Origin of the sequence: Janthinobacterium lyxosi (assembly GCF_051380665.1) — a bacterium.
Taxonomy (GTDB): Bacteria; Pseudomonadota; Gammaproteobacteria; order Burkholderiales; family Burkholderiaceae_D; genus Janthinobacterium.
In genome coordinates this window covers 1-42,973 of record NZ_JBNYXM010000039.1, presented here as the reverse complement: position 1 = coordinate 42,973, position 42,973 = coordinate 1, and the positions used below count along the sequence as shown (strand labels likewise).

The following is a 42,973-nucleotide window of genomic DNA, read 5'->3' as shown; positions in this document are numbered from 1 at the left end:
GGTTAGTCTTCTGAATGACGAACGGCCCGATCGAAAATTCGACCGGGCCGTCAAGGCAAAACCAAAGCGCTATGCCACTCGAGTTCTACGAAAAACTGCTTAAGTGAACGGCATTAGCGCCCGATGCGCCGTTTTTTGTTTATTCCACCGTTTACCCCACCGTGCCGATGATGCTCACTTCGCGGTTTTCCGGGATTTCGTTATACGACAGCACATGCAGGCCCGGCGCGAACAGGCGCGCATAGCGGGCCAGCAGCGGACGGATCTGCGGCAGCACCAGCAGCAGCGGCGGCGTGGCCTGCTGCTTCATCTGCTCGCGCGCCACCGGCATGTTCACCTGCAGCTGCGACAGCAGATGCGGGTCGATCGGGTAATTATCCAAAGTCACCTTGCCCGACTGGCGCGCCTGGTTCAAGGAACCGAGCAGCATGTTTTCCAGCTCGCCACCCAGATTAAACGCCTGCATTTCCATCTTCTGGCCAAACAGGCCGCTGACGATCTGGCGCCGCAGCGCGCAGCGCACTTCGGCCGCCAGCAGGATCGGGTCCTTGGTCGTTTCCGAACTATCGAGCAAGGTGGTGGCGATGGGCACAATATCCTTCAGTGACACGTTTTCTGCCAGCAAGACGCGGAACACGCGCAGCAGCTGCGTGTGCGTGAGGGCCTTGTCGAGCGCGCCGGCAAGCTTTGGCGACAGGGCCGTCAGGCGCTCCATCATGTTGGAGACGTCTTCGTGGCGGAATAGTTCCGGCAAGTATTCGCGCACCATCTTCGACAGGTGCGTGGCGATCACGCTGGGCGCCTCGATGACTTGGTAACCCAGGCCCAGCGCATGTGCCTTTTCACTCGGTTCGATCCAGGTGACGGGCATGCCGTAAGCCGGTTCGATGCCGGGAATGCCGTCGAGCTGGCCATACACGTTCGGCGACGGGATCGCCATCAGGCGGTCGGCCTGCACTTCCGCCTGCGCCACCACGGTGCCCGACAGCACGATGGCATACTGCGACGGCTTCAGGGCCAGGTCGTCGCGCACGCCGATGTTCGGCAGCAGCAAGCCCATAGCTTCGGACAGGCTCTGGCGCACACCCTTGACGCGCTTGCTCAAGGGCTCGCCTTGCGTCTTGTCCACCATGCCCACCAGTTTATAGCCGAGCATCACCATCAATGGCTGCACGGCGGGCAGTTGCTGCCACTCCAGCTCGGCAGGCTTGTCATCGCGCAGTGCCGCCTCGATGGCGGCCATGCCAGCCGCATCGGGCCCCTTCACGCGCTTGGTCAGGCGCCAGGCCACGAAGGCCAGCACGCCGGCAAAGGTCATGAACATGAACCACGGCATGCCCGGAATCAAGGCCAGCGCCACCATCATGCCGGACGCGCTGTAGATCACCGTTGGCGAAGTCAGTACCTGGCCCGCCACTTGCTGTTCGAAGTCGCCCGAATCGCTGATGCGGGTCACCAGGATGGCGGCCGCAGCCGACAGCAGCAGCGCCGGGATCTGCGCCACCAGGCCATCACCGATAGTCAGCAGTGCGTATTGACGGAAAGCATCGCCGAACGACAGGTCGTGCATCAGCGAGCCGATGGCCACGCCACCCACCATATTAATGATCAGGATCAAGATACTGGCGACGGCATCGCCGCGCACGAACTTCGACGCACCGTCCATGGCACCGTAGAAATCCGCTTCAGCAGCCACGTCCTTGCGGCGAATCTGGGCTTTTTCCTGGTTGATCAGGCCGGCGTTCAGGTCGGCGTCGATGGCCATCTGCTTGCCCGGCAAGGCATCGAGGGTAAAGCGCGCAGAGACTTCCGAGATGCGCTCAGCGCCCTTGGTGACGACGGCGAAGTTGATGATCATCAAGATCACGAAAACCACGATACCGACGACGAAGTTACCACCGATCACCACGTTACCGAAAGCCTCGATCACTTTACCGGCCGCGTCCGCGCCCGTATGGCCGTGCAGCAACACCACGCGCGTGGACGCCACGTTCAACGTCAGCCTGAGCATGGTGGTGGCCAGGATCACCGTCGGGAAGACGGAGAAATCGAGCGGCCGCTTGGCCGACACGCTGACCAGGATGACGATCAGGGCCAGCACGATATTGAAAGTGAACAAGATATCGAGCAGCACGGGAGGCAGCGGCAGGATGATCATCGCCAGGATCACCAGCAGGAACAGCGGCGTGGCGAACTTGTGGCGGCGCATTTCAGCAACCACGCGGTTCAGGAAATTCATGAAGGTACTACCTCGCTCAAATGAGATGGCACGACCACCTCGGTGGGAAATGGGGGCTGGGCGGCACGCTGCCCAGTACGGAATGCTTTCAGCTGCAGTATGTAGTTGAGCACCTGCGACACGGCCTGGTACAGCTGCACGGGAATCTGCTGCTGCACCTGGCTGGTGTTGTAGATGGCGCGCGCCAGCGGCGGCAACTCCAGCGTTTCAATATGATGTTCCTTCGCCACTTGCCGGATATACAGCGCCATTTCGTCGACGCCCTTGGCAACGACAAACGGCGCCTCGGCGCGGTCCTGGTCATACTTCAGCGCGACGGCGTAATGCTCGGGATTGACGATCACCACGTCGGCGTCGGGCACGGTCTTGCGCACGCTGCGCCGGCCGATCTGCTGCTGCAGCTGGCGGATGCGCTGGCGTACTTCGGGCCGCCCTTCGCTGCTCTTGTGCTCTTCCTTGACATCCTGCTTGCTCATGCGCTGGCCGCGGGCAAAGAAAAACGCCTGCGCCGGCACGTCGATGATGGCGAACAGGACGAAGACAGAAATGAGGGCCATCAAGCCATCGAGCATCAGCGCGGAGCCATCGAGCATGGCTTGCTGCAGGGGCCGGTGTTGCAAGTCCACGTACTGCACCAGGCTGGAACGGCAGACATGGACGATCACCATGCCCAGCACGGCGGCCTTGGCGATGGACAGGCCGAATTCAAAGCCATGCTTGGGCGACATCAGGCGGCCCAGATTCTTGGCCGGGCTCAGGCGCTCCATCTTCGGCATCCAGTTCTTGCTGCTGATGACCCAGCCGCCGGGAATCAAGGAGCCGAGCACAACAAACAGGGGCACGCAGAACAGCGGCACGATCATCTTGATCAGCAAGCCCACCGAGGTGGTAAACGCCATCGACATGGCATTGTCGAGCGCGCCCTTGCTGTCGAGCGGCATGAAAGCCATGGCAAACAGGGCACGGAAGGTATCCAGATAAGAAGGCAGCAGAAACACGAACAGCTTCATGCTGATCAGGATGCCCAGCGCCGTCGACAGGTCGCGCGAGCGCACCACCTGCCCCTCCTGGCGCGACTTCTTCAGTTTCTGCGCTGAGGCCTTTTCGGTCTTGTCGCCGGTGCTGCTATCCGCCATGGGCCACCCGCATCTGTTCGGCGATCATGTCGAGCACGCGATTCGTCATGGCGATGTAGTGCTCGGGAATAAAGCGCACGATCTGCGCCAGCATCAGCAGGCCGAACACGGTGATCATGGAAAAGCCCAGCGAAAACAGGTTCAGCGACGGCGCCACGCGGTTCAGGAAGCCGAAGCCCAGCTGCACCACCATGGTGGAAAAGACGATGGGCAAGGCCAGCAGCATGGCGGCGGCGAAGATCCACGCCACGTTGTAGGCCACCGTCTGCAGCAGCAGCGGGGCATAGCCCTGCCCCACGGGCCAGGCCTTGAAACTGGCGCCGATCACGCCCGTCAGCACGAGGTGGCCGTCGATGGCAAAAAACACGATCATGCACATGATGGTGAGCAAGCCCGTGATCACGTCCGACGAGGTGCCGTTGAGCGGATCGTTCATGACGGCCATGGAAAAGCCCACCTGACTCGACACCAGGTAACCGAGCACCGACATCACCGACATGGCGAAGTGGAAGGCCAGGCCGAGGACGAAGCCGATGATGGCCTGCTCCAGGGTGGCGACGATGGCGTGCAGGGAAAACGGATCGATCTTCAACAAGTCCTGCGAGATGCCCGACGCCTGCATCACGGGCAGCATCAGGATCGCCAGCACCAGCGACAGCAGGATGCGCACAGTGACGGGCACGACGCCGTCGCCGATCACGGGCGAGGCGCTGAGCATGGCCAGGATGCGGCAAAACGGCCACCACACGGCCAGCAGAAACGGCAGCACCTGATTGAAAATCTGATCCATGGGCGCGCGGCGCTATCCGACCAGGGTGGCCGCGCGCTGAAAAATGGACACGCAATAATCCATCAGGTAACCGGCCATCCAGCGTCCGGCCAGGATCAGCGCCAGCAGGGTGACCAGCAGGCGCGGCAGGAAACTCATGGTTTGTTCATTGATCGAGGTGGCCGCCTGCACCAGCGCGACCAACAGGCCCATGAGCAAACCTGGCACGACCAGGATCACCACCAGCAGCATCACGACATGCAACGCTTCGATGATCAGGTCAACGGCGACTTCAGGGGTAAACATGGGTCAATAGCCCTGTATGCTGGTAACTAGGGTGTTGACGGTCAGGGTCCAGCCGTCGACCAGCACGAACAGCAGCAGCTTGAACGGCAGCGAAATCACCAGCGGCGAGAGCATCATCATACCCATGGCCATCAGCACGGACGCCACCACCAGGTCGATGATGAGGAAAGGTATGAACAGCATGCAGCCGATCTGAAACGCCGTCTTGAGTTCGGACAACACAAACGCCGCCAGCTTGACGGTGAAACTATGGTCTTGCGGGCGCATGGTCGCCGGCTCGCCGGCCAGGTGGGCGATCTGTGCCAGCGCAGCCTTGCTCGTCTGCGCCAGCATGAAGCGCGAAATCGGCACTTCGGCGATCTTCAGGGCTTCCTGCATGCCGATCTGGTCGCGGTCGTAAGGCACGAACGCGTCTTTCCACACCTGGTCGCCGATAGGGCGCATGACCAGCAAGGTGAGAATCAGGGCGATGCCCGTGACGATGCGGTTGGGCAAGCCCTGCTGCAGGCCCAGCGCCTGGCGCAGCAGGGACAGCACGATGACGAAGCGGGTAAAGCTGGTCATCATCATGACCATCACGGGCAACAGCCCGAGCAGGGTCATGACGACGAGGATCTGCATCTTCACCGACAGGTCGGTCTTCGCGCCCGGCACCACGCCGGACAACAAATCCTGCGCCCCGGCGGCGCTGCAGCACAGCATCAGAACGGGGACAGCCAGCGCGGCAGCCAGCGCGCCGCGGCGCCGGCCCAAACCGGGTACCACCAGCTTCATGCTGTCATCAGGTCGAGATTGAGGCCGTCGAGGTCGATGACTTTCAGGCCATAGTTCTCGCCGGCCACCACCACTTCGGCACGGCCGATCGGCGTGCCGTTGACCTTGATCACCAGCGGTTCGCCGGCCAGCATGTCGAGTTCGATCACGCTTTCCGGGCCGATGGCCATCAGTTCTTCCAGCGAAATGCGGGCCGAGCCCACTTCCAGCGTCAGGGTGACGGGAATCTTGCGCATCATCTGCGGAATATCGCGCCGCGCGCGGGTGCTGGCCACGTCGGACACGTCGCTCTGGTCGATGATCATGTCATCGCCCAGGTCTTCCAGCAGGGTTTCGCTCTGGTTGGTATCGGTCATATTCATATTATTCGACATCTTCAAATGAGGTTAAACAGAGCTTACCCTTGTGTTCGGAAACAGCAGCTGTAAATAAACGGGAGTCGTCCAGCATGACGTCGGTGCGGCTCAGGCTGACGGGAATCACGTCGCCCACACGCAGGTCGAACAAGGCGCCCAGTTGCACCTGTTTGCTGACGAGCCGGCCTTCCAGGGTCACTTGCAGGCGCGAAGCGAGCGGGCGCACGCTGCCACGCAAGGCTTTCTTCGCTTGCGCGCGCTCGGGCAGCAGACCGCGCAGCACGTCGGCCATCAGGCGCTTGTCCAGCGAGAACCAGAATTGACCGCTCTGCCCTGCCTCGACGTCGCTGAGCGCCACGGTGACGATCCAGCTGCCGCGCGCCGGATGCACGCCCGACTGCACGGCGACCTCGGCACTTGAGTCGATGTCGCTGCTCTTGCCCAAGGTTTGCAGGTTCTTGTGGACGCGGGCGAACAAACTGTTCACCAACTGTTGCCCAAGCACCACAGCGAGGCGCTCCTCCGTGGCAGTCACGCGCACCTGCGCCGGATCGGGCAGCGCCCCCTTGGCGCCCGCACTACCGTAGCGATAGTTCAGCACGCTCAAGAGTATCTGCCGTTCAAGGGCAAAGCCCGTCTGGCCGGCCGGCGTGGAAAAACTCAGCCAGCGATTCACGCTGTCCTCGTTTTCGACACGCGACAAAGTCACGCCATCGATCTGGAAATTACCCCAGTAGCGACGGCTCATCGGTTGGCGCAGGGCCACGGCCAGGTCGTCGCGCAGCTGGGCGCCGAATACATGCAGCAAATGGACAGGACGTCCAAGCAGACAGGAATCGAGGACTTGATGGCGCACAGTTTGATCTGTCTTGGTAATGATTGTCATGTAGTGGTCATGTCGGTATTGCGGTGGCAGAACAAATTATACGGATCGCCCGAAATTAAATACAGCATCATCGTGGCTTTGCCCACAGGTCCGCAAGCAAACGATTGCGCATCGTATCGCATGCTAGATGACTACGGTGCTGAACAATACATGAAAAAGCTAAATATTGCCATGTATCAATATTCCTTGAGCCAATCCTCTCTTTACTTTATAGTTGCCCCGAGGTAAGCTTATAGCGACAAAATAGTGATTTGCAGTGCGCCATTCCGCTTACCTGATTCCGGTTTTTATGGCAGTTTTCAGTCCTTCTTATTGCCACCAGCAGAAACTTTTATCAGATAAACATTAGTTGTCATGGCCATGTAAATCATGTCGGCGTGGGTTTGCTGAGTTTGTTTGAGTCTGCTTGAGCGGATGGTGTGGCAACTGATAAAACTGATGGGCCCTGCGGATCGGGCCGGGCAGGATGGCATTCACATGCACTACTGCCGGATTGGCAACACCAGTAATTCTGATTGATACGTCACCGCATATTGAAAGTAGAGGGCAAGATGAGCAACGAACTCGCAGGTCTGATCAAGGCCGATCTGGCAGCACTGAGCAATGACGCACACGCCCTTGGCGCCAGCATCGCGCCCGCCGCCCAGTTCGGCGCGCAGGAACCATCCGGCTTCTCCTTTGCGCAAAGCATGAAAGACGCCATCGGCAAGGTCAATGGCGACGACCGCATGGCCGCGCAGAAAATGAGCGACGTCGACAGTGGCAAGAGTGACGACATGGTCGGCGCCATGCTGGCCAGCCAGGAAGCAAGCCTGTCCTTTTCCATGTTGATGCAAGTGCGCAACAAGGTCATGGGCGCCGTCGATGAGCTCATCAAACTGCCTCTGTAATCTTCACGTCCTGAACCACGCCCAGCCTCCCAGCGAAAGTTACCCCAAGTGATTACCCCCATGAAGTCCGCATTTGCGCGCTGGCGCCTTGGTGCCCAGCCCGCCATCCCGCCCGCCCTGCTGAAAAACCTGGTTCCCATCGTCGTGCTGGCCATCGGTATCACCGCCATGGTGACCATGTATGCCTGGCGCGACCAGGCCAACTACAAGCCGGTGTTTGGCGCGCGCGAAAAAGTGGCCGTGACGGACATGATGGCCACCCTGGACGCCGAACACATCCCCTACCGCCTGCATCCGGACAGCGGCCAGGTGCTGGTGCCCGACGCCATGCTGGGCAAGGTGCGCATGCTGCTGGCCTCGAAAGGCGTGACGGCGCAGCTGCCGGCCGGCCTGGAGCTGATGGACAAGAATGACCCGCTGGGCGTATCGCAATTCGTGCAGGACGTGCGCTTCCGCCGCGGCCTGGAAGGCGAGTTGGCGCAAAGCATCATGACGATGGACGCGATCGCTTCGGCGCGCGTCCATCTGTCGATTGCCAAGTCGACCTCGTTTGTCGCCAGCGACGGCGACAAATCCTCCGCCTCCGTAGTGGTAGCGCTGAAACCGGGCCGCACCCTGGCGCCGGAACAGATCGCCGCCGTCATCAACATGGTGGCCGGCAGCGTCGCCAGCCTGGCGCCTACGCGCGTGAGCCTGGTCGACCAGGGCGGCAACCTGCTGTCCTCGCACATCGACCTGACGGACGGTTTCGACGCCTCGGCCGCCGGCAATGAAGGCGCGAAACGTTTCCAGGATGAAATCCGCCGCAACGTCACGGGCTTGCTGGGACCCGTCATCGGCGAAGACAATTTCAAGCTCAGCGTAACGGCCGCCGTGAACAACGACCGCGTGGACGAAACGCTGGAAAAATACGGCGAAGCCCCGAAAGTGACCAGCGAAGCGATGCGCGAAGAGCAGGAACGCAACCGCACCGTGGCCGGCATTCCCGGCAGCCTGTCGAACCGCCCGCCAGCAGCGGCCGTGCCGGCACCGGCCGACGCCACAGGCGCCGCGCCAGCCGATGGCGCGCCGAAGCCGTCCGACGATGGCACGGCCCGCAAGAACGCCACCACGCGCCAGTACGCGTATGACCGCAGCATCACGCAGATCAAGCGCAGCCGTGGCCGCCTGGAAAAACTCAGCGTGGCCGTCGTCCTCAACAGCGCCGCCGCACCGAATCCGAAAACCGGCTGGACCCCTGCCGAACTGGGCAATATTGAAAAAATGCTGAGCAGCGGCCTGGGTATCAACGCCCAGCGCGGCGACAGCCTGAGCCTGACGGCGCTGACCTTCCCTGCCAAGCCGCCCGTGGCGCAGTGGTGGGAAGAGCGCGACACCGTCGTCGATTTCAGCAGCTGGCTGCTGTACGCCCTGGGCGCCGTGCTCGGCTACTTCCTGATCCTGCGTCCGCTGCTGCGCCTGCTGACCACGCGCCTGGCGCCACCGGCACTGAAGCAGCTCGATCCTGCCCTGGCACTGGGCGGCAGCAGCGCCGCCGGTGCGAATGGCGCCGCCGCCGGCGCGCCAGCCCTGGGCGTGAATGGCAGCCCGCTGGCGCTCGAAGGCGAGGCCAGCGCTGGCAACATGCCGGTCGTGCCCCTGCTGGAAAACTATGACTTGCCGCCACCAGGCTCGGCGGTCGACGTGATGGTCGATCACCTGAAAGTGCTGGCTGAAAAAGAACCCGAGCGTGTCGCCGAAGTCGTCAAACAATGGATGCAGAAAAATGGCCGAACTCAACAACAATAATCCCTCCGACGGCGCTGAGTACGAAAGCGTCAGCCTGAATCCCGTGGAACAGGCCGCCATCGTGCTGCTGAGCATAGGCGAAGAGCAGGCAGCCAACGTGCTGCGCTGCCTGTCGCGCGAAGAATTGCTGGAAGTCACGCAAGTGATGTCGCGCATGAGCGGCATCAAGGTCGAATCCGTGAAAACGGCCATGCAGACCTTCTTCGACGACTACCGCCAGCAAAGCGGCGTGCACGGCGCCTCGCGCAGCTACCTGAAACGCTCGCTGGACATGGCGCTGGGCAGCGATATCGCCAACAGCGTGCTGAACAACATTTACGGCGACGCCATCCGTCCCAAAATGGCGCGCCTGCAGTGGGCTTCGCCGAAATGGCTGGCCGAATACATCGTCAACGAGCACGTGCAGATGCAAGCTGTGTTCCTGGCCTTTTTGCCGCCAGCGCTGGCAGGCCAGATTCTCGACGCCCTGCCCGTCGAAGGCCGCGACCTGGTTTTGCTGAACCTGGCGCGCTTGGACGAGATCGACCGCGACCTGCTGGTCGAGCTCGACGAACTGGTGGGCCGCTGCCTGGGTACGCTCGACACGCAAAGCACCAGCGTGGAAGGCATCCGCCAGGCCGCCGAGATTCTCAACCGCATGCCGGGCAACCGCGCCGCGCTGGTCGAACTGCTGCGCGCGCACGACCCGGACGTGGTCTCGGAAATCGAACTGAGCATGTACGACTTCCTGATCCTGTCCACGCAGAGCGATGTCACGCTCACGCGCATCCTGGAAGACGTACCGATGGAACAGTGGGCCATCGCCCTGAAGGGTGCGGAACCGTCGATCCGCGACGCCGTGCTGAAAACCATGCCGCGCCGCCAGGCGCAGAGCTTCGAAGACATGATGCGCCGCTCCGGCCCCGTGCCTTTGAGCCGTATCGAACAGACGCGCCAGGAAATCATGGCCACCGTCAAGGGCCTCGCCGATGCGGGCGAGATCGAAGTGCAACTGTTTGCTGAAGCGGTGATCGAATGAAACACTTTCGCTCGTATCGTTTCCCGCCCCTGTCGCAATTCATCGCCGCCGGCCAGCGCGCCTCCAACGAGGACACGGATGGCCAGTGGCAGGCGTCCGTCTCGGAAGGTTTCGAGCAGGGCCAGCGCGACGGCTACGAAGTGGGCCTGGTGCAAGGCCAGCAGGACGGCTACGACACCGGACGCAACGATGGGATGACGCAGGGCCGCGAGGAAGGCCGCAATGAAACCCTGGTGGCACTGGACCGCCTGGCGCGCCCCGTCGACGCGATTTTGCGCGACCTGAAGAAAGTGCGCGCCGATTACCGCGAAGCCCAGCGCAAGGAAGTGGTCGACCTGGTGGCCAAGGTGGCGCGCCAGGTAATCCGCGCCGAACTGGCGCTGCAGCCGGTGCAATTGCTGGCCCTGGTCGACGAGACCCTGGCCTCGATGCCGCCCACGCGCGAAGAAATCGATGTCTTCCTCAATCCGGAAGAACTGAAACGCATCAGCGAACTCGATCCGAAGCGCGCCAAGCGCTGGAACCTGATCGCCGACGCGCGCCTCGACGCAGGCGAATGCCGCATCAAGGCGGGCGACAATGAAGTCGACGCGGGCTGCCATCAGCGCCTGTCGGCCTGCATGGAACAGGTCAGCAGCCACCTGGCGCTGGCCGCTGAACACGCTGACCAGGGCGCGCCTGCATGATCGCCGACACGCTGCGCAGTTTCGAGATCGGCGACATCCCGGTCGCGACACCCACCGGCCGCCTGGTCGGCGCTTCCGGCCTGTTGCTGGAAAGCGCCGGCTGCCGCCTGCACACGGGCCAGCGTTGTCAAATTGAAACTGTGAGCGGCGAGTGGCTCGATGCGCAAGTCGTCGGCTTCCGCGAAAAACTGTCCTACCTGATGCCGTTCAAGAAGGCCACGGGCCTGACCACGGGCGCGCGCGTGCTGCCCCTGCCCGACAAGGCCAGCCTGCAGATCGGCCCCTCGTGGCTGGGCCGCATGGTGAATGGCCTGGGCGAGCCGATCGATGACCTGGGCCGCCTCGGTGGCGAACACATCCTGGAAGTCACGCCGCCGAAGATCAATCCCCTGAAAAAACAACCGGTGGTCGAGCCGCTCGACGTGGGCGTGCGGGCGATCAACAGCATGCTGACCCTGGGCAAGGGCCAGCGCGTGGGCCTCATGGCCGGTTCAGGCGTGGGAAAAAGCGTGCTGCTGGGCCTGATCACGCGCCAGACGGTGGCCGATGTCGTCGTCGTCGGCCTGATCGGCGAACGGGGCCGTGAAGTGCGCGAATTCGTTGAAAAGTCGCTCGGCGCCGAAGGCTTGAAAAAGGCCGTGCTGGTCATCGCGCCAGCCGACGAGTCGCCCTTGATGCGCATCATGGCCACCGAACTGTGCCATTCGATTGCCGCGCATTACCGCGACCAGGGCAAACACGTGCTGCTGCTGGTCGATTCGCTGACGCGCTATGCCATGGCTCTGCGCGAAGTGGCGCTGGCCCTGGGCGAACCGCCGGCCACGCGCGGCTATCCGCCGTCCGTCTTTTCGAACCTGCCGCAACTGGTGGAAAGCGCCGGCAATGGCGCCCACCCGGAAGGCAGCATGAGCGCCATCTACACGGTGCTGGCTGAAGGCGATGACCAGCAGGACCCGGTGGTCGACACGGCGCGCGCAATTCTCGACGGCCACATCGTGCTCACGCGCGAACTGGCCGAGCGGGGCCACTACCCCGCCATCGATATCGCCGCCTCGATCAGCCGCTGCATGGCGCAGGTGATCATGCCGACCCACATGCAGGCGGCGCGCGCACTGAAAGCGTCGATGGCACGCCATGCGCGCGTGCGCGACCTGATCCCGCTGGGCGCCTACGTACCCGGCGCCGACCCGATCACCGACCGCGCCGTCCAGCTGCACGCGCCCATCGAAGCCTTCCTGTGCCAGGGCACCAAGGAAGAGGCGCCGATGGGGCCGTGCATCGAACAACTTGAACAGATCATGGCCTAGGAGCATACGTGAGCGACGCGCATACCATCCGCAACCTGACCACCCTGGTCGGCCTGCGCAGTACCGAAGTGGAACGCCTGCAGAGTGACATGGCGGCGCAGACGGCCGTGCGCGAGCGCTACCAGAAAAACCTGGAACGCCTGACGGGCCTGTACACGGACAGCGGCCCCAGCGGCGCCCTGCCCCTGGCCCTGTCCGTCAACTGCGGCAACTTCAAGCAGGCGGTCATGCAGATGGCCGACCAGCACCGTACCGACCTGCACCTGCACGAGGCCAACATGGCCGTCTCGCAGCGCGCCCTGAATACGGCCTGGGCCAAACGCGAGGTGCTGGACCAGGTGCTGACGCAAAAACAAAAGCATGTTGCAAATGAGCAACAGCGAGTCGATGCCAAGCGGCAAGACGAGCTGGCGACGCAGTTCTGGTTCCGCGGACAGGTAAAATGATGTTTTACAGAAATAATTTCAGAAAAGTGAATATTTGGTCGCCTTGTCATTGGGTATATCCTGCATGCTAATTTTAGGAGTTTGACATGGCCTTTTCCACTTCCGCTTCGAATACCTACGACCCGACGGCGTCGGCCCAGGCATTGACCGACAAATACACGGCCGATCTGCAGGCGCGCATCACCGCCCAGACCAAGGCCGCCACGGCCACTTCGGGTGGATTGGTCAACCTGAAAATGGCCTTGACCTCCTTCAGCTCCAGCTTGATGGGCCTGACCAGTGGCAAGACCATGCTCGTGCAAGGTGCCACCTTCAGCAATACGGCGCTGGGCAGCGCCACGGCGTCGGAATCGGCTGCCGCCGGCACGTATTCGCTATTCGTGGAAAAGGTTGCCACAAACAACCAGGTTTCGCTGGGCGGCCTGAGCAACATGGCCATGCCGGCTGCAGGCAACGGCACGCTGAAAATCAAGCTGGCTAATAATACTGATTTCACGGTGGACTTGAGCCAGGCCAATACGGATGCCGACAGCGCTACCCTGTCAGCCAAGGATATCGCCGCCGCCATCAATGCGGAACCGAAAAATAACTCGCGCGTGACGGCGTCCGTCATCACCATCGGCGGTATCGCCCAGCTGGTGCTGACGTCGAATGTCAGCGGCGAGGAAGGCGCGCTGTCGCTCGATACGGGCGCGATGGCGGCTGGCGCCTTGAAAGATGCGCTCGACACCACGCCCAAGCAGCTGGTGACGGCCCAGGATGCCGTCATCTGGGTCGGTGGCAAGCCTGCAGATGGGGGCGACAATGGCAACCGGGTCAAGCAGTCGTCGAACACCTTCAGCAATATCGATGGTGTGAAGATGACCTTTACCAAGGCGCAGGCGAGCGGCGATGCGCCGATGACCCTGACCGTGGCGCTCGATTCGTCCGCCACGACGACCAATGCGCAAAGCTTTGTTACCGCCTACAACAAGCTCAAGGCCGTGCTCGACGGCTTGACCGACCCGGGCGATCCGGCATCGGCCAAGGCTGCCGGCGTATTTTCTACCGACAGCGGCGTGCGCGTGCTGCGTGACCAGCTGGTGCGCACCTTGCGCGAAACGGCGACGGGCGCTCTGGCCAATTTCGGCATCACCGCTCAGCGCAACGGCACGCTGGCCCTCGATGCCACCAAGCTGACCGCGGCGCTGAAGACGAATCCGGGCGGCCTGGACAAGGCAATCGGCAACAATTCCGCCAGCGCGCCTAGCGGCATTGCCGGCAAGCTCGACAAGTTCATCGCAACCTGGACATCGACCAATGGCCAGCTGTCGCAGCGCGAGACATCGGTGGCCAAGCTGCAAAAGTCGCTCGACGAACGCCAGACCAAGTTCGAGGCCGACTATAAGGCGATGTACAACCGCTACAAGGCGCAGTTCACCCAACTGCAATCCTTGCAGGCACGCATGGCGCAAACGACCGATATGTTCGATGCCCTGTTCGGCAACGACAAGACTAAATAGAGGCCGGCGCCGTCTGCATGACGGCGGCGCCGGCCTTCCAGCCGCACCCAGCTTTTACAGTGAGAAAAAATAATGAATCACGATGCATACAGTAATTACCACGCCGTCAACCTGGATGCGCAGACGTCGCGCGCCACTCCGGTCGAACTGGTCTTGCTGCTCACGGACGGCTTGCTGGAAGAACTGGCGCGCGCGCGCGGACATATCGTCGGCAAGCGCTATGAACAAAAGGCCATCAGCCTCAACAAATGTACGGAAATCATCAACGGTCTGTCGAGCTCGCTCGATTTCGAGAATGGCGGCGAAGTCGTCGCCAATCTGGGCCGTCTGTACGAGTACTGCACAGGCCGCCTGTATTCGGCCGGCATCACCCTCGATCCGACCCTGATCGATGAGGTGGCCACGCTGTTGACGACGATCAAACAAGGCTGGCTCGGCGTCCAGGCCAAGAATGGATAGCACCCCCTTGTCGCTCCAGCTGACCCGCGAAGTGCTGGCGGCCACCGCCAGCCAGAACTGGGACGCGCTGGAATTACTCGACAGAAAACTGGCGCAGCACCTTGCCAGCCTGGGCATATTGAGCGAACGTGAAAAAGCCGCCCTGCTCGCTTTGCGCAAGGCGCATGCGCAGGCATACCAGGCGTGTTCCGACGAAAAACATCGCCTGGGCATGCAGCTGGGCGAGATACATTCGAAACAAGAAGGCTGGGTCGCGTATGCGATTGAAAGTGCCATGTATCAAGATGAGAATCCAGCATGAAAATGAGCTTCAACACAACAACGAGCACCGCGAACACGCCGTCAAGGAGCGCCGATGCGGGAGTTAACGCGTCCGTGAGCAAGGGTGCGCCCGATAGTGGCACGCCGCTCAACATCCTGTTCTCACTGCCCGCGCCAGCGCAGAGAACGGTCGCCAACGATGCCGCCTTGGTGCAAGACCTTGCCGCGGACCTTACGGATGATGCTGTCCCCGCCACCGGCACCGAAGTGCCTGCCGACATCACCCAGGCTACGACAAAGCAGGACGTGGGCCTACCCGCCATGACGCCGCCGCTGATAGCGCCCATGCTCCCCGTCCCGACTCAAGCCGACGCTGCAGCAGCGGCCAAGGGGAACGATGGCATAGCGGCTACGCAGCAAGGCGATGCACAGCAGACCCTTGGCCTGAACAGCCGCCTGCATCCCGATGCCCTTGCTTTCAATGTGCAGACCGCCAGGATGGCGCCAGCACGCGATCTGGGCGAACCGGTGGCGGCAGCCCAGCCAACGTCAGCCTCTTCGGCCGGCAGCAAAAACGCGCTGCCAGCCGCCGGCTTCGATGCGGTGGCGGCCATGACGGCCACGACCGCCGCAGCGGCGCCCGCCGCCACGCGCGATGGCGAGCGCGGCCTTGTTGCTGCCACGCCCGTCAGCCTGGGCCCTGTTGCAGCGGTGAGCAATGGCGCCGCTGCAACGCCTGGCGCCGACACCATCAAACTCAACGGCCCGGCCCAGCAATGGCAGGAACCGCTGCGCGAAGCGCTGGGCGAACGCCTGCAGACACAGATCGGCCGCAACAGCGAACACGCAACGATTCGCCTCGATCCGCCCCTGCTGGGCCGCATTGAAATTTCCATCCGCCACACGGCCGGCGCGCTGCAAGTAAACGTTACGGCGTCGAACTCGGAAGTGTTGCGCCAGTTGCAAGGCATCGGCGAAAACATGCGCAGCGACCTGGCGCAGCGTCAGTACACCGACGTGGCAGTGAGTATCAGCGCCACCCCGCGCAGCCCTGCCGCCCAGGCGTTTGCCGAAGGCGATGCGCGCGGCCAGCGTCAACCGGGCCGCCAGCAGGACGATGCAGAACCGGGCCGCGCCCTGTCCGACGGCACGCTGTCCGGCACTTCTTCCAGCACCACGTACGCCATGCACGAGCGAGAGAACGCCTGATGAATATGAAAATGAAACTGATCGCCGGCTTTATCGCCGTGGCCGTGCTGGCCGCCGGTGCGGCTGGCGGCGCCATGTGGTACCTGGCCAAGCCGGTCGCCGGCCATGCCAACGTTGCCGAAGCAAAAGCCCCGCCACCGCCCGCCACGGGCAAGAAGGCCCGCAAGTTCCTCACGCTGGACAAGGTCATCGTGATGCTGCGCCGCGGGCCCGGCGACACCGAAACGCATTACCTGTCGGCCGACCTGGTGATCGCCACCACCGAGGAAAAGGAAAAGCTGACCAAGGACCACTTGCCGCTGATGCGCTCGATCGCTGTCAGTACCTTGTCGAGCTTTCCCATGGACAAGGCACAGACCATGACGGTGGAGCAATACGCCGAGCAGATCAACAAGGCCTTCAATGTCAGCTATGAACGTGAACAGATGGAAAAACCCTACACCGAAGTCATGGTCGGCAAGCTGATCATTGAATAAGCCAACACGCCAGCCGACCTAGTGGGAGATCCCGTGGCCTATGTAGAGCAATACCAGGAAGCGTATGGCGCCGGCGAATACGCCGCTGCCAGCGCTTGCGCGGCCGTGCTCAGCGTTGCTGAAGAGCAACAACATCTGGTGGCGTACGCCCCTCTGGTGAAGCGCATCGTGCGCCAGCTCAATTCGCAGGTGTCGGGCGCCATCGACCGCGACGACATGGAACAGATCGGCCTGATGGGCTTGCTCGAAGCGCTGCGCCGCTACGGCGTGCCGGACCAGTCTTTCGGCAGCTATGCCAGCCTGCGCATCCGTGGCGCGATCCTCGATGAACTGCGGCGCCAGGACTGGCGCCCGCGCGCCGTGCGCCAGGAAAGCCATCGCCTGCGCGACAGCGTGCGTGCCCTGACCCGGCGCCTGGGGCGCGAGCCGCTGGAAGCGGAAATCATGGCCGCCCTGAAGCTGACGCCGGAAGCCTTCCAGGAATACCAGTTGGCGGAAAACGCCGAGCTAATCGTCAGTTTCGACGAAGTGTTGCAGGAAAGCCTGGGACAGGCCGACAGCGCACCGAGCCCGGAAGAGCAATTGATGGTGCGGCGCAGCCTGGAGCAAGCCCTGCGCGCGCTCGACGAACGCGAGCAACGCGTGATCCAGATGTATTACGAATTCGAACTGAGCTATAAAGAAATTGCCGCCGTGCTGGACCTGAGCGACGCCCGCGTCTGCCAGCTGAACAAGACGGCACTGGGCAAGATGAAAGCCATGCTGCAAGACACATAAAAGTTAAGCAGTAGTTTGGCAACAGTTTCAGCAAGACCCATCAAATTGATGTAGCACAATGACGCAGAAAGGCAGTTGACATGGTAATTATCGGTATCTTAATCGTGATGGGGTGTGTATTCGGAGGCTTCGCCCTGATGGGCGGCACCGTCCACGCGATCTGGCAACCGGTCGAGTTGATCATCATCATCGGCGCCGCCGTCGGCGCCCTGGTGCTGGGCAACCCCAAGCATGTACTCGGTGAAATGCTGCACCAGATGCGCAAGATCGTCACGCACAAGAAGCAAGGTTCGGAATTTCAGCGCCAGTTGCTGCTGCTGATGTATGAACTGCTGCAAACGGCCGCCGGCGGCCTGAAGGCGCTCGACGCCCACGTCGAGGCGCCGCGCGAAAGCGCCCTGTTCCAGCGCTATCCGCTGGTGCTGGAAGAGCCGAAGCTGCTGGCCTTCATCGTCGACAACTTCCGTTTGATGGCGATGGGGAAAATCAACGCGCATGAGCTCGAAGGCGTGCTGGAACAGGAACTCGAAGCCATCCACGACGAGCTGCTGCAACCGTCGAAGTCCCTGCATAAAATCGCCGAAGCGATGCCGGGCTTCGGTATTCTGGCCGCCGTTCTGGGTATCGTGATGGCCATGAATTCCGTGGCCGACGGCGCCGATGCGGCGGAAATTTCGGAAAAAGTGGGTGCCGCCATGGTCGGTACCTTCATCGGCATTTTCTTCTGCTACGGCGTGCTCGATCCGATGTGCAACATGATGAAACAGCTGGTGGGCGAGGAAGGCTCGACCATGGAATGCGTGAAGGTCGTGCTGGTCACGCACGTGGCGGGCAAGCCGCCCCTGCTGGCAATCGATGCGGGCCGCCGCCTGGTGCAGCTGAACATCAAGCCGAGCTTCGCCCAGCTGGAAAGCTGGATCAATGCGCTGGAAGATGGCGGCGCCGAACAAGAGCAGGGCCAAGGCCGGGGAGGCCGCCGTGCTAAAGCCGCATGAGAAACATGAACAGGCCATCATCAAGCGTGCTGGTCGCAAGCATGACGACGATGGCCATGGCGGCGCCTGGAAAGTAGCATTCGCCGACTTTTGCCTGGCCCTGCTGTCGCTCTTCCTCGTGCTGTGGCTGATGGCCGCGCGCGAGCAGCAGGCGATGAAGGAAATCATGATGGACGCGTCCGCAGGCAGCCGCCAGGGCGAAGGCCAGGGCGTCATGCCGGAACAGAAAGGCGGCCCGCGCGGCAGCCTGATCGAGCGTTTCCCCATGCCCCGCAAGGGCACGGGCGACACGCGTACGGAAGGCAAGCAGACGCAGGACGGCAAGGCCGGTACCGCGCCGCAGAACCAGACGAAAGTCAGCTACCAGTCGCCGGAAGATTTGATGGCCCTGTCGCGCGCGCTCGACAAGCTCAGCGACGAAGCGGGACTGAAAAGCAATCTGCAATCGGTGATCACGCCGTACGGCTTGCGCGTCATGCTGCACGATACGGACAAGCAAGGCATGTTCGTGCGCGGCAGCGCCGTGCCGACCGACCGCTTCCGCAAGCTGCTGCGCCAGATGGGCCCTGTCTTCGCCCAGATGGACAACCAGATGCTGATCGTCGGCCACACCGACTCGATGCAGTACGCCAATAACGGCTATGAAGGCTATTCGAACTGGACCCTGTCGGCCAACCGCGCCATGTCGGCACGCGCCCAATTGCTGATCGGCAGCATGAATCCGGAAAGCGTGCTGCAAGTGGTGGGCATGGCCGACCGCGCGCCGCTGGACGTAAAAAACGCCAGCGCCGGCATCAACCGCCGCATCGAACTGTTAATATTGACGCGTGGACAGGCCGACAGCATCGCCGCCATGTTTGGCATGGCAGGGCAAAAGGCACAGGGCGACGAGCTGCAGGTGGGCGAACCGGACTCGGGAACGCTGCAACGCCTGCGCGAAAAACTGGGCCTGCCCGCAAAGAAGGAGCGCGATGAGCATGCAAATTAAGGGCAAGGGACAACGTATGAAAATCTCCTCCGGCAATACTGGCGCTGCCGTACGCAGCAGCGCCGTCGCGCCCGCCGAGGCGATCGCCGAGAACGCGGGCGCCGCCGGCGCCATGGGTGGCTCGTCGGCCGGGGCGGAATTGCAATCGGCCGTGCTGCAACCGGCCATGGCCGCCCTGCGCGCCATGCCCGAGATCGACCACGAGCGCGTGGCCATGCTGCGCGATGCGCTGGCCAAGGGCGAATTGCCATTCGATCCAGCGAAACTGGCCGGCCTGATCCAGCGTTTCCACGGCGGTGAATCGTGACCGCGCCGCGCAAGGGCATCACGCGCCAGGAAGCCGTGCGTCGTGTGCTGCAAGGCATGACTGATGACAGCGTCGGCTACGGCGCCTTGCAAACATTATTGGAAGAGCAATTCCAGGCCACCTTGCACCATCAGAGCGCGCAGTTGACGGCGCTGGCCGACCAGGTCATCGCCGCCGTCGAGCCCCTCGATGCGCGCCGCCGCCAGCGCGTCAGCCTGGTCACTGCCCTGCTGGGCCCGCAAGGTGATATGCCAGAATTGTTTGCGCTGTTGCAAGAAGACGCGCGCGCCACCGCCGAGCGCGACTGGGCCGCGCTGGAGCAGATGGTGCTGGAATGCAAGCGATTGAATAACCGCAACAGTGATTTATTAACAGAGCAGTACAGCATCATGCAGCGCGTGCTGCATGGCGAGGAAGATACGTATGCGCCAGGCTGATTTCCCCACTACCCGCGCCACGGCGGCGACACCATCGACTGCGGCAACGCATGCAGTGCAAAGCAATATCCGCGCCACTGACGCCACCAGCTCCAGCGGCAATTTCAGCGGCGTGTTCCGGCAAGTACAGGGCGAGGTGGCCCGCTTCATCGAACAGGGCGGCGGCAACGCCACCAGCCTGAGCCCGCAAGGACGCGCCTACCTGGAGCAAAGCCAGCCCGTCAATGTGCTGGGAAGCATCAACCAGGGCGGCGAGATCGGCGAAGTGCAGCAGCAGTTCCTCGCCTCGATCAAGCCGTGGACGCAAGAAACGGGCGCGCGCCTGGGCGTGGCGCCGGAAATTGTCGCCGCCCACGCCGCGCTGGAATCGGGCTGGGGCCAGCGTCCGCTGCGCCAGGGCACGGGCGCGGACACAAATAATCTGTTCGGTATCAAGGCCGGCGGCAAATGGCAGGGTGACGTGGCCAGCAATGTCACCACCGAATACGAGGCCGGCAGCGGCACGGCACTGAAGAAAACCGAGCGTTTCCGCAGCTACCCGGACCAGGCCAGCGCCTTCCGCGACTATGCCCAGGTATTGCTCGACAACCCACGCTACCGCGCCGCCCTGAACACGGGTGCCGACGCGGGCGCCTTCGCGCAAGGCCTGGCGCGCGGCGGCTATGCCACCGATCCCCACTACGCCGCCAAGCTGACGCAGCTGGCGACGCGCTTGCAGCGCACGGCCGCCCCAGACTGACCTTCCTTAACGGCCGGCAATATCGGCCGGTTCCACCACGCCCGCATCGACCACCCTGGCACGTATCACCGTGCCGCTGGTGGCGTTGCGCACGCGTATCACCTCCCCCAGCGCGCCCGGGTCCATCGCTACACCGGCCATGCTCACTTCCACCTGCTCCTTGCGCGCCACGATAGTCACCGTACTGCCCCGCTTGATCAGCACGGGCGATGCCAGTTGCCCCTGGCGCAGCACTTCGCCGGCGCGCAAGCTGCGCCGGCTCGACAGGCCGACGACGCCGGGCAAGGAGGCAATACTGTCGGGCACCATCGTCACATCGCGCCGCGCCAGGGTCACGTCGCCCGCCTGCAACGGCGTATTGGCCGTGACGGGGGCGCTGGTGACGGCGACCTGAGCCGTGATGCTGCCGCGTGCCAACATTTCGTAACGCCAATTGTTGCTTCCAGGACACACTGCGACAAAACGCATGCGCTGCGCCGAACGACTGTCCGCCGATTCCAGCGCGACAGGCGCCGCGCAAGCCGGCATGGGACGCGTGCTTTTCACCACGACCACTTGAAACTGCGGTTCCAGCAATCCTGCGGTGGCTGCCTGCTGCGCCAATTGCTCTCGCGCCAACTGTTCCACACGTGAAATTATATTGTCGGCTGGCAATTCTGCGCGACCTGCACTACTATATAGGCTGGTCAGTAAAAAGAGGCCCGGAAGCAGTATGTGACGCCATGGCGCCTTGTTCCACATCATGGAATAGTTCTCAAAGTAAATCATTGCTAACCTTAATCAAAGATACTGAAGCGGCATGACCTTACCATGCGTCAACATGACCAGGCTGGGATTTTACCTTTGCACCACCTATTTTCTGGCCCGAACCGCAAAAAGCACGATCGAATTCAATACAAAGGATGACCATGGGGATTAATTTCAAGGATGCGCTAGGCGTGCACGCTGATGCACTCGCGCTGCGTGCCGACCGTACCCGCGTACTGGCGGCCAATATTGCCAATGAAAATACGCCCGGCTTCCAGGCCATGGACATGGACTTCGGCAGCGCCCTGCAGCAGTTGCAGGACAACGAGGCCGGCCTGCTGTCGACCGATGACGATGCCAGCGCCCTGTACCGCGTACCCTACCACCCCAGCCGCGACGGCAATACCGTCGAAATCGGTGTCGAGCAGGCGGCGTTCTCGCAGAATGCCACCGACTTTCAGACCAGCCTCACTTTCGTCAACATGAAACTGAAGGGTCTGTCCAAGGCCATTTCCGGACAATAAGGATCAGCATGAGCTTCCAGGATATTTCCAAGATCGCCGGTTCGGCGATGGCGGCGCAAACCGTGCGCCTCAATACCATCGCCAGCAACCTGGCCAATGCCGATTCCGTTGCCGGTTCCGAAGGCGAAACCTATCGCGCGCGCAAACCCGTATTTGCGGCCGTGATGGATGGCCCCGGTGCCAGCGGCGCCGGTGGAAGAGTACAGGTGCTCGACGTGGTGCAAAGCGATGAACCGCTGCGCAAGGTGTATGAACCGGGCCACCCGATGGCCAATGCCGATGGCATGGTGTTCTACCCCAACGTCAACCAGGTAGCCGAGATGACCGACATGATGTCGGCTTCGCGCGCCTTTGAAACCAATGTCGAAGTTCTGGGCCGCATCAAGTCGATGCAGCAATCGCTCCTCAAATTAGGTGAAGCATAATCCATGGAAACCAATCTCTTTACAAATAACAACAGCGGCAGCAACAGCAGCAGCAATGCCGTCAAGTCGCAGAGCAATGCCACCCAGGACATGTTCACCAAATTGCTGGTCGCGCAGATCAAGAACCAGGACCCCCTCGCGCCGACCGATCCGAGCCAGTTCGTCAATCAATTGACGCAGCAGGCGCAGACGGAAGCGATGCAAAACCTGTCGGCGCTGACCAGCGCCAATGCCAGCGTGCTGCAATCGATGCAAGTGCTGGCCCTGGGCGCGCAAGTGGGTTCCGAAGTGATGGTCAACAGCGAAACGGTCCAGCTCGACAAGAGCAAGGTCAGCGGCAGCATTGCGCTGGCCGCCAGCACCACCAAGACCACCGTGACGCTGAAAGGGCTGGACGACAAGGAATACAAGATCGAACTGGGCGCCAAATCGCCCGGCACGGTGCCGTTCACCATCGATCCCGTGGCCCTGGGCTTGCCTGCCGGCACCTACAGCATGAAGGTCAGCACCAACGGCGCCGAAAAGCCAACGGTCGACATCGCAGGCAAACTCAACAGCGTGCGCCTGTCGTCCGGCGGCAGCATGATACTGAGCGTGTCGAACCTGGGCGAAGTCAACCCTGGCGCGATCACCGGCTTTAACGGCAAGACGGCCTGATCCGCCCTTCCCTTCGTTTCCTGCACACTAATCTCGTCCTTCACTAAAGGAAGTCAACATGAGTTTCGACATCGCCCTGTCCGGTATCCAGTCCATCAACCAACAGTTGAACAGCACCAGTAACAATATCGCCAATGCCGGCACCTACGGCTTCAAGAGCAGCCGCGCCAACTTTTCGGCCATGTACGCCGGTTCGCGCGCCACGGGCACGGAAATCGGCTCGATCACGCAAAGCATGTCGCTCAATGGCGGCGTGCTGAACACGGGCCGCGCGCTCGACGCGGCCATCGATGGCCGCGGCTATTTCGTTGCGCGCGATGCGCAAAACACCATGAGCTACAGCCGGGTCGGCATCTTCTCGGCCAGTAATGAAGGCAAGCTGATCGACTCGAACGGCCGCCTGGTGCAGGGCTATGCCGCCGTCAAGGGCAGCACCGCCCTGGGCACCATGGGCGACATGATCATTCCGACGGGCCAGATTCCCGCCGTGGCGTCGACCAAGCTGGCGTATGCCGCCAACATGTCATCCGAATGGACCATCAAGACCGTGCCCTTCAACAAGACTAGCGAGCTGAGCTACAACAGCGGCAAGTCCTCGATCGTCTACGATTCGCTGGGCGCCAAGCACTCGCTGGGCCAATACTTCGTCAAGACGGCGGCGGGCGTGGACGTGCATTACACCTTCGATAACGCCGATGTGTTGCCGGTGACGAACATGACCTTCGACACCTCCGGCAAGCTGGTGACGGGCACGTCTGCCACGCCGGTCCTGCCGACGCCGCCTGGTGCGGCACCGATGTCGGTCGCCATCGACTACACGGGCACGACTCAGTTCGCCGGCGAATCGACCACCTCGACCGACCGCGCCGACGGCTATGCCTCGGGCACCTACACGGGCGTGGAACTGGCCGACGACGGCTCCGTCGTGGCGAAATACACGAACGGCCAAAAGCAAAGCATCGGCGTGATCGCTCTGGCCACCTTCCCCGACGAAGGCGCGTTGACGGCCGTCAACGATACCAGCTGGGTCGCCTCGACCACTTCCGGCACCGCCATGTATGACCGTCCGGGCGTCGGCATGGCCGGCAAACTGGTGACGAGCTCGCTGGAACAGTCGAACGTCGACATCACCTCCGAACTGGTGGGCCTGATGACGTCGCAGCGTAACTACCAGGCGAACTCGAAGGTCATCTCGACCGAGAACGCCATGCTGCAATCGCTGATGCAAGCGCTGTAATCCACGATACGCAAAGGTAAAGAGCAATGGATGCGCTGATTTATACCGCCATGAGCGGGGCCGACCGCGCCCTGCGGGCACAGCAGGTACACGCCAACAACCTGGCCAATATCGAGACGGGCGGCTTTCGCGCCAACCTGGAAGTGTCCACTGCCCAGCCGCTGCAAAACGGCTATGGCTACGACGACCGCCACATGACGCAGACGCAGTCGAGCGCCATCGGCACGCGCACGGGCGCCATCAAGGAAACGGGACGCGAACTCGACGTGGCCATCACGGGCCACGGTTTTCTCGCGGTGCAATGGCAAAACGGCGAAGCCTACACGCGCGCCGGCGCCATGGACCTCGATGAAACGGGCGCGCTGACCCTCAACGGCCGGCCGGTGCTGGGCGAAGGCGGTCCCATCACGATTCCCGAGCACACCAGCCTGTCGATCGGCGCCGATGGCACGATTTCCATCCAGGTGCCGGGCACCGCGCAAATGCAGACCGTCGACAAGCTCAAGCTGGTCAACGCCGAAGGGGGCGAGCTGACCAAGAACGAAGCGGGCCTGATTGTGGCGCGCAGCGGCGAAGACTTGCAGGCCGACCCGACGGTGCGCCTGCGCGACCGCCACCTGGAAGGCAGTAACGTCTCGGCCGTCGAGGAAATGGTCGCCACCATGAGCCTGAACCGCAGCTTCGAGATGCAGATGAAAATTTTCAAGGCCAGCGATTCCATGACGGAATCGGGCAACCGCCTGCTGGGCGCTTAAGCCCAACGCCAATCTATTACTAGGAGCAACACATGAATCCAGCAATGTGGATCAGCAAGACCGGCGTGCAGGCACAAGATGCCAAACTGCAAGCCATCGCGAATAACCTGGCCAACGTCAATACGGTGGGCTTCAAGCGCGACCGCGTCGTCTTCGAAGACCTGTTTTACCAGGTCGAGCAGCAGCCGGGCACGCAGCGCGCCGACAACACCCTCTCGCCATCGGGCGTACAACTGGGTAACGGCACGCACATGGTGGGCACGCAAAAGGTGTTTACCACCGGCAGCCTGCAAACGACCAGCCGCGAGTTCGACGTCGCCATCACCGGCAACGGCTTTTTGCAAGTGCTGCGCCCGAACGGCGAAGCGGCCTACACGCGCGCCGGCCAGTTGAGCCTGAATGAAAATGGCGTGATGGTCAACGCCCAGGGCTTGCCCCTGGTGCCGCAGATCACCGTGCCGAACAATGCGACGGCGATCACCATCGGCGAAAACGGCATGGTCACGGCCACCGTGCCGGGCAATGTCACCGGCACCCAGCTGGGCCAGCTGAACCTCTCCAGCTTTATCAACCCGACCGGCTTGCTGGCACTCGGTGAGAACCTGTTCCAGGAAACGGCATCGAGCGGCACGCCGACGGAAGGCCGTCCCGGCGAAGGCGCACTGGGCAAGTTGAAACAGTATGCGCTGGAAGGCTCGAACGTGCAGGTGGTCGAAGAGATGGTCGACATGATCGCTGCCCAGCGCACCTATGAAATGAACACCAAGGTGCTGTCGGCCGCCGATAATATGCTGCAATACCTGGCGCAAGCGGCGCGCTGATGACAGTCGCCATGAAAGCCACGGCAGCCCTGCTGCTGGTATTGATGGCCGGTTGTGCCAGCCAGCCGGCCGCGCCGGTGGCGCCCAGCTTTTCCGACACGCCGCTGCCCGTGGCTCCGCGCAGTGCGGCGCGCGGCGGCGTGGGCGGCGGCGTGTTCAATCCCGATGCTGGCCTCGACCTGATCTCGGACAGTCGCGCCTTCCGCGTGGGCGACGTCGTCACGGTGGCCTTGCAGGAAACCACGCAGGCCAGCAAGAAGGCCGGTACCTCCTTCAACAAGGGCTCGTCCGTCGGCGTGAATGCTGCCAACATCCTCGGCAAGACCTTCCCCAAGACGGGCATCGACCTGTCGGCCGACCGCAACTTCGCCGGCGACTCGACCAGCACGCAGCAAAATGCGCTGTCCGGCGCCATCACCGTGATCGTGCAGGAAGTGTTGCCGAACGGCTTGCTGCGCGTGCAGGGCGAAAAAACCCTGACCCTGAACCAGGGCGAGGAATTCGTGCGCCTGCGCGGCTACCTGCGCGCGGCCGATATCGATTCCAACAACCAGGTTTCGTCCTTGCGCATCGCCAATGCACAGATCGCCTATTCCGGCCAGGGCACCCTGGCCGAAGCCAATACACCAGGCTGGCTGACGCGCTTTTTCGTCGGCCCATGGATGCCGTTTTAAGGTGACCTCATGAAATTTCGTTCCGCCCTGCCCCTGGCAGCCATGCTGGCCCTGCTCTCCGGCCTGTCCCTGCCCGCCAGCGCCGCGCAAGTGCTGCGCAACCTGGTCAGCATCGAGGGCGTGCGCGACAACCCGCTGGTCGGCTACGGCCTCGTCGTTGGCCTGAACGGCAGCGGCGACACCACCCAGGTGAAGTTTTCCAGCCAATCGGTGGTCAACATGCTCAAGCAGTTCGGCGTGAAGATGCCGGACGGTGCCGAAGCGAAAAGCAAGAATGTTGCCACTGTCATGGTCAGCGCCGTATTTCCACCAGGATACCGCCGTGGCCAGGCCATCGACGTCACCGTCTCGTCCCTGGGCGATGCGAAAAGCTTGCGCGGCGGCACCTTGCTGCTGACGCAATTGCGCGCCGCCGACAATGAAACGTATGCGCTGGCGCAAGGCAACGTGGTCGTCGGCGGCTTGAACGCCACCGGCAAGAGCGGCTCGTCCGTCACCGTCAACACGCCCACCTCGGGCCGCATTCCCAATGGCGGCAACATCGAGCGCGAGATTATCAGCGACTTTTCCACCAAGCCTTCCGTCACACTGAACTTGCGCCACCCGCATTTCGAGACGGCCATCAATATCGTCGAAGCCGTCAACCGCCGCTTTGGTGCCGTCGCCACCACGCGCGACGCCACCAGCGTGGACGTGCTGGCGCCGGAAAACCCGACCCAGCGCGTGGCTTTCATGGCCAAGCTGGAAGCATTGACCGTCGATGTGGGCGTCGACACGCCGAAAGTGGTGTTCAATTCGCGCACCGGCACCGTGGTCATCGCCGAAGGCTTGCGCGTGAAGGCGGCCGCCGTCACGCACGGCTCGCTGAAAGTGGTGATTTCCGAAAGTTCCAACGTCAGCCAGCCGGCGCCGTTCGGCCGCGGCCAGACCACCGTCACGCCGCAATCGAAAGTCTCCGTCGACCAGGGCAATGGCAATATGTTCAAATGGCCGGCCGGCGCCAAGCTGCAGGCTATCATCGACGTGGTCAACAGCCTGGGCGCCTCACCTGATGACATCATGGCAATCTTGCAAGCCCTCGACCAGGCTGGGGCCATCGAAGGCGAACTGGTGGTGATTTGATGCTTAATATCAACGACAGCAGCAGCGCCCTGCCCTCGGCGCTCGACGACAAGACTCCCGCGGCGGCCACGCCGGCCGATCCGCGTTACGCGGCCAAGGCCACCGAAGCGGCCGTCAAGTTCGAAGCCTTCTTCATCTCGCACATGCTGCGCCAGATGCGTTCGGGCACGCGCGAGATGGCGGGCGAAGACAGCGTCTTCAAGGACCCCATCAACAGCGACATGCTGGAAATGGCCGACAACCTGGTGGCCGACAAGATGGCCGGCCAGCGCGCCTTCGGCATCGCCGACGCCATCCTGCGACAGCTGTTGCCGGCGGCCAGCGCCCCCGTGGCAGCCAGCAGCGCTGCCAGGACCGACAATATTACAGCGCCGCTTAATAAATCCCTCTGAAGCGTCGCCTGTACAAGGTAACAACGATTCAATGCCTGCCCACCCGCACGCGCCACTCTCACGAAAGAAACTTGCCCAATGAGCATCATCAGCAATGCATTGTCAGGCAGCATCGCCGCCCAGGCCGCACTCAATGCGGCCAGCCAGAACATCGCCAATCTGCAAACGGCGGGCTACACGCGCCAGGGCGTGCTGTTGTCCTCGCTTGGCGCCGGCGTGGGCGTGCGCTCGGCCGGCAATGGCGTGGAAGTGTCGGCCCTGCTGCGCTTTGCCGATGCCTACAAGAGCCAGCAAATGTGGCGCGCCGCGTCCGACCAGGGCGCACGTGCGCAGACCCAGCCTTACCTGACGCAGCTCGAACGCGTGATGGGCGACGATGCCTCGAGCATCAGCAATGGCATCGACGGCTTTTTCGCCGCCCTCAACGCGTCGGCCGTCGACCCGACGTCGACGCCCCTGCGCCAGCAGATCATCACCTCCGCCGACGCCATGTCGCAGCGCTTCAACAGCATCAGCACCGTCATGAGCAACCAGCTGCTGTCGGTGCAGCAGCAACGCACAGCGATCGTGCCGCAGGCCAATACCACCCTGGCCAATATCGCCGCGCTGAACCAGCGCATCAGCACCTCCACCGCTTCCGGCACGAATGTGTCGTCGCTGATGGATGCGCGCGACCAGCTGATCGATGGCCTGGCTTCGCAAATGGGCATCGACGTGCTCGACCAGCCGGACGGCTCGCGCAATGTCGCACTGAAATCGGGCCAGCCGCTGGTCATCGGCAGCTTGGCCGGCACCCTCAGCAGCAACATGACGAACACGGGTGAGCAAACCTTGAGCCTCGATTTCGCCAAGTCGACGTATACCCTCGATCTGGTGGCCATTGGCGGCCAGATGGGTGGGCTGGGCGAATTCGAGAAAAATACCCTGAAACCGCTGCAGCAGTCGCTGCAAGACATGGCCACCCAGTTAACCACCAAGGTCAACGCGCAGCTGGCCCTGGGCAAGACCATGGCCGGCACCGCTGGTGGCCCGCTGCTGACCTACGCGAATGGCAAGCTGGGCATTACTCCTGGCTTCAACGCCAGGGACCTGGCCCTGTCGCTGACGGGCGCCGCCGGCGACAGCGGCAACTTGCAGAAATTGATCGATATCAAGAATCAACCGATCCCCGTCAGCTGGGTGGGTGAGGTCCTGATGAGCGATGCCGATACGCAGCTCGTCGGCAAGCTGGCTATCTACAGCCAGCAAAACCAGGCCCTGCTGAAGACGTCCAATACGGTGCGCGCGCAAGCCATCGACGACTGGAAATCCACCAGCGGCGTGAACAAGGACGAAGAAGCGATGAGCCTGGTGGAATTCCAGAATATGTACCAGGCAAACATGAAAGTCATTTCCGTGGCGAATAGCTTGTTTGATGCCACTTTGCAAATGATGGGTTAAGGAGAAGATCATGCGTGTCGCCAGCAGCCAGTACCAATCGCTGATTAATATTTCTCTTCAGCAAAATCAGGAACGCATCAATTACCTGACCCAGCAGATGTCTTCGGGCTTGCGCATCCAGTTGCCATCGGACGATCCGATCGGCAATGTGCGCATTTCGCGCCTGATGCGCGAGCAAGCCATGATGACCCAGTACAAGGACAATATCGCCACGGTGAAAGTGCGCCTGCTGAAAAACGAAAATTACCTGTCGAGCATGGTTACCGACATGGGCCAGGCGCGCGATCTGCTGGTATGGGCTGCCGACGGCAGCAATGCGCCGGAAGACCTGAATGCGATGACGCAATCGCTGATCGCCATGCGCGACAGCGTACTGTACACGGCCAACCTGAAGGACCAGGAAGGCCGCTACATGTTTTCCGGCACGGATACCGACAAGCCGGCCATCGCGTTCAATTCCGCGGCGAACCCCGGCTTGCGCTACAGCTACATCGGCAATACGGACACGCAGACCGTGGTGGTGGGCAATGGCGTGACGCAAGCGGCCAACGTCGACGTGAAGAACCTGGAAGTCTGGCTGAACAAGATCGACCAGGTCATCGCCAGCCTCAGCACGTCCGGCGTCAGCCCCAGCGACCCGGCCGTGCGCGCCATCGTGAGCGCAGGCCTGGACGGCACCGATGATGGCATGGATTTACTCTCTGGCAAGATTGCCATCTTTGGCGGCGCGCAAAATATCCTCACTACGCTCTCCGGCAACCTGGCCAACGTCTCGCTGTCGAACGACATGGCCTTGTCAGATTTGAAGAAGACCGACATGGGCGCGGCCGCCATCGACCTGAACGGCTACCAAACGGCGCTGCAGGCCACGTACAAGGCGTATGCCAAGGTAGGCACCATTTCCCTGTTTGATCTTCTCTGACCATCATGCAAATCGTTCAGACCTCCTCCTCTTCCGGCGTCAGCGCCAAAGGCGCCGGCACCGCCCGCGTCGTCGATGACGCCGCCGCCGTCAACGGCAGCGCCAGCGCGCACAGCGAGGCGCCGGCGGCGAGGAGTTCGACGGCGAGTCTGAAGCGCGGCCTGAGTAACTGGGATCACCAGTTGCAGGGAGAAATTTCCAACGCGCAGCAAACGCTCGATTACCTGGAACGCAGCAGCAGTCAGTTGCAAGCGCTGAAAGGCGAGCTGGCGGCCAAGCTGGCCGCGCGCCAGGGCCGCGAAGGGCAAGTTGAAGCGCGCGTGCGCCAGTTCAGCAATACCTGGCGCCAGCGCGCCAGCGCCTCGGGCGGCACGCTAGACGCACAACTCAGCTATACCAGCCCGCAGGCGGCACAGCAGAACTTCAGCATCCGCGGCCTGACCATGGCCAGCCTGCAGGAAGGACCGCAGGAAGTGCTGGCGTTTTCCATCGGCGGCGCGAATCAGGCCTTGCGCTCGGTGAATATCGAACCTGGCCTGAGCCAGAACGAAATCGTGTCCCGCTTCGACCGCGCACTCATGCCGTCAGGCATCGGCGTCAAGCTGGGCGAGAATGGCGAGCTGGTATTCAGCACCTCGGAAGCGGCCTGGGCCAACGTGCGCGACAGCCTATCCGTGCGCGGCAGCGGTATCCGCTATCCGACCGGCCAGATGAGCCGCGTGCGCACGGATGCGGAACCGGCCGCCATTGCCCCGGAAGAATGGCATACCGGCGACGTGGAAGCCTTGCGCGCCACCTTGCAGCAAGTGGTGCAGGCGCTGGCGCAGTTGCAGGCGGCGCGCAGTTCCGTCAGCCTGGCCCTGGCGCAAGCGACGGGACGGGTCGCCCGCGCACAACCGGTGCAAGTGAGCGTCAGCATGGATACGCTGGCGGAAAACTTCACGGAAAAGGCCAGCCAGCCCGGCTATGAATCGCTGCTGGCGATCAGCTCGGCGCTCGTCGGCATCAGCCGCGAACGGGTCGTCGCCCTGCTGAGCCTGGAATAAGCCCCCTCCCGCGTGCGCTGCCTTGGCACGCGCAGCAATAAATGGGGCACGCCCCCTAGCTCAGGACGGTGGAAATCCGTAAGATGCTGCTGTCGCTGGCGCTTTGCCCCGTACGCCAGCGCATCCCGTCATCCACTTCCGGAGTTCTCTTGATAAAAACCGCCGCCCGGCTGATCAGTTACGCCCTGCTGGGCAAATCCGACAAGCAGCCCCTCGATATTGCCCGCGTGCGCAAGGTATTGATTTTGCGCAACGACAAAATCGGCGACATGATCGTCACCTCGGCACTGCTGCGCGAACTGAAAAAAAACTATCCACACTGGCAGATCGACGTGGCAGCCAGCAGCGCCAACCGCGACATCATCGCCGATAATCCGCATGTTAGCGACATCCTCATCTGGGACAAGCAGCCGCTGCTGCGTGACTTGCGCACCACCATCGCCGACCTGCGCCGGCGCCGCTACGACGTCATTTTCAACCCCTACAACCGCTTTTCGATTCCCTTGCTGCTGCGCATCAAATGGCTGGGTGCGCGCTATTTGACGGGCTTTGCCATCCCCAAATACGGCACCTCCACAGCCAATCTGGGCATGTTCGATCATACCGTGCCCTGCGACCGCAGCCGCCACATCCTGCACAGCTATTTCGCCACGTTTGACGCCTTTGCCCTGCGCAACATCGACCTGCGCTATGAACTGTTCGGCGTGGATGCGCACGCGGCACAGGTCGATGCCGCCTGCGACACCCTGCTGCGTACCTATGAAGGCTTGTTCTGCCTCAATTTCCAGGGCAGCAATGCGCAACGCACGGTCAGCGTGGCCGACGCCCAGCGCTGCTGCGCCGCCCTGGCGGCCCGCTATCCGCGCCATGCGCTGCTGGTGATCGCCGCACCGGGCACCGAGGCGCGCGCTGCCGAAATCGTCGACGGCGCCGGCCATGCCAACGTGATGGCCGCGCCACCCACCAGCCACATCCTGGCGCTGGCGGCCCTGATCCGCCGCTGCGAACTGGTACTGTCGCCCGACACCTCGGTGATCCACATCGCCTCGGCGTATGACAAGAAAATCGTCGGCTACTACATCCGCACCGATAACTACCGCTGGTTTTATCCGGCCAGCCGCCATTACCGCGTCATCCTGGCGCCGGGGCTGACCCTGGCCAAGGTCGGCGCCGCCGAGACCCTGGCTGCCGTGGAACAGCTGATGGAAGGCGTCGGGCAGGCGCAGGCGACCGTTCAGGCAGCCGGCTGAGCCACCAACAGGCGATCCATCTGCCCTGCCGGCAACGCACGGGAAAAGAAATACCCCTGCGCATAATCGCAGCCGGCAGCGCGCAGCAGATCGCGCTGCGACGCCGTCTCCACGCCTTCGGCCACGACTTTCAGGCCCAGCCGCTGCGCCAGCGCGATGAGCGCCTCGCACAGGCCCAACCCGGCATCATCGCGTCCCAGTTCGCCCACCAGCGAACGGTCGATCTTGAGAAAGTCGATATCGGCCATTTTCAGGCACGCGAGCGACACCTGGCCGCGGCCAAAATCGCCGAGCGCCAGCGCCAGGCCCATGGCGCGGAACTGGCGCAGGCGGTCGACCACCTGGCGCGCCTCGTCGAGCAGCACCGCTTCTGTTGTTTCGATGACGATGGCGCCCGGCGCCAGGCCCGCCCGCGCCAGGGCGTTGCCCCAGTCCTGGTACAGCGCGGCGTCGCAGCGAAATTCCACGGCCGACTTGTTGATAGATATCTGAAACGCGGCGCCATGCTCGTCTTGCCACTGCCGCGCCTGGCGCACGACCTGGCGAAACACCCACTCGCCGATATCGATGATCAAGCCGTTCGCCTCGGCAAAGGCGATGAAATCGGCGGGCAGCAACAAGCCGCGCAACGGATGGCGCCAGCGCAGCAGCGCCTCGGCCCGCTCGATGCTGCCATCGCACAAGCGGATGATGGGCTGGTAATGCACTTCGAACTGGTCCTGCGCCAGTGCCAGACGCATCTCGCGCACCGTGTTGCGGCGCACTTCGGCCGCCTGCTGCAAGGCCGGCGTGAAATAGCTGTAGCCGTTGCGCCCCGCACTCTTGGCCGCATACATGGCCTGGTCGGCATGCCGCAGCAAGGTATCCGGCGCCTCGGCATCGGCCGGATATAGCGCCACGCCCACGCTGGCCGACACTTGCGCCGTGTCGCCGTCGAGCATGAAAGGCAGGGCCAGCGCCGCCGTCAGTTCCTGCAGCACGCGCTCGATGCCGCCCAGCTGCCCCACGCCGGCCAGGATGACGGTGAACTCGTCGCCGCCCAGGCGCGCTACCGTATCGGTGGCGCGCACGCGTTCGCTGATGCGCCGCGCCGCCTGGCGCAGCAGCATGTCGCCCTTCTCGTGGCCCAGGCGGTCATTCACCTGCTTGAAATGGTCGAGGTCGATGAACAGCAGGGCCAGGCAACCGCCTTCGCGCCTGGCGTGGTGCGCCTCGTGCTGCAACCGGTCGAGAAACATGTGGCGGTTCGGCAAGCCCGTCAGCTGATCGAAATTGGCTTGCCGCCAGATGCGCTCGGACGCTGCGCGCTGCGCCGTGATGTCGCTCGCCAGCGCCAGCGCACCCAGGTAGGTGCCGCCGGAGTCGAAGATGGGATTGGTGGCCAGCGTGGCCCACAGGGTGCTGCCGTCACGCCGCAGGAACTTGAATTCGTGGCGTTCGGCAATGTCCTCCTGGCGCCGCGCAATGTTACGCTCCAGAATAGCGCGTCCCTCGTCATCCATGAAGGCCGCCAGCGGCTGGCCCAGCATATCCTCGATCTGGCAGCCCAGCATCTGCGCCATCTTCGGATTGACAAAGCTGGTCAGCGCCTGCGCATCGATTTCCCAGATTCCCTCTTCGGCGCTGTGCACGATGCGCCGGAAGCGTTCTTCGCTGCGTTCAAGCGCCGCCAGCTTGCCCTCGGCCTGCTCCAGCACCAGACGCAGCGCCTGGCCGTTCGGGTCGGCGCTGCCCAGCAGGCTGACGGGCAAGCCGGCCTCGCGCGCGCCGGGACGGGACCGCAACTGCACCTGCAACTGGATGCGCTCGGGCTCGCTGCTATTGAGCACGCGCTGCACGAACTGCTCGTAATCGTGACCGAACGCCTCGTGGACATAGGAACGGAACAGCACGTGGCCGGGCCGTTCCCGCGGCAGGCCGAACAGCTCGGCCGCCACCAGGTTGACTTGCAGGATCACGCCATCGAGGCCCAGCACGAAATAGGCGACGGGCGCCAGCAGGTATAAATCGTTGAAATAGGCTTGCTCGCGTTCAGCCTTCACCCGTTCCGGGCTAAAGACGCCATCGTCAAGCAGGGGCGCGGCATGCTGCGGCATGCCGTCGTGGCAGCGCGGAGAGGAATCCGGAGCAGGTACCGCTTGCGGTGGTGTATCCATGGCTGTCCTTGGCACTGCCGCCCTGGCAACCAGGTGGGTGCAATACCGAGACTAGCATGCGCGATGCACGGTGTCGAGCAATGCATGCCGGTATACCACTTTCACCACAAGCGCGGCTCCCGCCGCGCCGCCGGCAGCGCAGCGGCGCGCGAGCGGCCACGCGTGAGCGCATGCCAGCCGGCGCGCAAGGCAAGCAGGCAGGTGTCGGCGAACATGGCGGCGCCACCGTTGAGGCGCCGGCGCAATACGTGTGCCGCCATCCGGTAGCGGCCGGAACCATACAGCTGCTTGACCAGCCTGCGCACGGCGGATGCATGCATCATGGCATCGTCGCACAGGAGCAGGTAGTCGCGCAACGCCACGTCGTCCAGCACCCGGCCAAAGTTGAAAAAACCATGGAAGCCGAACGTGGGACCGGTGGGCGCAACGCATTCGAAGGCAAAGCTGGAGGCCAGGCTGGCATCGGCAAAGCGCACGCCAAAATCCGCGCGCAACTGCTCGCCATGCAACTCACAGATCGCATAGTCCTCGGGATGGGCTTGCGTGATGGCCAGCTGTGGCAAGACCTCGTACAGGCGCCGCGATCGCAGCGAAAAGCCGCCATTGCCGACGGCCACCGGGCGATGCGACCACGGTGCGCCTATGTAATCACAGCCCAGGAAAGCGCTCTGCCATTGACGCGCATCCACGATGAAACTGTCCCACTGCATGATGAGCACATGCGTGCCGCTGAAATGGGCGCCCAGCTCATGCACCATGAATGTCGAATACGCCTCCACGCTCTCGATGGGGGCAATCAGCACCTGGCGTATATGCGGGAGCAAGTCATGCAGGCGAGAAGTGAACAGCAGGCATTCCTTGAAATCGGCGGCGGCCAGGCAGCGCTCGATGGCAAAACTGGCCAGCTCGGGATAACGCGTTTCCACGCACACCAGGCTGATGTTGCGGAGGTCCAGCTTGTCATTATGCATCGCAGGCTTTTCATCGGAGTGTACGGCGGAAGGCATGCCAGGCGCGGGCATGGCATATTTTGCAACGCCCGCATCATACAGCGCAAATCAGGGCCGGACAAGGGGCACGGCCCCACCGCCGTGCGAACGGCTCAGCGGCCCATGCTGCGCCGGCGCAAGCCGAAATCATGGCCCACCACCAGCAGGGTGCTGGCCACCAGGCTGGACAGACCCACGATCAGCTGAATCAGTTTATCGTCAGGCAAGATCCACAGCGACGAGTCCGGCGCCTCACAGCCCGTCGCCGCACTGATGAGGGGCGAGACCCAGGCCGCGTCCGGCGTCACGTCCAGCACGACGGCGCCGTCGGCGCTGGTCTGCATATAAATGTCCCCCCCTTCGGCCAGGGCAAAACAGATGCCCACGCCCGTTTCCGTGGCGCGGATATTGTCCTGCATGCTGCGGTTATGCTCCTCGATCCACACTTCCACATCGTACGGCGTTTCCAGGTGTTCCCATGGACAGGGGCGAAAACGGGGACGTTCGTCCGGGCTGGCGGGGGTGTCGGGGATGTTGCTGTCTGCTGCGCCTTGCATGCTCGTTGACCTCTTCTGCGGTGATGCGGCGGGACAGGTTGCCCGCCAGCCGCCATTATCCACCGTTCACGGCCAGCCTGGTATTGTTGACGCAAATTCATCATAAAAACTGATAGCTATCAACTTTTAATATCAGAACGTCTGACTTAAAATAGCCGCCACTTCTTCTTTACAGGCTTTACATGCAAGGCATCAAACGCAAAATCGTCTACGTCACCGCCTTTGAAATCATCGGCATGGCCATTTCCACGGCCTGGCTGACCTTGCTTTCGGGCGAATCGCCCACCAGCACGGGCCCGCTGGCGATCATGATCACCACCATCGCCGTGATCTGGAACCTGCTCTACAACACGGTCTTCGAGTACTGGGAAATCCGCCAAGTGTCGCGCACGCGCACCGTCTGGCGCCGCGTCCTGCATGCGATCGGCTTCCAGATCACCCTGGTGATCTACCTGATCCCGCTGATCGCCTGGTGGCTCAACATCAGCCTGTGGCAAGCCTTCGTACTGGACTTCGCCCTGATGCTGATCATCCCGTGCTACAGCTTCATCTTCAACTATTTCTTCGATGGCCTGTTCGGCGTGCCCCTGTCGGCGCAGCAGCCGAAGGAAGAGCCGTCCGACGTTCAGGCAGCTTCGCTGAGCAACTGAAGAAAGGACCGTGCCGCCATGCCCAGCGGCCGGTCCTTCATCCACACCAGATGGATGGGCACGACCAGACCATTGCCCGTATTCTTGAATGCCACGCGGCGCACCCGCCCCGCCGCCAGCGAGTGGGCGATGGCCGAGGCGGCAAAGTTGCCCCAGCCCAATCCTGCCTCCACCATCGCCAGTGCCATCGGCAAACTGTCCGTGCGCCAGTAGGACAATCCCACCACGGGGCGTGCATCGGCCAGGTCGAGTTCGCGGCTGGCGACGATGATCTGGCGCAAATTCACCAATTCCTCGATATACAGGGGCTGGCCCGCCGCGCTGGGCGGATGTTGGGTGGAAATAATCGCCAGCAAGGCATCGCTGCCCACCAGTTGGAACTGTTCCTCGTGATTGATGCGTCCGCCGGCAAAAGCCATGCAGGCGCTGATGCGGCCCCGGTGCAACATGTCGAGCACATCGTCCTGCGGCGCCGTCAGCACCTCGATGTCGAGCAGCGGATGGCGCTGCGACAGCGCGCGCACGGCGGCCAGGAAAGGAGCATGGTCGAGCTCGGCCGCGATGCCCAGCGAAATGCGGCTTTCCAGTCCCTGCGACAATTCCTGCACGTGCAGGTGCAACTGCTTCAACTGCTCGGCGATCAGGCGCGCGTGGGGAATCAGCGCCATCGCGGCGGGCGTGGGCACAGCTTCGCGCGCGCCGCGGTCGAACAGGGAGATGCCCAGTTCCGCCTCGATGTTGGCAATCGCCATGCTGACGGCGGACGGCGCCCGCCGCAAAGCGCGCGCGGCGGCCGAGAACGAGCCGCCGTCGACGACGGCCAGGAACAGTTCGATGTTATGGCTGGAAAGTTTCATGGAGTGGAAAAGGGTGGCACTTTTTGACGCGCCGACGGTTAAATCGGCAATGACCGAAGCCAACTTGCCTCATCCACTGCCCTACCGCTGCGGCGGCTATATAGCGCTTGCCTGGCGCGGGTGTTTACCCTTTCCAGGTGCGCTGCAAGCCCGTATCCGCATGGATCCAGCCGCCACGGGGGCCGGAACGGTAATAAAAGCCCACGCCGCCCTGCTTGAAGCTGCGCACCAGCGAACCGAGCACTTCCGCGTTCAAGTTGGCCACGCGGATGTCGGCGGCGCGGCCCGAGATGTGCAGCGACTGGCGCGCGGCCGGCACGCCCGCTTCGCGCAGGCGGCTGTTCGATTCGGCCGTGCGGTAGCCCGACAAAATCTCCAGCGGCTGCTCGATGCCGTAGCGGGCCACGAATGCTTGCGTGCCCCACAGGGTCTCCAGCAGTTTCGGGTCGATGGGCGCCGTCTTCTTGCCGTTCACGTCGCGCAGCAAGTGGCACAGTTCCTGGTAGGCCGAATCGATGACTTCGCCATCTTTCCAGTACAGCAGCCTGGCCTTTTCATTGCTGGCCGGGCGCACCACTTCCAGGGTGCGCGGCTTGAGCCAGAATTCCAGGTCCAGCGCCTGCGCGTCGAAGATGTCGGGGGGCGGTTCCATCTCGGTGATGGCCAGGCGCGACTGCGAAGTGATCGAGCGGTCGACGCTGGCCAGTTGCGTCGGCTGGGGCGGCACGCCCGTGCGGGGCGCGCGCGGCTTGGCGCTGGCCGAAGCCGAGGCGGGAGCGGCCGTGCGCGAGGCGCAGCCGATGAGCGGGGTGGCTACCAGGCCCAACGCGGCCAGGCCCATACCGTGGTGTAGAAAATTTCTGCGCGATGCCATAGTCAGTCCAATTTAACGATGGGAATACTATAGCGTATTGTGCTGCGAAGAAAAACCCTCAATGCCTATCGTGCCACCCTCATTTCCATGCATTTTGCTTCAGGCGGCAGCCACGACGGAGACGGCGGCCCCCTTCGCCTGCGCCAGCGCCGTCAAGGGCTTGTCCAGCAGATAGCCCTGGGCCACGATGGGCAGGCCCGTGAGGGCGGCGACGCGCTGCAGCGCGGCCAGTGCGGCCGGCGTGTCGAGGCGCTTGAAGATGACGCGAATTTTCGCCGCATGGCACAGGGTGACGAAGCTGGCGACGGCCTGCTCGTCGCTGAGGTTGCCCGCGTCGAGCTTGAAGGCATGCGGGTGCAAGCGCTCCAGCATGCCCGTTGCCTCCTGCACGCTGGCCACGTTGATGGCCAGGCGGAAACCGTTGCGCCGGTAATTGTCGGCCACATAATTGAGCAGCCAGCCCTGATTCGGCGTCACCGTCGGCAATTGCAGCACGATGCGCTCGATGGGCAAGCCCAGCGCGTCGAGGATGCGCTGGAAAGCGTGGCCGTGATTGCTGCTGACGGCGCTCAGCAAGCGGTCATGCACATTCAGGTACAGGTCGGACTGCTCCGCTTCGCTCTGGCGGAAAAAATTGATTGCATGCAACATGCGGCACAGCCGGTCCAGTTCCACCGATTCATCGTCGCTGGCCGCATGGTCGAGCAGGCGCCACAGCGACAAGCCCTCGTCCGCCTTCGACACGCTGCGCGCCAGCCCTTCGAACGCCACCAGCTTGCCGCTGCCCACTTCGCGCAGCGGCTGGAAGGCGCTGGTCATGGTGCAATTGAAAAAGCGCCCCAGCGCCCTGCCCTCCCCGTCGAGCCAGACACTGGTGCCGGCCTGGGTTTGATGCGACAAACGGGCCAGGTAGTTTTTGAGGACGGGAAATGGCATACGTGCTCCTTCATCGGGCTGCGCCAGCTGCCCTCATGGGGAAGACGGCGCCAAAGTGTGCAGAGTAAGGCAGCGTCAAGCAAAGGAGAACGAATGGTTTCGCCATTTGATATGCGGCCAGCGAATAAGAACACCGCAATGGACAGCGCATAACGATACTCGAAAACATTCCTTCCCGCCCCAGACGCCGACCTTTACTGTGGGCGTGTACCGATACCATCAGGAAGGGCCGCCATGTGCCAGTTACTCGCAATGAACAGCAGCAAGCCGGCCGCGCTGGGATTTTCCTTTGCCGGTTTTTCCGAACGGGGTGGCCGCACGGACGAGCACCGCGATGGCTGGGGCATCGCCTATCATTCCAGTAGCGGCTGCACCTTGCTGACGGACCACCTGGCCGCCATCGATTCGCCGCTGGCCGCTACCGTGCAGCAGCATCCCGTGAAGGCGAAAAACATCGTCGCGCACATCCGCAAGGCCACGCAGGGCCGCATCGCGCCGGAAAACACCCACCCGTTCGTCCGCGAACTGTGGGGCAAGAGCTGGTCCTTCGCCCACAATGGCGACTTGAAAACGTGGCGCGCGCCTGCCAATGCGTATTACCATGCCAGTGGCGACACGGACAGCGAACAGGCTTTCTGCCACCTGCTGGCCCGCTTGCGCACGCAGTTCCCCCTGGGCGTACCCACGCGCGCCGCGCTGCGCGCCGCCATCGCCGAGGTCGCCACGGAGATCGCCGCGCACGGCAGCTTCAATTTCATCCTCTCGGACGGCGAACTGCTGTTTGCCCACTGTTCCACGCATTTGCACTATGTGATACGCGAATACCCATTTTCCGTGGCGCAACTGATCGACTGCGAGCGCAGCATCGACTTTCGCCAGCATAACCACCTGGACGACCGCATCGCCGTCATCGCCACGCATCCCCTGACGCAAAACGAGCACTGGCTCGCATTCGCGCCCGGCGAACTGAAACTGTTTTCCGGCGGCACCTTGCTGCAAGTGAACGATCGCGCGCCGCAAGGCGTGTATATCCAGATCAGTTACTGAAGGGAAATAGTCAAAGGGAGGAAAAAGCCCGCCGCCGGATGGGCGGGCTGAGTGCAGGATAGCCGTCAGGCCGAATTGCAGTTGCAAAAGCGCTTGCGCTTGGGGGCGCCGCTAGCGATACCTGCGGGGTCAATCTGTTTCCAGCAAAAAATCGTTTCTACGCCATACGGCGAACGCACATTGCCCGCCTCGACATACCCCTGCTTGACGAAAAAGGCCTGGCTGCTGGCCGTGCTGTGCAGTTGCAGGGCCTTGATGCCCCACTCGCGCGCCTGCGCTTCCAGCTGTTCCACCAGCGCCTTGCCGGCACCCTGGCCTTGCGCCTCGGGCAGTAAATAGCACAGGGCCAGCTTGCCGGCGCGCGTCAGCAAGCCGACGCCGACGACGGCACCATGCTCGACTGCGACCAGCGAAAAATTGGTAGGCGACGCAAACCAGCACGCCACCATCTGCGGTGTTTTATTGCCCAGCCAGGCTTCCAGGATGGCCGGATCGTCCCGATGATCGAGGCTGCAGCATTCGACGATGGAGCGTCGTAATACGTTGCACGCCTCGAAAGCGTCGGTCGATGTTGCAATACGAATTTCAAGACTCATGTACGCTCACAAAATATTCCAGTTGCCGATGCAGACGGTTTTACCCCTGTATCGCGCCATTCGACTATACACCAAGCGGCGCGATCGGGTTTTTCGCACCACGCCACGGGACGAATTTTCCTATGACGGAACCCTTGCAGGCTAAGCCTTGACTGTCGTCTTGCCCACGAATCATTTCAAAAATCGATATCTGTTTTTCAGTGCAAACGGGAATCGGATCTAAGCATATTACGAAAAATTCGTTTCTTTTCCGGCCGGAATTTTAGACTATGTCTATCTATTCTCACAACAAGAGTTCAACATGCCCCATTCCAACGCCGTATCGACTAGCGCAGCGACGCTCACCCAACGCTCGCGCCGCTGGTTCCTGGCCAGCGCCCTGGCCGCTTCCGCTGCAGCCATGAGCCTGCCGATGACCGCCAGCGCCGCCGAACCCGTGGTCTTGCTGAATGCCTCGTACGATGTGATGCGCGAACTGTTCAAGGATGTGAATCCCGCTTTTATTGCTGATTGGAAAGCCAAAACGGGCGAAACCATCACCATCAAGCAATCGCACGGCGGTTCCAGCAAGCAGGCGCGCTCCGTCGCCGATGGCCTGGAAGCGTCCGTCGTGACCATGAATCAGGCGAATGACATCGACATTCTCGTCGACCGCGGCCTGGTAGTGGCCGACTGGGCCAAGAAATTCCCGAACAATGCGGCGCCGTTCTATTCCACCATGGTGTATCTGGTGCGCAAAGGCAACCCGAAACACATCAAGGATTGGGACGATCTGGCCAAGCCCGGCATCAAGGTCATCGTACCGAACCCGAAAACCTCGGGCAATGGCCGTTACACGTATCTGGCAGCGTGGGGCTATGCCGTGAAAAAAGGCGGCAGCGAAGCGCAGGCGTGCGAGCTGGTGACCAAGCTGTTCAAGAACGTTCCCGTGCTGGACGGCGGCGGCCGCGGCGCCACCACCACCTTCACGCAACGTGAAATCGGCGACGTGCTGGTGACGTTTGAAAATGAAGTGCAACTGGTGCGCGCCGAATTCGGCGACAACTTCGAAGTGGTGTATCCAAGCATCTCCATCCTGGCCGAGTCGCCGGTGGCCGTCGTCGACAAGGTCGTCGACCGCCGCGGCGTCCGCAAGGAAGCTACGGCCTACCTGCAATACCTGTACTCGGAACCGGGCCAGGAACTGGTCGCCAAGCACTACCTGCGTCCCCGTTCGGCTGCGGTAGCGAAGAAATACGCGGCCAGCTTCAAGCCGATCACCCTGTTCACGATCGACGATGTGTTTGGCGGCTGGAAACAGGCGCAAAAGAAACACTTTGATGATGGTGGCGAGTTCGACAAGATTTACCAGAAGTAATCTCCGCCGTATCAGCAAAAAACCGGGACATGTCCCTAATGCCGTTCAGTTAAGACTGGACGGCATTTTTATTCTGGGGCTTGTAAACGCCCGGACCAGCTGTTAACCTGTATGGCTATGCTCGATGACACTCTCCATTTCCTGGCAAATTACCTCGAGGCACCTGACTGGCGCCGACTAGGGGAACATTT

General features: G+C 62.4%; 48 protein-coding genes. 33 read left to right on the top strand and 15 right to left on the bottom strand.

What is annotated here, in order from left to right; all coding sequences use genetic code 11:
• Positions 1-151: 151 nt before the first annotated feature.
• The 7 genes from ACQ4WP_RS25980 to ACQ4WP_RS25950 are packed head-to-tail and all read right to left on the bottom strand — an operon-like array spanning position 152 to position 6,466.
• The gene (locus ACQ4WP_RS25980; protein WP_436525691.1) at positions 152-2,239 is read right to left on the bottom strand and encodes a flagellar biosynthesis protein FlhA; all 2,088 of its coding nucleotides are present in this window, start codon (positions 2,237-2,239) and stop codon (positions 152-154) included.
• Positions 2,236-3,375, bottom strand: coding sequence for a flagellar type III secretion system protein FlhB (gene flhB / locus ACQ4WP_RS25975; protein WP_436525689.1), 1,140 nt, complete (start codon positions 3,373-3,375; stop codon positions 2,236-2,238). Before flhB ends, ACQ4WP_RS25980 begins: the two co-directional genes overlap by 4 nt.
• Complete coding sequence (locus ACQ4WP_RS25970; RefSeq protein ID WP_436525687.1) at positions 3,365-4,165, bottom strand: flagellar biosynthetic protein FliR; 801 nt, start codon at positions 4,163-4,165, stop codon at positions 3,365-3,367. Before ACQ4WP_RS25970 ends, flhB begins: the two co-directional genes overlap by 11 nt.
• 12 nt (positions 4,166-4,177) lie before the next feature.
• A complete protein-coding gene (locus ACQ4WP_RS25965; RefSeq protein ID WP_034757874.1) occupies positions 4,178-4,450 on the bottom strand; it encodes a flagellar biosynthetic protein FliQ in 273 nt (90 codons plus the stop codon).
• Between the two features lie 3 nt (positions 4,451-4,453).
• Positions 4,454-5,224 carry a flagellar type III secretion system pore protein FliP gene (fliP, locus tag ACQ4WP_RS25960; protein ID WP_436525685.1) on the bottom strand — a complete coding sequence of 257 codons (771 nt, stop codon included), beginning with the start codon at positions 5,222-5,224 and terminating at the stop codon, positions 4,454-4,456.
• Positions 5,221-5,586, bottom strand: a complete 366-nt coding sequence (locus ACQ4WP_RS25955) for a FliM/FliN family flagellar motor switch protein (RefSeq protein WP_436525683.1) — start codon at positions 5,584-5,586, stop codon at positions 5,221-5,223. Before ACQ4WP_RS25955 ends, fliP begins: the two co-directional genes overlap by 4 nt.
• Before the next feature lies 1 nt (position 5,587).
• On the bottom strand, positions 5,588-6,466 hold the full coding sequence (locus tag ACQ4WP_RS25950) for a FliM/FliN family flagellar motor switch protein (RefSeq protein ID WP_436525681.1): 879 nt from the start codon (positions 6,464-6,466) through the stop codon (positions 5,588-5,590).
• Between the two features lie 551 nt (positions 6,467-7,017).
• On the opposite strand from ACQ4WP_RS25950, the gene fliE reads away from it, so the two are divergent.
• From fliE to ACQ4WP_RS25865, 17 genes are all read left to right on the top strand, one after another.
• Positions 7,018-7,356 carry a flagellar hook-basal body complex protein FliE gene (fliE, locus tag ACQ4WP_RS25945; protein WP_436525679.1) on the top strand — a complete coding sequence of 113 codons (339 nt, stop codon included), beginning with the start codon at positions 7,018-7,020 and terminating at the stop codon, positions 7,354-7,356.
• Positions 7,357-7,416: 60 nt separating this feature from the next.
• Entirely contained in the window at positions 7,417-9,144 is a 1,728-nt protein-coding gene (fliF, locus tag ACQ4WP_RS25940) for a flagellar basal-body MS-ring/collar protein FliF (protein WP_436525677.1), read from the top strand.
• Complete coding sequence (locus tag ACQ4WP_RS25935) at positions 9,122-10,162, top strand: flagellar motor switch protein FliG (RefSeq protein WP_436525675.1); 1,041 nt, start codon at positions 9,122-9,124, stop codon at positions 10,160-10,162. The genes fliF and ACQ4WP_RS25935 overlap by 23 nt, the downstream gene beginning before the upstream one ends.
• Positions 10,159-10,848, top strand: coding sequence for a flagellar assembly protein FliH (gene fliH / locus ACQ4WP_RS25930; RefSeq protein ID WP_436525673.1), 690 nt, complete (start codon positions 10,159-10,161; stop codon positions 10,846-10,848). Before ACQ4WP_RS25935 ends, fliH begins: the two co-directional genes overlap by 4 nt.
• Positions 10,845-12,155 carry a flagellar protein export ATPase FliI gene (fliI, locus tag ACQ4WP_RS25925; protein WP_436525671.1) on the top strand — a complete coding sequence of 437 codons (1,311 nt, stop codon included), beginning with the start codon at positions 10,845-10,847 and terminating at the stop codon, positions 12,153-12,155. Before fliH ends, fliI begins: the two co-directional genes overlap by 4 nt.
• 8 nt (positions 12,156-12,163) lie before the next feature.
• The gene (gene fliJ / locus ACQ4WP_RS25920) at positions 12,164-12,601 is read left to right on the top strand and encodes a flagellar export protein FliJ (protein WP_096235040.1); all 438 of its coding nucleotides are present in this window, start codon (positions 12,164-12,166) and stop codon (positions 12,599-12,601) included.
• An 86-nt stretch (positions 12,602-12,687) separates the two neighbouring features.
• Positions 12,688-14,103, top strand: coding sequence for a flagellar filament capping protein FliD (gene fliD, locus ACQ4WP_RS25915; RefSeq protein ID WP_436525669.1), 1,416 nt, complete (start codon positions 12,688-12,690; stop codon positions 14,101-14,103).
• A gap of 72 nt (positions 14,104-14,175) precedes the next feature.
• On the top strand, positions 14,176-14,562 hold the full coding sequence (fliS, locus tag ACQ4WP_RS25910; protein WP_436525667.1) for a flagellar export chaperone FliS: 387 nt from the start codon (positions 14,176-14,178) through the stop codon (positions 14,560-14,562).
• Positions 14,555-14,863, top strand: a complete 309-nt coding sequence (locus tag ACQ4WP_RS25905) for a hypothetical protein (protein WP_436525665.1) — start codon at positions 14,555-14,557, stop codon at positions 14,861-14,863. Before fliS ends, ACQ4WP_RS25905 begins: the two co-directional genes overlap by 8 nt.
• Positions 14,860-16,032 carry a flagellar hook-length control protein FliK gene (locus ACQ4WP_RS25900; protein WP_436525663.1) on the top strand — a complete coding sequence of 391 codons (1,173 nt, stop codon included), beginning with the start codon at positions 14,860-14,862 and terminating at the stop codon, positions 16,030-16,032. The genes ACQ4WP_RS25905 and ACQ4WP_RS25900 overlap by 4 nt, the downstream gene beginning before the upstream one ends.
• Positions 16,032-16,508 carry a flagellar basal body-associated FliL family protein gene (locus ACQ4WP_RS25895; RefSeq protein WP_436525662.1) on the top strand — a complete coding sequence of 159 codons (477 nt, stop codon included), beginning with the start codon at positions 16,032-16,034 and terminating at the stop codon, positions 16,506-16,508. The genes ACQ4WP_RS25900 and ACQ4WP_RS25895 overlap by 1 nt, the downstream gene beginning before the upstream one ends.
• Positions 16,509-16,541: 33 nt before the next feature.
• A complete protein-coding gene (locus ACQ4WP_RS25890; RefSeq protein ID WP_436525660.1) occupies positions 16,542-17,285 on the top strand; it encodes a FliA/WhiG family RNA polymerase sigma factor in 744 nt (247 codons plus the stop codon).
• Positions 17,286-17,365: 80 nt separating this feature from the next.
• Positions 17,366-18,280: a flagellar motor stator protein MotA gene (gene motA, locus ACQ4WP_RS25885; RefSeq protein ID WP_034757817.1), complete on the top strand. Its 915-nt coding sequence runs from the start codon at positions 17,366-17,368 to the stop codon at positions 18,278-18,280.
• Positions 18,264-19,268, top strand: coding sequence for a flagellar motor protein MotB (locus ACQ4WP_RS25880; RefSeq protein ID WP_436525658.1), 1,005 nt, complete (start codon positions 18,264-18,266; stop codon positions 19,266-19,268). The genes motA and ACQ4WP_RS25880 overlap by 17 nt, the downstream gene beginning before the upstream one ends.
• A 16-nt stretch (positions 19,269-19,284) precedes the next feature.
• A complete protein-coding gene (gene flgM / locus ACQ4WP_RS25875; RefSeq protein WP_436525656.1) occupies positions 19,285-19,575 on the top strand; it encodes a flagellar biosynthesis anti-sigma factor FlgM in 291 nt (96 codons plus the stop codon).
• Positions 19,572-20,012, top strand: coding sequence for a flagellar export chaperone FlgN (flgN, locus tag ACQ4WP_RS25870; RefSeq protein ID WP_436525654.1), 441 nt, complete (start codon positions 19,572-19,574; stop codon positions 20,010-20,012). The genes flgM and flgN overlap by 4 nt, the downstream gene beginning before the upstream one ends.
• Complete coding sequence (locus ACQ4WP_RS25865) at positions 19,999-20,751, top strand: glycoside hydrolase family 73 protein (RefSeq protein ID WP_436525652.1); 753 nt, start codon at positions 19,999-20,001, stop codon at positions 20,749-20,751. The genes flgN and ACQ4WP_RS25865 overlap by 14 nt, the downstream gene beginning before the upstream one ends.
• Before the next feature lie 6 nt (positions 20,752-20,757).
• On the opposite strand, the gene flgA is transcribed toward ACQ4WP_RS25865, so the two are convergent.
• Positions 20,758-21,354: a flagellar basal body P-ring formation chaperone FlgA gene (gene flgA / locus ACQ4WP_RS25860; RefSeq protein WP_436525650.1), complete on the bottom strand. Its 597-nt coding sequence runs from the start codon at positions 21,352-21,354 to the stop codon at positions 20,758-20,760.
• A gap of 305 nt (positions 21,355-21,659) precedes the next feature.
• Here flgA and flgB point away from each other — a divergent pair, with 305 nt between their 5' ends.
• From flgB to ACQ4WP_RS25795, 13 genes are all read left to right on the top strand, one after another.
• Positions 21,660-22,022: a flagellar basal body rod protein FlgB gene (gene flgB, locus ACQ4WP_RS25855; RefSeq protein WP_034758109.1), complete on the top strand. Its 363-nt coding sequence runs from the start codon at positions 21,660-21,662 to the stop codon at positions 22,020-22,022.
• An 8-nt stretch (positions 22,023-22,030) separates the two neighbouring features.
• Positions 22,031-22,447 carry a flagellar basal body rod protein FlgC gene (gene flgC / locus ACQ4WP_RS25850; RefSeq protein ID WP_034757795.1) on the top strand — a complete coding sequence of 139 codons (417 nt, stop codon included), beginning with the start codon at positions 22,031-22,033 and terminating at the stop codon, positions 22,445-22,447.
• A gap of 3 nt (positions 22,448-22,450) precedes the next feature.
• Positions 22,451-23,104, top strand: a complete 654-nt coding sequence (locus ACQ4WP_RS25845; protein WP_436525648.1) for a flagellar hook capping FlgD N-terminal domain-containing protein — start codon at positions 22,451-22,453, stop codon at positions 23,102-23,104.
• A gap of 58 nt (positions 23,105-23,162) precedes the next feature.
• Positions 23,163-24,341 carry a flagellar hook protein FlgE gene (locus tag ACQ4WP_RS25840; RefSeq protein WP_436525646.1) on the top strand — a complete coding sequence of 393 codons (1,179 nt, stop codon included), beginning with the start codon at positions 23,163-23,165 and terminating at the stop codon, positions 24,339-24,341.
• A 26-nt stretch (positions 24,342-24,367) separates the two neighbouring features.
• Positions 24,368-25,096, top strand: coding sequence for a flagellar basal-body rod protein FlgF (gene flgF / locus ACQ4WP_RS25835; protein ID WP_436525644.1), 729 nt, complete (start codon positions 24,368-24,370; stop codon positions 25,094-25,096).
• 32 nt (positions 25,097-25,128) lie between these two features.
• Entirely contained in the window at positions 25,129-25,917 is a 789-nt protein-coding gene (flgG, locus tag ACQ4WP_RS25830) for a flagellar basal-body rod protein FlgG (RefSeq protein WP_436525642.1), read from the top strand.
• Positions 25,918-25,928: 11 nt separating this feature from the next.
• Positions 25,929-26,591 (top strand): flagellar basal body L-ring protein FlgH, encoded by a 663-nt coding sequence (flgH, locus tag ACQ4WP_RS25825; protein ID WP_096238436.1) that lies wholly within the window; start codon positions 25,929-25,931, stop codon positions 26,589-26,591.
• Between the two features lie 9 nt (positions 26,592-26,600).
• A complete protein-coding gene (locus tag ACQ4WP_RS25820) occupies positions 26,601-27,713 on the top strand; it encodes a flagellar basal body P-ring protein FlgI (protein ID WP_436525640.1) in 1,113 nt (370 codons plus the stop codon).
• On the top strand, positions 27,713-28,105 hold the full coding sequence (locus tag ACQ4WP_RS25815) for a rod-binding protein (RefSeq protein ID WP_436525638.1): 393 nt from the start codon (positions 27,713-27,715) through the stop codon (positions 28,103-28,105). The genes ACQ4WP_RS25820 and ACQ4WP_RS25815 overlap by 1 nt, the downstream gene beginning before the upstream one ends.
• Before the next feature lie 78 nt (positions 28,106-28,183).
• The gene (flgK, locus tag ACQ4WP_RS25810) at positions 28,184-29,545 is read left to right on the top strand and encodes a flagellar hook-associated protein FlgK (protein ID WP_436525636.1); all 1,362 of its coding nucleotides are present in this window, start codon (positions 28,184-28,186) and stop codon (positions 29,543-29,545) included.
• A gap of 10 nt (positions 29,546-29,555) precedes the next feature.
• Positions 29,556-30,467 (top strand): flagellar hook-associated protein FlgL, encoded by a 912-nt coding sequence (gene flgL / locus ACQ4WP_RS25805; RefSeq protein WP_436525634.1) that lies wholly within the window; start codon positions 29,556-29,558, stop codon positions 30,465-30,467.
• A 5-nt stretch (positions 30,468-30,472) separates the two neighbouring features.
• Positions 30,473-31,513: a hypothetical protein gene (locus ACQ4WP_RS25800; protein ID WP_436525632.1), complete on the top strand. Its 1,041-nt coding sequence runs from the start codon at positions 30,473-30,475 to the stop codon at positions 31,511-31,513.
• Positions 31,514-31,662: 149 nt separating this feature from the next.
• Entirely contained in the window at positions 31,663-32,763 is a 1,101-nt protein-coding gene (locus tag ACQ4WP_RS25795) for a glycosyltransferase family 9 protein (protein WP_436525630.1), read from the top strand.
• Here ACQ4WP_RS25795 and ACQ4WP_RS25790 read toward each other — a convergent pair.
• From ACQ4WP_RS25790 to ACQ4WP_RS25780, 3 genes are all read right to left on the bottom strand, one after another.
• A complete protein-coding gene (locus tag ACQ4WP_RS25790; protein WP_436525628.1) occupies positions 32,748-34,919 on the bottom strand; it encodes a putative bifunctional diguanylate cyclase/phosphodiesterase in 2,172 nt (723 codons plus the stop codon). The two genes, ACQ4WP_RS25795 and ACQ4WP_RS25790, sit on opposite strands and share 16 nt — an antisense overlap.
• A 101-nt stretch (positions 34,920-35,020) precedes the next feature.
• Positions 35,021-35,890, bottom strand: coding sequence for a DUF5672 family protein (locus ACQ4WP_RS25785; protein WP_436525626.1), 870 nt, complete (start codon positions 35,888-35,890; stop codon positions 35,021-35,023).
• Between the two features lie 131 nt (positions 35,891-36,021).
• A complete protein-coding gene (locus ACQ4WP_RS25780) occupies positions 36,022-36,465 on the bottom strand; it encodes a hypothetical protein (protein WP_436525624.1) in 444 nt (147 codons plus the stop codon).
• A 182-nt stretch (positions 36,466-36,647) separates the two neighbouring features.
• Between ACQ4WP_RS25780 and ACQ4WP_RS25775 the strand changes: the two genes are divergently transcribed.
• Positions 36,648-37,115: a PACE efflux transporter gene (locus ACQ4WP_RS25775; RefSeq protein WP_436525622.1), complete on the top strand. Its 468-nt coding sequence runs from the start codon at positions 36,648-36,650 to the stop codon at positions 37,113-37,115.
• Here the strand turns inward: ACQ4WP_RS25775 and ACQ4WP_RS25770 are convergent.
• From ACQ4WP_RS25770 to ACQ4WP_RS25760, 3 genes are all read right to left on the bottom strand, one after another.
• The gene (locus ACQ4WP_RS25770) at positions 37,091-37,972 is read right to left on the bottom strand and encodes a LysR family transcriptional regulator (protein ID WP_436525620.1); all 882 of its coding nucleotides are present in this window, start codon (positions 37,970-37,972) and stop codon (positions 37,091-37,093) included. The two genes, ACQ4WP_RS25775 and ACQ4WP_RS25770, sit on opposite strands and share 25 nt — an antisense overlap.
• A gap of 124 nt (positions 37,973-38,096) precedes the next feature.
• Entirely contained in the window at positions 38,097-38,846 is a 750-nt protein-coding gene (locus ACQ4WP_RS25765; RefSeq protein ID WP_436525618.1) for a YcbK family protein, read from the bottom strand.
• Positions 38,847-38,945: 99 nt separating this feature from the next.
• Positions 38,946-39,782: an EAL domain-containing protein gene (locus ACQ4WP_RS25760; RefSeq protein WP_436525616.1), complete on the bottom strand. Its 837-nt coding sequence runs from the start codon at positions 39,780-39,782 to the stop codon at positions 38,946-38,948.
• 234 nt (positions 39,783-40,016) lie between these two features.
• On the opposite strand from ACQ4WP_RS25760, the gene ACQ4WP_RS25755 reads away from it, so the two are divergent.
• Positions 40,017-40,829 carry a class II glutamine amidotransferase gene (locus ACQ4WP_RS25755; protein WP_436525614.1) on the top strand — a complete coding sequence of 271 codons (813 nt, stop codon included), beginning with the start codon at positions 40,017-40,019 and terminating at the stop codon, positions 40,827-40,829.
• A 65-nt stretch (positions 40,830-40,894) separates the two neighbouring features.
• Here ACQ4WP_RS25755 and ACQ4WP_RS25750 read toward each other — a convergent pair whose 3' ends face one another.
• A complete protein-coding gene (locus ACQ4WP_RS25750; protein WP_436525612.1) occupies positions 40,895-41,425 on the bottom strand; it encodes a GNAT family N-acetyltransferase in 531 nt (176 codons plus the stop codon).
• Between the two features lie 301 nt (positions 41,426-41,726).
• Here ACQ4WP_RS25750 and ACQ4WP_RS25745 point away from each other — a divergent pair, with 301 nt between their 5' ends.
• Complete coding sequence (locus ACQ4WP_RS25745) at positions 41,727-42,782, top strand: sulfate ABC transporter substrate-binding protein (protein ID WP_436525610.1); 1,056 nt, start codon at positions 41,727-41,729, stop codon at positions 42,780-42,782.
• Positions 42,783-42,973 lie beyond the last annotated feature (191 nt).

Coding starts and splice junctions, on each gene's coding strand:
- fliD (WP_436525669.1), top strand. CDS start 12,688: ATGGCCTTTTCCACTTCCGCTTCGAATACCTACGACCCGACGGCGTCG.
- fliF (WP_436525677.1), top strand. CDS start 7,417: ATGAAGTCCGCATTTGCGCGCTGGCGCCTTGGTGCCCAGCCCGCCATC.
- ACQ4WP_RS25970 (WP_436525687.1), bottom strand. CDS start 4,165: ATGGATCAGATTTTCAATCAGGTGCTGCCGTTTCTGCTGGCCGTGTGG.
- flgF (WP_436525644.1), top strand. CDS start 24,368: ATGGATGCGCTGATTTATACCGCCATGAGCGGGGCCGACCGCGCCCTG.
- ACQ4WP_RS25840 (WP_436525646.1), top strand. CDS start 23,163: ATGAGTTTCGACATCGCCCTGTCCGGTATCCAGTCCATCAACCAACAG.
- ACQ4WP_RS25950 (WP_436525681.1), bottom strand. CDS start 6,466: ATGACAATCATTACCAAGACAGATCAAACTGTGCGCCATCAAGTCCTC.
- ACQ4WP_RS25765 (WP_436525618.1), bottom strand. CDS start 38,846: ATGGCATCGCGCAGAAATTTTCTACACCACGGTATGGGCCTGGCCGCG.
- ACQ4WP_RS25935 (WP_436525675.1), top strand. CDS start 9,122: ATGGCCGAACTCAACAACAATAATCCCTCCGACGGCGCTGAGTACGAA.
- ACQ4WP_RS25980 (WP_436525691.1), bottom strand. CDS start 2,239: ATGAATTTCCTGAACCGCGTGGTTGCTGAAATGCGCCGCCACAAGTTC.
- flgH (WP_096238436.1), top strand. CDS start 25,929: ATGAAAGCCACGGCAGCCCTGCTGCTGGTATTGATGGCCGGTTGTGCC.
- fliH (WP_436525673.1), top strand. CDS start 10,159: ATGAAACACTTTCGCTCGTATCGTTTCCCGCCCCTGTCGCAATTCATC.
- fliS (WP_436525667.1), top strand. CDS start 14,176: ATGAATCACGATGCATACAGTAATTACCACGCCGTCAACCTGGATGCG.
- fliP (WP_436525685.1), bottom strand. CDS start 5,224: ATGAAGCTGGTGGTACCCGGTTTGGGCCGGCGCCGCGGCGCGCTGGCT.
- ACQ4WP_RS25780 (WP_436525624.1), bottom strand. CDS start 36,465: ATGCAAGGCGCAGCAGACAGCAACATCCCCGACACCCCCGCCAGCCCG.
- ACQ4WP_RS25755 (WP_436525614.1), top strand. CDS start 40,017: ATGTGCCAGTTACTCGCAATGAACAGCAGCAAGCCGGCCGCGCTGGGA.
- ACQ4WP_RS25750 (WP_436525612.1), bottom strand. CDS start 41,425: ATGAGTCTTGAAATTCGTATTGCAACATCGACCGACGCTTTCGAGGCG.
- ACQ4WP_RS25760 (WP_436525616.1), bottom strand. CDS start 39,782: ATGCCATTTCCCGTCCTCAAAAACTACCTGGCCCGTTTGTCGCATCAA.
- ACQ4WP_RS25800 (WP_436525632.1), top strand. CDS start 30,473: ATGCAAATCGTTCAGACCTCCTCCTCTTCCGGCGTCAGCGCCAAAGGC.
- ACQ4WP_RS25785 (WP_436525626.1), bottom strand. CDS start 35,890: ATGCATAATGACAAGCTGGACCTCCGCAACATCAGCCTGGTGTGCGTG.
- flgC (WP_034757795.1), top strand. CDS start 22,031: ATGAGCTTCCAGGATATTTCCAAGATCGCCGGTTCGGCGATGGCGGCG.
- flgM (WP_436525656.1), top strand. CDS start 19,285: ATGAAAATCTCCTCCGGCAATACTGGCGCTGCCGTACGCAGCAGCGCC.
- ACQ4WP_RS25865 (WP_436525652.1), top strand. CDS start 19,999: ATGCGCCAGGCTGATTTCCCCACTACCCGCGCCACGGCGGCGACACCA.
- flgL (WP_436525634.1), top strand. CDS start 29,556: ATGCGTGTCGCCAGCAGCCAGTACCAATCGCTGATTAATATTTCTCTT.
- ACQ4WP_RS25905 (WP_436525665.1), top strand. CDS start 14,555: ATGGATAGCACCCCCTTGTCGCTCCAGCTGACCCGCGAAGTGCTGGCG.
- motA (WP_034757817.1), top strand. CDS start 17,366: ATGGTAATTATCGGTATCTTAATCGTGATGGGGTGTGTATTCGGAGGC.
- fliI (WP_436525671.1), top strand. CDS start 10,845: ATGATCGCCGACACGCTGCGCAGTTTCGAGATCGGCGACATCCCGGTC.
- ACQ4WP_RS25790 (WP_436525628.1), bottom strand. CDS start 34,919: ATGGATACACCACCGCAAGCGGTACCTGCTCCGGATTCCTCTCCGCGC.
- ACQ4WP_RS25895 (WP_436525662.1), top strand. CDS start 16,032: ATGAATATGAAAATGAAACTGATCGCCGGCTTTATCGCCGTGGCCGTG.
- ACQ4WP_RS25770 (WP_436525620.1), bottom strand. CDS start 37,972: ATGAAACTTTCCAGCCATAACATCGAACTGTTCCTGGCCGTCGTCGAC.
- ACQ4WP_RS25745 (WP_436525610.1), top strand. CDS start 41,727: ATGCCCCATTCCAACGCCGTATCGACTAGCGCAGCGACGCTCACCCAA.
- ACQ4WP_RS25955 (WP_436525683.1), bottom strand. CDS start 5,586: ATGAATATGACCGATACCAACCAGAGCGAAACCCTGCTGGAAGACCTG.
- ACQ4WP_RS25845 (WP_436525648.1), top strand. CDS start 22,451: ATGGAAACCAATCTCTTTACAAATAACAACAGCGGCAGCAACAGCAGC.
- ACQ4WP_RS25815 (WP_436525638.1), top strand. CDS start 27,713: ATGCTTAATATCAACGACAGCAGCAGCGCCCTGCCCTCGGCGCTCGAC.
- flgB (WP_034758109.1), top strand. CDS start 21,660: ATGGGGATTAATTTCAAGGATGCGCTAGGCGTGCACGCTGATGCACTC.
- fliE (WP_436525679.1), top strand. CDS start 7,018: ATGAGCAACGAACTCGCAGGTCTGATCAAGGCCGATCTGGCAGCACTG.
- ACQ4WP_RS25820 (WP_436525640.1), top strand. CDS start 26,601: ATGAAATTTCGTTCCGCCCTGCCCCTGGCAGCCATGCTGGCCCTGCTC.
- ACQ4WP_RS25775 (WP_436525622.1), top strand. CDS start 36,648: ATGCAAGGCATCAAACGCAAAATCGTCTACGTCACCGCCTTTGAAATC.
- flhB (WP_436525689.1), bottom strand. CDS start 3,375: ATGGCGGATAGCAGCACCGGCGACAAGACCGAAAAGGCCTCAGCGCAG.
- ACQ4WP_RS25965 (WP_034757874.1), bottom strand. CDS start 4,450: ATGTTTACCCCTGAAGTCGCCGTTGACCTGATCATCGAAGCGTTGCAT.
- flgK (WP_436525636.1), top strand. CDS start 28,184: ATGAGCATCATCAGCAATGCATTGTCAGGCAGCATCGCCGCCCAGGCC.
- ACQ4WP_RS25900 (WP_436525663.1), top strand. CDS start 14,860: ATGAAAATGAGCTTCAACACAACAACGAGCACCGCGAACACGCCGTCA.
- flgG (WP_436525642.1), top strand. CDS start 25,129: ATGAATCCAGCAATGTGGATCAGCAAGACCGGCGTGCAGGCACAAGAT.